This window comes from Streptomyces sp. NPDC051133 (assembly GCF_040682635.1).
Classification (GTDB): Bacteria; Actinomycetota; Actinomycetes; order Streptomycetales; family Streptomycetaceae; genus Streptomyces.
Window position 1 is genome coordinate 1 of the sequence record NZ_JBFBBK010000049.1, and the last position, 57,671, is coordinate 57,671.

General features: G+C 71.2%; 50 protein-coding genes and 1 pseudogene (1 of these 51 running past the window's edge). 33 read left to right on the plus strand and 18 right to left on the minus strand.

The window, feature by feature from the left end; genetic code table 11:
* Positions 1–177: 177 nt before the first annotated feature.
* Positions 178–432 carry a LuxR C-terminal-related transcriptional regulator gene (locus AB0N17_RS35310; protein WP_366015725.1) on the minus strand — a complete coding sequence of 85 codons (255 nt, stop codon included), beginning with the start codon at positions 430–432 and terminating at the stop codon, positions 178–180.
* A 734-nt stretch (positions 433–1,166) separates the two neighbouring features.
* On the opposite strand from AB0N17_RS35310, the gene AB0N17_RS35315 reads away from it, so the two are divergent.
* Both AB0N17_RS35315 and AB0N17_RS35320 read left to right on the plus strand, forming a co-directional pair.
* Complete coding sequence (locus tag AB0N17_RS35315) at positions 1,167–1,775, plus strand: hypothetical protein (protein WP_366015726.1); 609 nt, start codon at positions 1,167–1,169, stop codon at positions 1,773–1,775.
* Between the two features lie 203 nt (positions 1,776–1,978).
* Positions 1,979–2,125 carry a hypothetical protein gene (locus tag AB0N17_RS35320; protein WP_366015727.1) on the plus strand — a complete coding sequence of 49 codons (147 nt, stop codon included), beginning with the start codon at positions 1,979–1,981 and terminating at the stop codon, positions 2,123–2,125.
* Between the two features lie 154 nt (positions 2,126–2,279).
* Here AB0N17_RS35320 and AB0N17_RS35325 read toward each other — a convergent pair whose 3' ends face one another.
* Together AB0N17_RS35325 and AB0N17_RS35330 are read right to left on the minus strand one after the other, a co-directional pair.
* A complete protein-coding gene (locus AB0N17_RS35325; protein ID WP_366015728.1) occupies positions 2,280–2,693 on the minus strand; it encodes a hypothetical protein in 414 nt (137 codons plus the stop codon).
* 48 nt (positions 2,694–2,741) lie between these two features.
* Positions 2,742–2,894, minus strand: a complete 153-nt coding sequence (locus AB0N17_RS35330; RefSeq protein ID WP_366015781.1) for a hypothetical protein — start codon at positions 2,892–2,894, stop codon at positions 2,742–2,744.
* On the opposite strand from AB0N17_RS35330, the gene AB0N17_RS35335 reads away from it, so the two are divergent.
* Complete coding sequence (locus AB0N17_RS35335; protein WP_366015729.1) at positions 2,823–3,236, plus strand: hypothetical protein; 414 nt, start codon at positions 2,823–2,825, stop codon at positions 3,234–3,236. The two genes, AB0N17_RS35330 and AB0N17_RS35335, sit on opposite strands and share 72 nt — an antisense overlap.
* A 300-nt stretch (positions 3,237–3,536) precedes the next feature.
* Entirely contained in the window at positions 3,537–4,298 is a 762-nt protein-coding gene (locus AB0N17_RS35340) for a methyltransferase domain-containing protein (protein ID WP_366015777.1), read from the plus strand.
* A gap of 21 nt (positions 4,299–4,319) precedes the next feature.
* Here the strand turns inward: AB0N17_RS35340 and AB0N17_RS35345 are convergent.
* Positions 4,320–4,388: pseudogene (locus tag AB0N17_RS35345) on the minus strand (transposase); the annotation flags it as partial.
* A 100-nt stretch (positions 4,389–4,488) separates the two neighbouring features.
* Positions 4,489–5,169 (minus strand): TetR/AcrR family transcriptional regulator C-terminal domain-containing protein, encoded by a 681-nt coding sequence (locus tag AB0N17_RS35350; protein WP_366015730.1) that lies wholly within the window; start codon positions 5,167–5,169, stop codon positions 4,489–4,491.
* Positions 5,170–5,234: 65 nt separating this feature from the next.
* Here AB0N17_RS35350 and AB0N17_RS35355 point away from each other — a divergent pair, with 65 nt between their 5' ends.
* A complete protein-coding gene (locus AB0N17_RS35355) occupies positions 5,235–6,350 on the plus strand; it encodes an FAD-dependent monooxygenase (RefSeq protein WP_366015731.1) in 1,116 nt (371 codons plus the stop codon).
* 472 nt (positions 6,351–6,822) lie between these two features.
* Positions 6,823–7,509: an alpha/beta hydrolase gene (locus tag AB0N17_RS35360; RefSeq protein WP_366015732.1), complete on the plus strand. Its 687-nt coding sequence runs from the start codon at positions 6,823–6,825 to the stop codon at positions 7,507–7,509.
* A gap of 257 nt (positions 7,510–7,766) precedes the next feature.
* Here the strand turns inward: AB0N17_RS35360 and AB0N17_RS35365 are convergent, their stop codons facing one another.
* Positions 7,767–8,009: a hypothetical protein gene (locus AB0N17_RS35365; RefSeq protein ID WP_366015733.1), complete on the minus strand. Its 243-nt coding sequence runs from the start codon at positions 8,007–8,009 to the stop codon at positions 7,767–7,769.
* A 507-nt stretch (positions 8,010–8,516) separates the two neighbouring features.
* Between AB0N17_RS35365 and AB0N17_RS35370 the strand changes: the two genes are divergently transcribed.
* From AB0N17_RS35370 to AB0N17_RS35440, 15 genes are all read left to right on the plus strand, one after another.
* A complete protein-coding gene (locus AB0N17_RS35370) occupies positions 8,517–9,578 on the plus strand; it encodes a LacI family DNA-binding transcriptional regulator (RefSeq protein ID WP_366015735.1) in 1,062 nt (353 codons plus the stop codon).
* A complete protein-coding gene (locus tag AB0N17_RS35375; protein WP_366015736.1) occupies positions 9,575–11,104 on the plus strand; it encodes a sugar ABC transporter ATP-binding protein in 1,530 nt (509 codons plus the stop codon). Before AB0N17_RS35370 ends, AB0N17_RS35375 begins: the two co-directional genes overlap by 4 nt.
* Entirely contained in the window at positions 11,094–13,040 is a 1,947-nt protein-coding gene (locus AB0N17_RS35380; RefSeq protein WP_366015737.1) for a substrate-binding domain-containing protein, read from the plus strand. The genes AB0N17_RS35375 and AB0N17_RS35380 overlap by 11 nt, the downstream gene beginning before the upstream one ends.
* Before the next feature lie 109 nt (positions 13,041–13,149).
* Positions 13,150–14,052 (plus strand): ribokinase, encoded by a 903-nt coding sequence (locus AB0N17_RS35385; protein ID WP_366015739.1) that lies wholly within the window; start codon positions 13,150–13,152, stop codon positions 14,050–14,052.
* The gene (rbsD, locus tag AB0N17_RS35390; protein WP_366015740.1) at positions 14,049–14,429 is read left to right on the plus strand and encodes a D-ribose pyranase; all 381 of its coding nucleotides are present in this window, start codon (positions 14,049–14,051) and stop codon (positions 14,427–14,429) included. Before AB0N17_RS35385 ends, rbsD begins: the two co-directional genes overlap by 4 nt.
* Before the next feature lie 173 nt (positions 14,430–14,602).
* The gene (locus tag AB0N17_RS35395; protein ID WP_366015741.1) at positions 14,603–14,920 is read left to right on the plus strand and encodes a gas vesicle protein; all 318 of its coding nucleotides are present in this window, start codon (positions 14,603–14,605) and stop codon (positions 14,918–14,920) included.
* 34 nt (positions 14,921–14,954) lie between these two features.
* On the plus strand, positions 14,955–15,488 hold the full coding sequence (gvpJ, locus tag AB0N17_RS35400; protein WP_366015742.1) for a gas vesicle protein GvpJ: 534 nt from the start codon (positions 14,955–14,957) through the stop codon (positions 15,486–15,488).
* Positions 15,485–16,231 carry a GvpL/GvpF family gas vesicle protein gene (locus AB0N17_RS35405; protein WP_366015743.1) on the plus strand — a complete coding sequence of 249 codons (747 nt, stop codon included), beginning with the start codon at positions 15,485–15,487 and terminating at the stop codon, positions 16,229–16,231. Before gvpJ ends, AB0N17_RS35405 begins: the two co-directional genes overlap by 4 nt.
* Before the next feature lie 4 nt (positions 16,232–16,235).
* Complete coding sequence (locus tag AB0N17_RS35410; RefSeq protein WP_366015744.1) at positions 16,236–16,529, plus strand: gas vesicle protein GvpG; 294 nt, start codon at positions 16,236–16,238, stop codon at positions 16,527–16,529.
* Positions 16,526–17,140 (plus strand): hypothetical protein, encoded by a 615-nt coding sequence (locus tag AB0N17_RS35415; protein WP_366015745.1) that lies wholly within the window; start codon positions 16,526–16,528, stop codon positions 17,138–17,140. The genes AB0N17_RS35410 and AB0N17_RS35415 overlap by 4 nt, the downstream gene beginning before the upstream one ends.
* An 18-nt stretch (positions 17,141–17,158) precedes the next feature.
* Complete coding sequence (locus tag AB0N17_RS35420) at positions 17,159–17,509, plus strand: gas vesicle protein (protein WP_366015746.1); 351 nt, start codon at positions 17,159–17,161, stop codon at positions 17,507–17,509.
* Positions 17,506–18,366 (plus strand): GvpL/GvpF family gas vesicle protein, encoded by an 861-nt coding sequence (locus AB0N17_RS35425; RefSeq protein ID WP_366015747.1) that lies wholly within the window; start codon positions 17,506–17,508, stop codon positions 18,364–18,366. The genes AB0N17_RS35420 and AB0N17_RS35425 overlap by 4 nt, the downstream gene beginning before the upstream one ends.
* A complete protein-coding gene (locus tag AB0N17_RS35430; RefSeq protein WP_366015748.1) occupies positions 18,363–18,611 on the plus strand; it encodes a gas vesicle protein in 249 nt (82 codons plus the stop codon). The genes AB0N17_RS35425 and AB0N17_RS35430 overlap by 4 nt, the downstream gene beginning before the upstream one ends.
* The gene (locus AB0N17_RS35435; RefSeq protein WP_366015749.1) at positions 18,608–18,901 is read left to right on the plus strand and encodes a gas vesicle protein K; all 294 of its coding nucleotides are present in this window, start codon (positions 18,608–18,610) and stop codon (positions 18,899–18,901) included. The genes AB0N17_RS35430 and AB0N17_RS35435 overlap by 4 nt, the downstream gene beginning before the upstream one ends.
* Before the next feature lie 82 nt (positions 18,902–18,983).
* On the plus strand, positions 18,984–27,041 hold the full coding sequence (locus AB0N17_RS35440) for a type I polyketide synthase (RefSeq protein WP_366015750.1): 8,058 nt from the start codon (positions 18,984–18,986) through the stop codon (positions 27,039–27,041).
* Between the two features lie 21 nt (positions 27,042–27,062).
* On the opposite strand, the gene AB0N17_RS35445 is transcribed toward AB0N17_RS35440, so the two are convergent.
* A complete protein-coding gene (locus AB0N17_RS35445; RefSeq protein ID WP_366015751.1) occupies positions 27,063–27,260 on the minus strand; it encodes a hypothetical protein in 198 nt (65 codons plus the stop codon).
* Between the two features lie 326 nt (positions 27,261–27,586).
* Here AB0N17_RS35445 and AB0N17_RS35450 point away from each other — a divergent pair, with 326 nt between their 5' ends.
* Together AB0N17_RS35450 and manD are read left to right on the plus strand one after the other, a co-directional pair.
* Positions 27,587–29,032 carry a gluconokinase, GntK/IdnK-type gene (locus AB0N17_RS35450; protein ID WP_366015752.1) on the plus strand — a complete coding sequence of 482 codons (1,446 nt, stop codon included), beginning with the start codon at positions 27,587–27,589 and terminating at the stop codon, positions 29,030–29,032.
* 70 nt (positions 29,033–29,102) lie between these two features.
* Positions 29,103–30,344, plus strand: a complete 1,242-nt coding sequence (gene manD / locus AB0N17_RS35455; RefSeq protein WP_366015754.1) for a D-mannonate dehydratase ManD — start codon at positions 29,103–29,105, stop codon at positions 30,342–30,344.
* A gap of 123 nt (positions 30,345–30,467) precedes the next feature.
* Here the strand turns inward: manD and AB0N17_RS35460 are convergent, their stop codons facing one another.
* The 3 genes from AB0N17_RS35460 to AB0N17_RS35470 all read right to left on the minus strand — a co-directional run bounded on the left by AB0N17_RS35460 (position 30,468) and on the right by AB0N17_RS35470 (position 34,679).
* Positions 30,468–33,275: a lectin gene (locus AB0N17_RS35460; protein ID WP_366015755.1), complete on the minus strand. Its 2,808-nt coding sequence runs from the start codon at positions 33,273–33,275 to the stop codon at positions 30,468–30,470.
* A gap of 383 nt (positions 33,276–33,658) precedes the next feature.
* On the minus strand, positions 33,659–34,036 hold the full coding sequence (locus tag AB0N17_RS35465) for an HPP family protein (protein WP_366015756.1): 378 nt from the start codon (positions 34,034–34,036) through the stop codon (positions 33,659–33,661).
* Positions 34,037–34,118: 82 nt separating this feature from the next.
* Positions 34,119–34,679 carry a nitroreductase family protein gene (locus AB0N17_RS35470; protein ID WP_366015757.1) on the minus strand — a complete coding sequence of 187 codons (561 nt, stop codon included), beginning with the start codon at positions 34,677–34,679 and terminating at the stop codon, positions 34,119–34,121.
* Positions 34,680–34,989: 310 nt separating this feature from the next.
* Here AB0N17_RS35470 and AB0N17_RS35475 point away from each other — a divergent pair, with 310 nt between their 5' ends.
* The gene (locus AB0N17_RS35475; protein WP_366015758.1) at positions 34,990–35,967 is read left to right on the plus strand and encodes an NADP-dependent oxidoreductase; all 978 of its coding nucleotides are present in this window, start codon (positions 34,990–34,992) and stop codon (positions 35,965–35,967) included.
* A 332-nt stretch (positions 35,968–36,299) separates the two neighbouring features.
* On the opposite strand, the gene AB0N17_RS35480 is transcribed toward AB0N17_RS35475, so the two are convergent.
* From AB0N17_RS35480 to AB0N17_RS35510, 7 genes are all read right to left on the minus strand, one after another.
* Positions 36,300–36,647 carry an STAS domain-containing protein gene (locus AB0N17_RS35480; protein ID WP_366015760.1) on the minus strand — a complete coding sequence of 116 codons (348 nt, stop codon included), beginning with the start codon at positions 36,645–36,647 and terminating at the stop codon, positions 36,300–36,302.
* Between the two features lie 204 nt (positions 36,648–36,851).
* Positions 36,852–37,229, minus strand: coding sequence for an STAS domain-containing protein (locus AB0N17_RS35485; protein ID WP_366015761.1), 378 nt, complete (start codon positions 37,227–37,229; stop codon positions 36,852–36,854).
* A gap of 203 nt (positions 37,230–37,432) precedes the next feature.
* A complete protein-coding gene (locus AB0N17_RS35490; protein ID WP_366015762.1) occupies positions 37,433–38,380 on the minus strand; it encodes a sensor histidine kinase in 948 nt (315 codons plus the stop codon).
* Complete coding sequence (locus AB0N17_RS35495; protein WP_366015778.1) at positions 38,377–39,159, minus strand: MEDS domain-containing protein; 783 nt, start codon at positions 39,157–39,159, stop codon at positions 38,377–38,379. Before AB0N17_RS35495 ends, AB0N17_RS35490 begins: the two co-directional genes overlap by 4 nt.
* Before the next feature lie 143 nt (positions 39,160–39,302).
* Positions 39,303–39,638, minus strand: coding sequence for an STAS domain-containing protein (locus AB0N17_RS35500; RefSeq protein WP_366015763.1), 336 nt, complete (start codon positions 39,636–39,638; stop codon positions 39,303–39,305).
* Positions 39,635–40,936: a SpoIIE family protein phosphatase gene (locus AB0N17_RS35505; protein WP_366015779.1), complete on the minus strand. Its 1,302-nt coding sequence runs from the start codon at positions 40,934–40,936 to the stop codon at positions 39,635–39,637. Before AB0N17_RS35505 ends, AB0N17_RS35500 begins: the two co-directional genes overlap by 4 nt.
* Positions 40,936–41,739: an alpha/beta hydrolase gene (locus AB0N17_RS35510; protein ID WP_366015764.1), complete on the minus strand. Its 804-nt coding sequence runs from the start codon at positions 41,737–41,739 to the stop codon at positions 40,936–40,938. The genes AB0N17_RS35505 and AB0N17_RS35510 overlap by 1 nt, the downstream gene beginning before the upstream one ends.
* 387 nt (positions 41,740–42,126) lie before the next feature.
* Here AB0N17_RS35510 and AB0N17_RS35515 point away from each other — a divergent pair, with 387 nt between their 5' ends.
* The 9 genes from AB0N17_RS35515 (at position 42,127) to AB0N17_RS35555 (ending at position 55,796) form a co-directional block, all read left to right on the plus strand.
* Positions 42,127–43,896: a TauD/TfdA family dioxygenase gene (locus AB0N17_RS35515; RefSeq protein WP_366015765.1), complete on the plus strand. Its 1,770-nt coding sequence runs from the start codon at positions 42,127–42,129 to the stop codon at positions 43,894–43,896.
* 40 nt (positions 43,897–43,936) lie between these two features.
* Positions 43,937–47,116 carry an amino acid adenylation domain-containing protein gene (locus tag AB0N17_RS35520; RefSeq protein ID WP_366015766.1) on the plus strand — a complete coding sequence of 1,060 codons (3,180 nt, stop codon included), beginning with the start codon at positions 43,937–43,939 and terminating at the stop codon, positions 47,114–47,116.
* A 2-nt stretch (positions 47,117–47,118) separates the two neighbouring features.
* Positions 47,119–50,121, plus strand: coding sequence for an amino acid adenylation domain-containing protein (locus AB0N17_RS35525; protein ID WP_366015767.1), 3,003 nt, complete (start codon positions 47,119–47,121; stop codon positions 50,119–50,121).
* A gap of 96 nt (positions 50,122–50,217) precedes the next feature.
* Positions 50,218–51,459: a hypothetical protein gene (locus AB0N17_RS35530; protein WP_366015768.1), complete on the plus strand. Its 1,242-nt coding sequence runs from the start codon at positions 50,218–50,220 to the stop codon at positions 51,457–51,459.
* Complete coding sequence (locus tag AB0N17_RS35535; RefSeq protein ID WP_366015769.1) at positions 51,449–52,669, plus strand: MFS transporter; 1,221 nt, start codon at positions 51,449–51,451, stop codon at positions 52,667–52,669. Before AB0N17_RS35530 ends, AB0N17_RS35535 begins: the two co-directional genes overlap by 11 nt.
* Positions 52,670–52,744: 75 nt before the next feature.
* Positions 52,745–53,692, plus strand: a complete 948-nt coding sequence (locus tag AB0N17_RS35540; protein ID WP_366015770.1) for a metal-dependent hydrolase — start codon at positions 52,745–52,747, stop codon at positions 53,690–53,692.
* Positions 53,662–54,612 carry a hypothetical protein gene (locus AB0N17_RS35545; RefSeq protein ID WP_366015771.1) on the plus strand — a complete coding sequence of 317 codons (951 nt, stop codon included), beginning with the start codon at positions 53,662–53,664 and terminating at the stop codon, positions 54,610–54,612. Before AB0N17_RS35540 ends, AB0N17_RS35545 begins: the two co-directional genes overlap by 31 nt.
* Positions 54,613–54,699: 87 nt before the next feature.
* Positions 54,700–55,536 carry a phosphotransferase gene (locus AB0N17_RS35550; RefSeq protein WP_366015772.1) on the plus strand — a complete coding sequence of 279 codons (837 nt, stop codon included), beginning with the start codon at positions 54,700–54,702 and terminating at the stop codon, positions 55,534–55,536.
* Positions 55,537–55,643: 107 nt separating this feature from the next.
* Positions 55,644–55,796: a hypothetical protein gene (locus AB0N17_RS35555; protein ID WP_366015773.1), complete on the plus strand. Its 153-nt coding sequence runs from the start codon at positions 55,644–55,646 to the stop codon at positions 55,794–55,796.
* Here AB0N17_RS35555 and AB0N17_RS35560 read toward each other — a convergent pair.
* On the minus strand, positions 55,786–57,671 hold the 3' portion of the coding sequence (locus AB0N17_RS35560) for a BTAD domain-containing putative transcriptional regulator (RefSeq protein ID WP_366015774.1). 1,003 nt of this gene lie beyond the right edge of the window; 1,886 of the gene's 2,889 nt are visible here — the last part of the coding sequence; the start codon falls outside the window, past its right edge — the gene reads right to left on this strand; the stop codon is at positions 55,786–55,788. The genes AB0N17_RS35555 and AB0N17_RS35560 overlap by 11 nt on opposite strands.

The following is a 57,671-nucleotide window of genomic DNA, read 5'->3' on the forward strand; positions in this document are numbered from 1 at the left end:
ACAGCGTCACCGACCCGGTGGCCAACATCACCGCCGCCGCCAACTACGCCGCACACCGCTACGGCTCCATCGACAACGTCAACTCCGCCTACTGACCAGGCCTTCCGGGCCGGCGCCGACGACAACGCCGGCAGGGCGAGCGAGTCTCGTACCTCGTGAACGGGCGATGCCCGCCGTTCATCCCTCCGCCAGTCCCTCGCGGAGGGCGAGAACCGCCAGGCGTACCCGGTTCGGGCTGTCCGTCTGGGTCATCAGGTTGGAGATGTGCGTCTTCACGGTGGTCACCCCGATGTGCATCAGGTCGGCGATGTCCGTGTTGGACAGGCCGGCGGCCACGAGCCGCAGGACTTCCCGCTCACGTTCGGTGAAGCGGGCCCCGGGTGCAGGCCGTCCTCCGTTGCTGTGCCAGCCCGAGGAAGCCCGGTCGACCACGCGGGGCGGTACGTCCGCGCTGTAGGGGCTCCGGCCAGCATCGCTGCCTGCGCGAGCACCGTCGCGAGCAGGCGAGTACCGCCGACCGCGGCCAGCGCAAGGACGCCGAGGCCGACGTACCAGTCGACGGCGCCGAACTCGGCCGGCCGGCAGAGCAGGAGCAGGTAGCCGAGGCCGGAGGCCACCAACGCCAGCCGTATCGGCCCGAACCGGCGGCCGACGACAGGTCGAGTCAATTCCCGCATCGCGAATGCGACTTTACGACGATCACGGCATGGCCTGATCCTTCCGCAGATGGACCAGCCGCCTCCTTCTTCAGGCCGCCGCCTTCATCCGTCGGGCCGGAGGATCGGGCCGATGGCCCGAGGCGTGGGATGCGCCGCGCCCGGCAGCGCGGCACGGTGCCGGGCAACCCTGAGGCTCGGACCACGACATCGGCTTCCCTGACGGGCCGCTGAGCCGGGGCGAGGGCGATGGCGTCATGCGCAGTGAAGCCGGCGGCCGGGTCTGGCGAGCTGCCGGCTGCCGCCGGCGCTTCGGCGGTCGTCCCCACACCACCTGTCGACGATCGCCGCTGCCGCTGCCGACCGGCAGTTGGGCGGCGGGAGCACGGTGCCTTGGATGCCTGGGACAGCGTCCCTCTCACCGGAACAAGCTGCGCTCAGAGCTACTCAGCAGTCCGCTGAGTACGGCGACTCATGATCCCCTGCCGCCCGCTTCCTATCGTGCTCGGCATGGACTCAGAGACCCCTTCCTCCCACACCGCGACCGCGGGCGATCCCCGCTGGTTCAGCGGTTGCGCGATCGCAGCGCTCGTCCTCGCCGGCCTGATGGTGTTCGGAGCCGTCGAGCTGATGAACGTCGAGAAGGGACTGGACGGGTACGGGCAGCTCGAACAGGCCGGTTCTTCGGGAAGCGCGGCCGAACCCCTCGGCGCCGGCGAGACGGCCCAGTACGAGGACGGCCTGAAGGTCACCGTCAGCGCGCCCCGAGCCGAGGCCGACGGCACCTACGAGTTCTCCGTGATCTATGACAACGGCACCGACCACCAGCTGCGACCAGGCGGGCAATCCTTCGACGACAGCGTCTCGGACCTTGGCCCTGCCCCGCTCGTCGTCCGCCCCGGCAGGTCCCTCGACGACTACGTCAGCGACTTCGACCTGACCCTGCTGGACGGGCAGACGTCCGCCTCCGCGCTCCTGCCCCCGCTCGGTGCGGGCGGCAAACGCACCGTACCCGTCCGCATCAAGCCGACCCGGGCCGGCATCCCGTTCACCGTGGAGGTGGCCCCGCCCGACGCCGGATACCGGGACACGGCCTACTTCCAGCTCACCGCCGGCTGATCCGTGTAACCGATCGTCCCAGAACGAGTCCCGCGGAGCGCTGGAGGCGTCCGCCCCGGCGGCGGCCGAACACCTGCCCAGACGACGCCGGTCAGTAGTGTGACGAGCATGTCTCACGGGATCGCCTGGATAGGCGCACACAGCACCACAGACGGATCCGCTGCTCTGCCGGGGATGCTCGGCGAGATGAGCAGACGCCGGAAGTGAACCGTGCCATGTACGGCACGTGCGGGGAGTGGGTCTACGTGCTGGAGGACTGGGGCATGGCGACGTGGCCCACCGGCTTCCGCAAGGTGGAGTCGATGCGGCCCGGCCCGGACGAGGAGATCTTCCTGATCCCCATGGTGTGAGATGCGGTGATCTCGTGAAGGCCGACGTGGGCAACCGGGCGGAGACGGGTGGCGTCACGTGACAACTCCACGACTCCATAGTCGTGTTGCGGAGAACGTGGAACGTCCGGAGCCTGAAGTCGAAGACTTCGCAGCAGCGGACGGACCGGACGCTCTACTCGTCGAGGTACTGATACGCCCCGCTCGCGGCCCGGATCACCACGATGCCGTCGCGGACCTGCCACTCGCTCATGCCGTCGACCTCGTGGCTCACGAGGAGCAGACCGGTGATCAGGTCATTGTCCGCATCGGATGCCGGAATGCGTGCCACGCGCCGGAGGACCTCCAGAAACCAGTCGACGGACTGAGCGCGCATCTGGGCCCCGAAGAAGACCCAGTTGACGAAGTTGTACTGCCTCGGGGGAAAGGCCCAGCCCCCGCTGTAGGTCCGATCGGGATCGTCCGCCTCAACGATCTCCTTGACCTGGGCGAGCTGCTGATCATCGCACTCCAGCCAACCCCTGATACTGACGAAGACACCCATGACGCGATCGCTCCCCCTGCGCTCCAGGCGCCGCTCGATGGACACCGGCTCCGGTCTTTGGCACGAGAAAGCCTCCGACACCGCGTCACTTAATCAGAGCGTCGGCCGGATCGGTTCGCCGAGGTCGGTCTGCTCGGCGAGCATCAGCCGCACGATGCCCGTATCCTCGGCTCCGTGCCCCGGCATCCGAAGAGACCCCGTCGGCTCGTCGCGGACGGGCGCACGTATCTGTGGACGCTCCGCCACAGCCACAGCATGGCGGACAACGGCCGGTCCTGTCATGAAACCCTCACTCTGTACCCGCAGCCTTCCGGCACCGGCGGCCCACTGCGCATCGTCTTCACCGAGGGACCGGGCCGGTATGTCCCGGGCGGGGCTCCACTGGGCTCTGGAGATGTGGGTTTCGTCCGGGGCGCCTGCTTGAACCTGCATGAACCCGGTGCCGTCCGGGCCCTGCTCGACGCGGTGTCGGCCCGCGGGTGGAAGCCGACGGAGCGACGGATGCTTGAGATCGACGGCTGGACCCTGTTGGAGACGGCAGCGGCCACCCGTGCCAGGGCCACCGACCCGCCGGGTCCGAACGATTGAAGCGGACGACGTCGTCTCTTGCCGGCGAAGGAGGACGTCGTCCAGTCAGTGGCGGCGAGGCAAGGGGACATCGGGGTCCACGCTGCGGACGGGGGTGGCCTGCGAGAACGCGGCCTTGCCATGACGATCTCGCTGCGTTACGTCCTCACCCACATGATCGAGGAGTACGCGCGCCACGTGGTAGGCGGGCGAGGGTGACCAGGGCCTGGTAGGGGTGGGCGCGCAAGTGCTGTGACCGGAAACGCTCACCGGCATGAGCACTCGGTGCTCAATGCCCGGCCTTTGAACCATGATGAGGAGATGACTGCCGGCTCACGTGCCCATTCATTCAACTCGGCGGCCGTCCAGTACGAGGCGAGCCGCCCGTCGTATCCGCCCGCGCTTTTCGACGCCGTTGAGGAGTTCATGAGCCGTTCGCTGGTGGGTGTACGCGTCGCGGACATCGGTGCGGGCACTGGAATTGCGACCAGGCTCCTGCATGAGCGAGGTGCTGACGTAATTGCCGTCGAGCCCGGTGACGCGATGGCCGCCGAGTTTCGTCGGGCGCTCCCGGATGTGCCAGTCGTCCGGGGTGACGGCAACGCCCTCCCGCTTGCCGATTCCTCGCGCGACCTCATCACGTACGCGCAGTCATGGCAGTGGACCGATACCAGCCGCTCGGTCCCTGAGGCGCTGCGTGTGCTGTACGCGGGTGGCGCGCTGGCAGTCTGGTGGAACACCACCGCCTTCGACGTGCCGTGGATCCGTGCCCAGCACGAGCGCATCGCGGACCACTGTGGAGTTCCCGCGCGTTCGGCGGTGCGTCCCGATGATGACGAGGCCATTCGGCTCGCGGGGCTGAGCGGATTGCGGGTCACGCGCCGACAGATCCGCTGGCAGCGCGAGGTCTCCCTCGACACACACCTCGCCAATATCAGCAGTCGCTCGGCGTTCCTTGTCCTGGGCCAGGCCGCGAACCGTGGCTTTCTTGCCGAGGAGCGCAGGCGCCTGAGGAAGGCTTTCCCTACTGAGGTCGTGGAAGAGGTCTACGTCGTCGATCTGCTGGTAGCCGCTCGTCCGTGATGTCTCCCTGCCCGTCAGGGTGGTCCGCTGGAAGGTGACGCCGCGGCGGGCGAGCAGCCACCGTGACGCCTCACGGCCGATCCGGATGACACCGGAGCACTGGAGAGTGGAGGTGGAGGGGCTCGATCAGGGTCGTGCTGCACTCGAACGCTGCGGACCGGGCTGAGCGAGAGACAGAGGGGGCCGCGCGTCAGTTTGAAATGCGGGCTGCGATGCCGTCGAGGAGGAAGTCGAGCCCGGACCGGAAGGTCTGGTCGGCGTCCACGTGGGGGCCATCGCGTACGACGGAGGCCAGCGCGGGGAAGCGGCCGGTGGCGAAGGTCCGCTCCAGGTAGGGGCCGAAGGCGGCCTGCCACTGCTCCTTGTCCATCCCGGTGGCCCGCTCGGCGCGCCGCTCGGTGATCTCCCGGCGCACTGCGCCGATCACGTACGCATCGACCGCGGCGACCGCCGGCACGACGGTGTCCAAGTCGATGCCTCCCATCGCGGCCAACACGGCCTCGCCCCTGGCCAGCGCGTGCGGCCCGAGCCGGGGTCGCCCACCGATCAGGTCGGCGAGCCACTCGTGCTGGTGAACGGCCTGCCGGGTGGTTTCGGCAAGGGAGCGCAGCACCTCTCGCCAGCTATCCCCGGTCGGCCGGATCTCGGCGTGCACCGCATCGACCATCAGGTCCAGCAACTCCTCCTTGGTGGCGATGTAGCCGTACAGCCGCATCGGCCCTGCACCCAGCGCGGCGGCGACCTTGCGCAGCGATACCGCCTCCAGGCCGTCCTCGTCGGCCAGTCGGATCGCTGCTCGTACGATCCGCTCCCGGCTCAAGGGGGCCGGCACCGGTCGATCTGGCGGCTCCGGCCTCTCCCACACCAACATGCCGCCGACGATACATCGCTTGGGCGATACAGTGTATTAACTGATACAGCGAATCGGGGGCAGTCATGACCATCGCCATCGTCGGAGGCGGACTGGGCGGGCTGATGCTCGCCCGAGTGCTGCACGTCAACGGCATCGATGCCGTTGTGTACGAACGTGAATCCTCGCGCGGCGCGCGCAGTCAGGGCGGCATGCTCGATCTGCACTCCGGGACCGGGCAGCAGGCGATGCGCGAAGCAGGCCTGATCGATCAGTTCCACGAGATTGCCCGTAGCGCAGGCCAGGATCTGCGTCTCCTCGAACCTGACGGCACCCTGCTGCTGCAGGAGGACACGCCCGACGATGCTCCGCTCGATCGACCCGAGGTCGACCGAGCCGATCTGCGCGATCTGCTGCTGGACTCTCTCCCCGAACACGCGGTGCGCTGGGGGCGGGCGTTCGTAACCGCCGACAACGGCCTGCTGTACTTCGCCGACGGCAGCAGTGCGACGTACGACCTGCTGGTCGGCGCTGACGGCGCGGACTCCCGGGTCCGCCCACTGCTTACCGACGCCCGACCGGCGCACACCGGACAATGCGTCGTCGAACTCGGCATTCCCGGCATCGACCGCACCCACCCCGACCTCGCGGCGATGGTCGGGCGCGGCAACTACTGGGTGCTCGGTAACGGTCAATCCCTGTCGGCGCAGCGCAACGGCGACGGCCGCGTCCGTATCTACCTCAGCTTCTACAACACCGCCGAGGATTGGTTCGAGACCAGTGGGATCCCGTTCGGCGACCCGGCCGCCGCGCGAGTGCGGCTGATCGACCTGTTCACCGGCTGGGACTCACGGTTCACCGCACTGATCGCCGCCTGCGACGACACGGTCGTACCACGGTCGATCACCACCCTCCCGGTCGGACTGACCTGGCCTTCGAGGCCCGGCGTCACGCTGCTCGGTGATGCGGCGCACCTGATGCCGCCGGTGGGGCAGGGCGCCAACATGGCACTGCTCGACGGCGCCCTGCTCGGCCTCGCGCTGGCCGCGCACCCGGACGACGTCCCTGCCGCAGTCGAAGACTACGAACGCGAGATGTTCGAACGCACCAGCGCCGCCGGCCGGCAATCCGCACGCATCCAGGAAATCCTGTCGAGGCCGGACGCCAGCCGGAAAATGCTTGCGTTCTTCCAGCCTGGCTGAGGGTGACTCCTCGGTGCAGTGCACTACTGAGGTTGAACGCGTGGAGTCGTAGGTGCCGACGGCTTGTCGTCCGTGCGGTCTCACGGGGGGGGCGGTATCCACAGGGAGGCGGGCTTACCGCCGAACGGCAGCGGTTTCGCGAGGAGTTGCGGCTTCAGGCGGCCGAGCGGTTCGCCCGGGGTGAGGCGAGTGCGGTGATCGCCAAGGACCTACGCGTCGGCGTCAGGTCTCTGCGGGTCGCAGGGGCCGGCTCTCCAACGTCGCTTTCAGCACGCCAGAACACCTCATCCAGCGCATTCGACGCGGCCTGCGCCACATCCAGTATCGGGGCGACCACCACGACAACACGTTCAACCTCGTAGGCCCAACGATCGGGATGGGGTGACACGCTTGGCCATCATGCAGAAAGAGGCACTAAACGTGCAATATGGTGCGATATTGCATATTTAATCTCCCTGTAGGAGGAAATGCCATGGCGGGCAAGCCCAGCATCGTCTTCGCCCACGGACTCTGGGCGGATGGGTCGTGCTTCAACAAGCTCATCCCCACGCTCCAGGCCGAAGGGCACGAGGTCTTCGCCTCACAGCACGGCCTCGACTCGCTCGAAAGCGACGTCGCGTGCGTCAACTTCACGCTCAACCACGTCCCCGGCCCGATCGTGCTGGTCGGTCACTCCTACGGTGGGACCCTGATCACCAAAGCGGGCACCCACGACCGCGTCGGCGCTCTGGTGTACATCGCCGCGCTCGCCCCGGACGAGGACGAGACGTCGCAGGAACAGCTGGACCAATTCCCCCGCACGCCCATCTTCGACCACGTGGACGTTGCTGACGGACGCGTCTGGCTCAAGCCCTCGGGCGTCCCGCACTTCTGCGGCGACCTCCCGGAAGCGGAGCAGAAACTCGTCCTGGCGACGGGCGCTGTGCCCGTGGCGGACCTGTTCGACCAGCAGGTTCCCGGCACCGCCTGGCGGACGAAGCCAAGCTGGTTCATCGTCGCCAACGACGACCGTACCGTGCACCCCGACCTGGAGCGGTCCGCCGCCGAGCGCATGGGCGCCAATGTCCGTCCCGTGGACAGCAGCCACGTTCCCATGCTCTCGCACCCTGACTTCGTCCTCGACGTGATCCGTGAGGCCGCGGAGTCCCTCGACGCCTAGGCCAAGCCGACAACGACCGGCCGCAGCGCAACACGCAGGGAGGCGGCCCCGGACCGACCGGTCCGCCTCCCTGCAACGGCATCACGCTTTCAAGCTCAGTTACAGCGGGGCGAGACGGAGGCGCACCCACTTCTCGTCTCCGACGGCACACCGGTCCAGCACCCAAGCGGCGCCGCCGGGCCGACGGGTACGGCAGCGTGCCGGGCGCCCGTGCCACCGTTACGACGAGCACGCCCGGCATGCCGGCAGCCTGTCGGCTACTCGACCGCCGGGTCCTCCTGGGAATGCCGTACGGCCCTCTTCACGGCCTGCTCCACCTCGTACCGGTCGGCCTTTGTGGCTTCCGCGTGCGCGATGATGGCTGCCTGGGCGGCCTCGGACGCCGCGCGCCAGCGGCGCAACTGGGCGTCGAACTCGTCACCGGTGAGGCCGGCGAGCTTCGCACGTTCTTCCTCGGCGGATCGTTCGAGCTTGATCAACTCATCGGGGACCTCTGCCACGGGCACGGATCCTAAGCGGCGAATGCGGCACATCGATCTTCCGACCTACCCCCCGATCGGGTAGAGCCGAACCTTGTCTGGGCAAGGCGTCCGCAGGGGCAGCTGTCGGCGAGGGATCGCCGTCTTGCTGCCCAGCTCAACCGACGCCCAGGGCCACACGCGGCTCGAAGAACCGAGGCCGCCAAGCCGCCCGCCACCCCACAGGCACCCACTGCCGGCTCACCTCGCCCCCCGGGCCCCGCCCCCTCCTCCCGCCCGGGCCCCTCCTCCCGCCCGGGCCCCTCTTCCGGGCCGGGCCGCCTCCTCCGGGCCGGGCCCCTCTTCCGGGCCGGGCCCCCTCCTCCGGTCTAGGCCCCCTCCGCCAGATCGGCCCCCCACCCCCGCCCCGGTCACGATTCGGTTTCGGCCATCCGCACCCCCTTGCCCCACCTCATGTAATCGCTTCCAATCCTTCCTACGCCATGGATGTAATCGATTCCATGACTCTCACAAGGAGGTGAGCCGGCGATGGCGAGCATCAAGGACGTCGCCGCTGCGGCGGGCGTGTCCGTCGCCACGGTGTCGCGAGTGCTGAACGCGCATCCCTCGGTCAGTGCCGACGCCCGCGCCCGCGTGCTGGCCGCCGTCGAGGCGCTCGACTACCGGCCCAACGCCGTCGCCCGCTCGTTGCGCACCGACCAGACCCACACCCTCGGCCTGGTCATCAGCGACGTGCTGAACCCGTACTTCACCGAGTTGGCCCGGGCAGTGGAGGAAGAGGCCCGCGCGCTCGGGTACAGCGTGGTCATCGGCAACGCCGACGAGCGGCCCGACCTCCAGGACCACCATGTCCGGAACCTGCTGGACCGCCGCATCGACGGACTCCTCGTCTCCCCGACCGACGGCGGCTCCCCGCTGATGCTCGACGCCGTGCGGGCGGGCACCCCGATGGTGTTCGTGGACCGGTGGATCCCCGGCGTCGACGTGCCCGTTGTGCGGTCCGACGGCAGCGCCGCGGTGCGGGACCTGGTGGCGCATCTGTGCGGACTGGGGCACCGCCGGCTGGCGATCATCGCCGGGCCCGCGGCCACCACCACCGGCAGCGAGCGCGTCGAGGCCTTCCGGGCCGCCCTCGCCGAGCACGGCATTCCGCTCCCGGACGCCTACATCGGCCAGGGCGACTTCCAGGCCGCGAGCGGGCGCCGGGTCACCGAGGGGTTCCTGGACCTGCCCGAACCGCCGGAGGTCGTGTTCGCGGCCGACAACCTGATGGCGCTCGGCGCGCTGGACGCCGTACGGGCGCGGGGGCTGCGCGTCCCGGACGACCTGGCGCTTGCCGCGTTCGACGACATCCCCTGGTTCGTGCACACCGATCCGCCCGTCACCGCGATCGCCCAGCCCACGGGCGAGCTGGGCCGGGCCGCCGTACGGGCCCTGGTCGACCGGATCGAGGGGCGGACCCCCACCTCCGTCACGCTCGGCGCCCGCCTCGTCGTGCGCCGCTCGTGCGGCGAGCGGGCCCCGGAGCCCGTACAGGCTCCCGCATCCCCCACGCAGTCCCCCTCCCCAGTGCAAAGGAGCACGTCGTGAGCAACCCGGACGAGTTGCTGCGCATCGAGGGCATCCGCAAGACCTTTCCCGGCGTGGTCGCGCTCGACGCTGTCGACTTCGACCTGCGCCGGGGCGAGGTGCACGTGCTGCTCGGTGAGAACGGCGCCGGCAAGAGCACGCTGATCAAGATGCTCTCCGGCGCCTACACCCCCGACGCCGGGCGGATCCTGGCCGACGGCGCGGAAGTGCGCATCCACGGTGCGCAGGACGCAGAACGGCTCGGGATCGCCACCATCTACCAGGAGTTCAACCTGGTCCCCGATCTGACGGTGGCCGAGAACATCTTCCTGGGCCGGCAGCCGCGCCGGTTCGGGATGATCGACCGCAAGCGGATGGAGGCCGACGCCGAGGTCCTGCTGAAGCGGGTCGGCGTCCATGTCTCGCCCCGCGCACGAGTGCGTGAACTCGGCATCGCGCGGCTGCAGATGGTGGAGATCGCCAAGGCGCTCAGCCTGGACGCGCGGGTGCTCATCATGGACGAGCCGACCGCCGTGCTCACCTCGGAGGAGGTCGAGAAGCTGTTCGCGATCGTGCGCCGGCTGCGCGAGGACGGCGTCGGGATCGTGTTCATCACGCACCACCTGGACGAGATCGCCGCCCTGGGCGACCGGGTCACCGTGATCCGGGACGGCCGGAGCGTCGGGCAGGTCCCGGCCGCGACCCCCGAGGACGAGCTGGTCCGGCTGATGGTGGGCCGTTCCATCGAGCAGCAGTACCCGAGGCAGCGGGCCGAGCAGGGCCCCGCACTGCTCAGCGTCGAGGGCCTCACCCGCGACGGCGTCTTCCACGACGTGAGCTTCCAGGTGCACGCCGGTGAGGTCGTCGGCATCGCGGGGCTGGTCGGCGCGGGCCGTACCGAGGTGGTGCGGGCCGTGTTCGGCGCGGACCCGTACGACGGCGGGACCGTGAGGGTCTCCGGCAGCGGCCTGCGCCGGCACGACGTGAACGCGGCGATGGCCGCCGGCATCGGGCTGGTACCGGAGGACCGCAAGGGCCAGGGGCTGGTGCTGGACGCCTCCGTCGAGGAGAACCTGGGGCTGGTGACCATGCGGTCGGCGACCCGGGCCGGGCTGGTCGACCGCAAGGCGCAGCACACCGCGGCCGAGCGGATCGCGGGGCAGCTGGGCGTGCGGATGGCCGGGCTCGGGCAGCAGGTGCGGACCCTGTCCGGCGGCAACCAGCAGAAGGTCGTCATCGGCAAGTGGCTGCTGGCCGACACCAAGGTGCTGATCCTCGACGAGCCGACGCGCGGGATCGACGTCGGCGCCAAGGTCGAGATCTACCAGCTGATCAACGAACTGACGGCCGCCGGGGCCGCCGTGCTGATGATCTCCAGCGATCTGCCGGAGGTGCTCGGCATGAGCGACCGGGTCCTGGTGATGGCCCAGGGCCGGATCGCCGGGGAACTCACCGCCGACGAGGCCACCCAGGACGCCGTCATGGCGCTCGCCGTCTCCACCCCGACCACCGACAACACCGCGAAGGAGGCCCCCCGTGGCCACTGACACGCTCAAGAGCACGACGGGCGCGAGTGGCGCCCGGGGCGGCCTGCGCCGGCTGCTGCTCGACAACGGCGCGCTGACCGCGCTGATCGTCCTGCTCATCGCCCTTTCGGCGCTGTCCGGCGACTTCCTGACGACGGACAACCTGCTCAACATCGGTGTCCAGGCCGCCGTGACGGCGATCCTCGTCTTCGGCGTCACGTTCGTGATCGTCTCTGCGGGCATCGACCTGTCGGTGGGTTCGGTGGCCGCGCTGTCGGCGACCGTGCTGGCCTGGAGCGCCACCAGTCATGGCGTACCGGTGTTCCTGGCGCTCGTGCTGGCCGTCGCCACCGGCATCGCGGCCGGCCTGGTGAACGGTTTCCTCATCGCCTACGGCAAACTGCCGCCGTTCATCGCGACCCTCGCCATGCTGTCCGTGGCGCGCGGTCTGTCCCTGGTGATCTCCGGCGGTGTGCCGATCCCGTTCCCGGACTCGGTCTCGCACCTCGGTGACACCCTCGGCGACTGGCTGCCCGTGCCGGTGCTCGTCATGGTGGTCATGGGTCTGATCGCGGCGCTGGTGCTCGGCCGGACCTACATCGGCCGCTCGATGTACGCGATCGGCGGCAACGAGGAGGCGGCCCGGCTGTCGGGTCTGCGGGTGAAGAAGCAGAAGCTCGCGATCTACGCCCTGTCCGGTGTGTTCGCCGCGGTGGCGGGCGTCGTGCTGGCCTCCCGGCTGTCCTCGGCGCAGCCGCAGGCGGCCGACGGCTACGAACTGGACGCCATCGCCGCGGTCGTCATCGGCGGTGCCTCGCTCGCGGGCGGCACCGGCAAGGCCTCGGGCACGCTGATCGGCGCGCTGATCCTCGCGGTGCTGCGCAACGGCCTCAACCTGCTGAACGTCTCCGCGTTCTGGCAGCAGGTCGTCATCGGTGTCGTCATCGCGCTGGCGGTGCTGCTGGACACCGTGCGCCGCAAGGCCGGGGCGACCCCGGTGACCAGCGGCGGCGGGGGCAACAAGGGCCGGCAGGCGGCGACGTACGCGCTCGCGGCCGTGGTCACGGTGGCGATCGTCGGCGCGACCTCCTTCCTGCACGGCTCCTCGTCGTCGACGACGCCGAAGATGGGCCTGTCCCTGTCCACGCTGAACAACCCGTTCTTCGTGCAGATCCGCTCCGGCGCGCAGGCCGAGGCGAAGAAGCTGGGTGTGGACCTGACCGTCACCGACGCCCAGAACGACGCCTCCCAGCAGGCGAACCAGCTGCAGAACTTCACCAGTTCCGGGCTGGGCGCGATCATCGTCAACCCGGTGGACTCGGACGCCGCCGGCAACTCGGTGAAGGCCGCGGACAAGGCGAGCATCCCGGTCATCGCGGTCGACCGGGGCGTCAACAAGGCGTCCGTGGACGCGCTGGTGGCCTCCGACAACGTGGCCGGCGGTGAGCAGGCGGCGAAGACCATCGCCGAGAAGCTGGGCGGCCGGGGCAAGATCGTCATCCTGCAGGGCCAGGCGGGCACCTCGGCGGCGCGGGAGCGGGCGGCCGGCTTCGCACAGGGTCTGAAGGCCTACCCGGGTATCCAGGTGGTGGCCCAGCAGCCCGCCGACTTCGACCGCACCAAGGGCCTCGACGTGATGTCCAACCTGCTCCAGGCCCACCCGGACGTGCAGGGCGTGATCGCCGCGAACGACGAGATGGCGCTCGGCGCGGTCAAGGCGCTCGGCTCCAAGGCCGGCAGGTCGGTGCAGGTCGTCGGCTTCGACGGCACCCCGGACGGACTGAAGGCGGTCAAGGACGGCACGCTGTACGCGTCGGTCGCCCAGCAGCCGACCCAGCTCGGCCGGATCGCCGTGGACAACGCGCTCAGGGCGGTCCAGGGCAAGAAGGTGGAGCAGGCGGTGAAGGTGCCGGTGAAGGTGGTCACGAAGGACAACGTGGCCGGCTTCAGCGGCTGACCGGGACGGTACAGGTGGACGGCCCGGCCCGGCCCGGCTCCCGGCGCGGGGCCGGACCGGGCCGTTCACCGTGGATCATGACGGGGACGAACGTGCGGGGAGTCAACTGATGTACGACTACGACCTGTTGGTCGTGGGGTCGGCCAACGCCGACCTGGTGATCGATGTCGAGCGGCGGCCGGCCGCCGGTGAGACGGTGCTCGGCGGCGACCTGGCCGTGCACCCGGGCGGCAAGGGCGCCAACCAGGCCGTCGCCGCCGCCCGGCTCGGGGCCCGTACGGCCCTGCTGGCGCGGGTCGGCGAGGACGGCCACGGCGGGCTGCTGCTGGAGTCCCTGCGTGCGGCGGGCGTCGAGACGGCCGGCGTCCTGGAAGGCGGGGCACCGACCGGCGTCGCGCTGATCACCGTGGACCCCTCCGGGGACAACAGCATCGTGGTGTCGCCGGGCGCGAACGGCCGGCTCGCTCCAGGAGACGTACGGGACTCGGCCGCCCTCCTGCACGCCTCCCGGGTGGTGTCGACGCAGCTGGAGATCCCGCTGGAGACGGTGGCGGAAGTGGTGCGGAACCTGGCGCCGGGCTCCCGGTTCGTGCTGAACCCGTCCCCGCCGCGCCCGTTGCCGCCCGAGATCCTGACGGCCTGCGATCCGCTGATCGTCAACGAGCACGAGGCCCGGGTGATCCTCGGCGCGGACCGAACGGGCGGCGACCCCGAGGACTGGGCCCGGCTGCTGCTGGCCGAGGGCCCGCGCTCCGTCGTCGTGACCCTGGGCGCCGAAGGGGCGCTGGTCTGCGACGGCTCGGGCACGGCCCGGGTGCCCTCGGTGGCGGTGGACGCGGTGGACACCACCGGTGCCGGGGACGCGTTCACGGCCGCCCTGGCCTGGAAACTGGGTACGGGCGCGGAACTGCCGGACGCGGCGGCGTACGCGGCGCGGGTCGGTGCCGTGGCGGTGACGAGGCGGGGCGCGCAGGAGTCGTACCCCACGGCCGGGGAGGTCGAGGCGCTGTGAAGAAGGCGGGCATCCTCAACCGCCACCTGGCGGGAGCGCTGGCCGAACTGGGCCACGGCCACGAGGTGCTGGTGTGCGACGCGGGCATGCCGATCCCGGACGGCCCCCGGGTGGTGGACCTCGCTTTCCGCGCCGGTGTGCCGTCGTTCGCGGAGGTGCTGGACGGTCTGCTGGCGGAGCTGGTGGTGGAGGGCGCGACGGCGGCACGGGAGCTGGTGGGCGCGCACCGCACCCTCCTGGAGGACCGTTTCCCGGGCCTGACCCTGGTCCCGCACGAGCGGCTGAAGGAGATGTCGGCGCGAGCCCGGCTGATCGTGCGCACCGGCGAGGCCAGCCCGTACGCGAACGTGCTGCTGCGGTGCGGGGTGTTCTTCTGACCACGCCCCCGCACGTTCCCGAGGCGGGCGTACCCGTCCTCTCCCCCCTCTCCCCTCTCTCCCTTCTCTGCCTTTCTCTGCCTTCTTCAGCCACCGCTGTCGTGCCCGGGGCCCAGCCCCGGATGGCCCAGCTGGGCACGCGCCCACGGGATCTTGCGGTCAGAGTGGGCAGCATGACGGAAGCCCGCGAGCGAAGCCACGGTGCGGCCCGTGCACCCGCGCGTCCCCGCGCGGTGCGCGGCGCCAAGGATGCGGCCGAGCGTGCCGCCGACGGGCTGGCCCAGCTCGTGACCCACCGGCTGGAGGGGGTCTCCGCGGTGTGCCGCAGCGAGGACGACGGCTGGATCGTCGACATCGACGTCCTGGAGCTGGCCCGCATCCCGGACACCACCAGCCTGCTCGCCACCTACCAGGTCGAACTCGACGCGAACGGAGAACTGCTGCAGTACCGCCGGACCGCCCGCTACCGGCGTGGTGCCCAGGACCAGTGACCGGCTCGTCGGGCCGGCCCCGGAAGGAGCGCACATGACCACCTACGAAGACGGGGTGGTATGCGTCCCCCGTGCCGGAACCCTGTATGACGTCCTCGAACTCATCCTCGACCGGGGCATGGTGATCGACGTCTTCGTGCGCGTCTCCCTGGTGGGCATCGAGATCCTGAAGGTGGATGCCCGGATCGTGGTCGCCAGCGTCGACACCTACCTGCGCTTCGCCGAAGCGTGCAACCGTCTCGACCTGGAGCACGACACACGCACCAAGACCGTCCCCGAACTGTTCGGGGGGCCGATGGCGAGAACCGTGGCCAAGGCGGGCGCCAAGCGCACCGCCCGCTCCCTGGGCTCGAAGGTCCGCGACATCCTCAGCCCGGAGAGCTCCGCCGAGGAAGCCGAAGAGCCGGAGGAGGAGGCCGCAGGGCGCCCGCGCGGTCGTAGCCGACGCGAGCCGGAACCGCGCCGCCGCCCGGCCGCGGAGCGCAGCGGCCCCGCCGGCCGCCGCGGCGGCGAGGAGGACCGCCCCCGTCCCCGCACACGCCGCCCCGCCGGAGAGGAAAGAACGTGACGGACACCGCCACCGCCCTCGGCCCCCTGTACGTCTACGGCATCACCCCCGCCGGCATCCGCCCCCCGCGCGCCTGCGGAGTGGGCGGTGCCCCCGTGCGGCTGCTGGCCGGATCGGGGCTGTGTGCGGCGGTCTCCCCGGCGCCCGGACAGATCCGTGCGCGCCGCCGGGACCTGCTGGCCCATCAGAACGTGCTCGGCGAACTCCTCGCCGAGGGCGCCGTGCTGCCCATGAGATTCGCCGTCCTCAGTCCCGACCAGGACACGCTGCTCTCGCAGTTGCGCACCGACGGACCCCGGCTGGCGGCACAGCTGGAGGTGGTTCGGGGCTGCGTGGAGATGAACGTCAAGGGCACGCCGGTGCCCGACTGCTTCACCGATCTCGTGCGCCGGGACGAGAAGCTGCGCGTCCTGGCCCAGCGCACGCGGCGCAGACCGGACTACGAGGCCAACGTCCGCCTGGGCGAGGCACTGGCCAAGGCCGTCCGGCGCGAGGCGCGGCGCGCGGCGGACGAGGTGCTGGCCGGCCTGACACCGCTGGCGGTGCGCGTGGTCGAAGGACCGGTCGACGACGAACGGGCGCTGAGCGCGTCGTTCCTGCTGCGCGCCGACGACGAGGACCTCTTCCGGCGGACACTGGCCGGACAGGCCCGCGACCTCGGGGGCCGGCTGGCGCTCAGCGTGACCGGGCCCCTGCCGTGCTACAGCTTCGTCGAGACGCGTCCCGCCACGGCCGGGCGGTGACGCGATGGGACTGGTGACCGGACTTCTGCTGCTGCCTTTCGCCCCCGTGCGCGGCACCCTGTGGGTCGCCGACCACCTGCTGCAGGAGGCCCGGCGTCAGGCGTGCGACCCGCGTGTGGTGCAGGCGCGGCTGTCCGCACTGAACCGGGCTCTGGACGAGGGCGCCATCGACGAGGCGACGTTCGAGAAGGAGGAGGAGCGGCTGCTCGATCTCCTCGACAGCCCCGTCCGGCGCCTGGACGGCACCCGGGTGGCGGTGGCGGGGAACGCGCCGCGGCCGCGCGGGAGGCGGACATGAACGAGTACCGGGCGGCCATGGCGGCGGCCGTGGTGAGCGGTTACGTCCTGGGCCGCAGGAAGAAGGCCGGGCTGGCGGTCGCGCTCGGCACCTACTTCGTGGGGCGGCACCTGGGTGCCGCCCCCGGCCGGCTGCTGCCCCGGGCGCTCGGCGCGTTGCAGTCGCCGCAGGTGCAGGATCTCGCGGACCACCTGCGCGGCGAGCTGTTGACCGCCTCGCACGCGGTCGTCTCGGCCGCGGACCGCCGGCTGGCGGACATCGCCGACACGCTGCGAGACCGTGCCGACGCGCTCGCCGACGCGGGTGCGCCGGACCGCCGTGCACACGGCCGGGAGGACGAGCGGTACGAGGGCGGCTACGAGTCCGAGGGCGGCTACGAGTCCGAGGGCTGCTACGAGTCCGAGGACGACGACGGCTACGCCGACGCCCACGAGGAACAGGACGCCTACGACGAGGACACCTATGAGGAGGACGGCTACCGGGAGGACGGGCCGGGAGATGACGAAGACGCATACGACGAGCGGGGCGACGCATACGACGATGCCGACGACGCGTACGACGACGAGCCGGCCGGTGCAGACGGCCGCCGGCCTGCCCTCCGGCGCCGCTGATCTTCCCGGGAGTGTCTCGTGACCGACGTCGCCGCCTGGGACGCGTACCCGGATCCCCAGGCCTGCCCCCCGCTCGCAGGCAGCCTCGCGGACCTGCTCGAACGCGTCCTGGACAAAGGCATCGTGATCGCGGGCGACATCAAGATCGACTTGCTCGACATCGAACTGCTCACCATCCGGCTGCGTCTGTTCATCGCCTCGGTCGACACCGCCAGGAAGGCGGGCATCGACTGGTGGGAGACCGACCCGGCGCTCTCCTCGCGCGCCGCCCGTGAGGAGCTGGCGGAGGAGAACACACGCCTGCGCGCGGAGCTGGCCGCCGTGCGGGACACCCTCGCCGAGGCGGACGACACGGAGGGGCTCCGATGAACGCAACGCCACCGCACCGCGTCCCCGACGGCCCGGACCCGCTCGGGCAGACCCTCACCTACGTGTTCGCCGTGACCGGTGCCCCCTTGCCCGCCGATCTGCCGGCCGCGACGGCGGGCCATGAGGAGGGCGGCCCCCTGCGCGGGCTGCGGGCCGGAAGCCTGTGGCTGGTCGCCCAGGACGTGCCCGCGTCGGCCTTCACCGAGGCGGCACTCGCCGAGCGGCTGAACAGCCCCGAGGAACTGGAGCGCTGCGCCCGCGCGCATCACCGCGGCGTACAGGCGGCCGCCCGGCAGGGCCCCGTCGTGCCGCTGCCCATGGCCACCCTGTACCGCAGCGATGCCAACGCGGTGGAGGCCGTCACCGCCCGCGCTCCGGCGCTCGGTGTCCTGCTCGACCGGCTCCGTGATCGCACGGAATGGGCCGTGAAGGTGCACGCCGCCCAACCCGCCGCGACACTGGACGGCCCGCCCTCCGCGGGCGAGGGCGGCCCGGTCGGAGGGCGGGCGTATCTGACCAGGGCCAGCGCCCGGCGCCGCACCCGGCACCAGAGCCATGAGCAGGCTCTGGCCGAGGCGAGGGAAGTGGACTCCGGGTTGCGGCGGCACGCGGTCGCCGCCACCAGACACCGGCCACAGAGCGAGCAGCTGTCCGGCAGCACGACGCCCCAACTGTTGAACGCGGCCTATCTGGTCGACGACTCGGATCGAGACGACTTCGCTCGCGCCCTGGACCACGCTGCCGCCGTCGGCCGCCACCCGCACGTGGAGATCACCGTGTCCGGGCCCTGGATCCCGTACTCCTTCGCACGGTCGGACCAGGACCGGGCCGACACGGCGCGGGAGGTGATCGCATGAGCGTGCCGATCAACCCGTCGTCCGACCGCACGCCCGTGCCCTGGGACCGACCGGAGCCGTGCGCGCCGATCGGGGTGCCCCTCGTCGACCTGCTGGACCGGGTACTGGCCACTGGTGTGGTGATCAGCGGCGACCTGGTCCTGGCCGTCGCCGACGTGCCGCTCGTGCGGATCTCGCTGCACGCCCTGTTGGCGTCGGTCGGCGACCGGGTTCCCGCGCCGTGGCCGGACAGCGGGCCGCTGTGACCGCCCCGCGCTCCCACGCCCTGGACCTCGATCCGGAACGGGTCGCGAGCGACCTGGCCGCACTCGTCCTGACGGTCGTGGAGCTCCTGCGCCAGCTGATGGAGCGCCAGGCGGTACGCCGGTTCGACGAAGGCACTCTGACCGCCGAACAGGAGGACCGCCTCGGCACCGCGCTCATGCTGCTCGACCAGCGGATGGACGAGGTGTGCGCGCAGCACGGGTTGCGTCGCAGCGACCTCAACCTCGACCTGGGTCCGCTGGGCCACCTCCTCGCCGACCCGGGGCCCTGACGTCGTCGGTCCCCTGGTCCGTCTTGCATGGGGTCGACTGACGTACTGTCTTCGCGACCAGTGTGTGATCAAAGGGGTGGGGATGCCTGAGTTCCAGGCCGAGTTGATACGTGCGTTGCCCGGCACCTTGCGGGAGCACTCGGCCCGGTCGGGAGGCAAGACCGCCTACCGTGACGCCCGTCGAGCCGTCACCTATCGGGCGTTGGAGCAGCGCACGGGGCGGCTGGCCGGCCATCTCGCACGGCTCGGGGTGCGGCGAGGGGACCGCGTCGCCGTCCATCTCGGCAACCGCGTGGAGGTGGTGGAGGCCTGTCTCGGTGTCCTTCGGGCCGCGGCGATCGGCGTGATGCTCAACCCCGGTGCCTCCGAGGAGGAGTTGGCCCACTTCCTCGACGACAGCGGCGCGACCGTCGTCGTCACCGAGGTGGAACTGCTGCCGCTGGTCATGCCGCTGGCGTCGGCCCGGCCCGGGACTCAGGTGGTCGCCGTCGGCCACGGCGGCATGCCGCACGGCGTGTTCGACTTCGAGGACCTGGCCGGCACGGATCCGGGCCGCCCGCCCCGCGACGACCTCGGCCTCGACGACCCCGCCTGGATCCTGTACACCTCGGGCACCACCGGGGCGAGCAAGGGCGTCGTCTCCACCCAGCGCTCCGCCCTCTGGTCGGTGGCGGCGGCCTATGTGCCGGCGTACGGGCTGGGGGAGCGGGACCGGCTGCTGTGGCCCCTGCCGATGTTCCACTGCTACGCCCACTCGCTGTGCCTGCTCGGGGTGGTCTCGGTCGGTGCCAGTGCCTATCTGCTGGAACGGGGCGGGAACGTCGTCGAGGCGCTCACCGCCGAGCCGTTCACCATGGTGGCAGGGGTCCCCGCCACGTACCGTCTGCTGCTGGACTCGCTGCGGCGGACGCCGGACGCCGTGCCCGCCTCCCTGCGGGTGTGCGTCACGGCGGGCGCACCCTGTCCTCCCGAGCTGAAGGCCGAGATCGGCAGCGCGCTCGCCGCCCCGCTCCTCGACGGCTACGGCTCCACCGAGACGTGCGGCAAGATCGCCGTCGACCGGCTCGACGGGCCCCGTGACGACGACTCCAGCGGTCCTCCGCTGGAGGGGCTCGCGATCCGGCTGGCCGACCCGCACACCGGTGCCGAGGTCGCCGACGGGGACGAGGGGGAGATCTGGGTCCGCGGCCCCGGCCTGATGACCGGCTACCACAACCGCCCCGACGCCACGGCCGAGGTGTTCACCGACGGCTGGTACCGCACCGGAGACCTCGGCCGACGCCTGCCACACGGCTCGCTCCGTGTCACCGGGCGGGTCAAGGAGCTGATCATCCGGGGCGGCCAGAACGTCAACCCGTCCGAGGTGGAGCAGGCGTTGCTCAGCTGCCCCGGCGTCACGGACGCCGCCGTGGTCGGCAGACCGCACGACGTCCTGGGCGAGGTGCCGGTCGCCCTGGTCGTCCCCGGCGCCGACGGCGTCGACACGGCGCGGGTGTTCGACGTCTGCCGGGCGCGGCTGTCCGGGTTCAAGGTGCCGGACGAGATCTACGAGACCGCCTCCGTCCCCCGCACCCCGTCCGGCAAGATCGTCCGGGCGGCGGTCGCCGAACAGCTGGCGCGGCGGCTCGCGGCGGACCGGCAGACCGCCTCGGCCGGGCTCCGCGCGCGGCTGTCGGCGGTGCCCGACGCCGTGCTCGACCTGGTGCTCGAGCAGACGGCGCGGACGGCCGACCTGCCCGCGCGGGACCTCGATCCCGATCAGCCGTTCACGGCGCTCGGGCTCAACTCGCTCGGCGGTGTGCTGCTGCGCGACCGGCTGCGCACCGCGACCGGTCTGGACCTGCCCGCGACGCTCGTGTTCGACCACCCCACGCCCGCCGCCGTCGCACGCCTCGTGCACGACGCGCTGCGCGGCGAACACGGCACCGGGGCGACCGGCACGTCCAGCGGCGCAGCGGGCGCGGAGCCCGGGGAGCCGATCGCCGTCGTCTCCATGGCCTGCAGATATCCGGGCGGCGTGGAGTCCCCGGAGGACCTGTGGCGGCTGCTCGCGGACGGCATCGACGCGACCTCCGACTTTCCCGCGGACCGCGGCTGGGACGAGGCCGTGCTGTACGACCCCGATCCCGACCGTCCCGGCACCTCCGTCACCCGCAGGGGCGGCTTCCTGCACCGGGCCGCCGAGTTCGACGCCGCGTTCTTCGGCATGGCGCCCCGTGAGGCACTGGCCACCGATCCGCAGCAGCGGCTGCTGCTGGAGACCGGCTGGGAGCTCCTGGAACGCGCGGGCCTCGACCCGTCGGGACTGCGGGACAGCGACACCGGTGTGTTCGTGGGCGTCATGCACAGCGACTACGCGGGGCGTCTGCTGCACCGGGCGGGGCACGAACTGGAAGCCCATCTCGCGCTCGGATCGGCGGGCAGCGTGGCCTCCGGGCGGATCGCGTACACCCTGGGCCTGCGCGGACCCGCCGTGACCGTGGACACGGCGTGCTCGTCCTCGCTGGTGGCGATCCACTCGGCCGCGCGGGCCCTGCGCGACGGTGAGTGTTCGCTGGCCGTCGCCGGTGGGGTGACCGTGATGGCGACGCCCGCGCCGTTCCTGGCGTTCAGCCGGCTGCGCGGGCTGGCCCCGGACGGGCGGTGCAAGCCGTTCTCCGCGGCGGCGGACGGCACCGCCTGGGGCGAGGGCGTCGGCATAGTCCTGCTGGAGCGGCTGTCCGACGCACGGCGCAACGGGCATCCCGTGCTGGCCGTCCTGCGCGGCTCGGCCGTCAATTCCGACGGCGCCTCCAACGGTCTGACCGCGCCCAACGGGCCCGCGCAGCAACGGGTGATCCGAGCGGCACTCGCCGACGCGGGCCTTTCGCCGGCGGATGTCGACGCCGTGGAGGCGCACGGCACCGGCACCGCGCTCGGCGACCCGATCGAGGCACAGGCGCTACTGGCCGCGTACGGTCCGGGCCGGTCCGCCGAACGGCCCCTGCGGCTGGGCTCGTTGAAGTCCAACCTCGGCCACACCCAGGCCGCGGCCGGAGTGGGCGGCGTCATCAAGACGGTCCTGGCGATGCGGCACGGCATCCTCCCGCGCACCCTGCACGCGGACGAGCCGTCGCCCCGGGTGGACTGGTCGTCGGGCATCGTACGGCTGCTGACCGAACAGGAGGAGTGGCGGCCGGAGGCCGGGCGTCCCCGCCGGGCCGCCGTGTCGGCGTTCGGGATCGGCGGAACCAACGCGCACGTGATCCTGGAGGAGCCCGAGACGACGGGCGCCGCCGTCCGGACCTCCCGAGGCCGGACGGCCACACCCCCGCTGCTGCTGTCCGGCGCGGGCCCGGCCGCCCTGCGGGCCCAGGCCGAACGGACCGCCACCGCCCTGCGCGAGCGCCCCGGCCTCGACCCACTGGACGTGGGGTTCACCCATGCCACCGCCCGGGCCGCGCTCACCCACCGAGCCGCGCTCACCGCCGACGACCGCACGAGCCTGCTCAGCGCCCTGGACACCCTGGCCACGTCGGCCGAGCCGCACACGAAGGGCCCCGCCGGCCGGCTGGCCCTGCTGTTCACCGGACAGGGCGCCCAACATACGGGCATGGGGCGCGAATTGTACGAGGCGTTCCCGGTCTTCGCCGCCGCCCTCGACGCCCTGTGCGAGCGCTTCGACGCCCATCTCGAACGCCCGCTGCGCCCGGTCCTGTGGCAAGCCGACGAGGGACGACTGCTGGATCGTACCGACTTCGCCCAGGCCGCTCTGTTCGCCTTCGAAGTGGCCACGTTCCGGCTCCTGGAGTCCTGGGGCGTGCGACCGGACTTCCTGGCCGGGCACTCCGTCGGCGAACTGGCCGCGGCGCACGCCGCAGGGGTCCTGTCCGAACAGGACGCGGTGCGACTGGTCGCCGCCCGGGGGAGGCTGATGCGGGAACTGCCCGAGGGCGGCGCCATGGTGGCGCTGGACGCCACCGAGGCGGAGGTGGCACGCCGGCTCACCGACGGGGTCGAGATCGCGGCCGTGAACGGCCCGCGCGCGGTAGTCGTCTCCGGCGCCGAGGAGCCGGTCCTCATGATCGCGGCAGGGTTCGCCGCGCGCGGGCGCCGAACCACCCGGCTACGGGTCAGCCACGCCTTCCACTCCGCGCTGATGGAGCCGATGCTCGCCGAATTCGATCGCGTCGCCGGCGAGTTGACGTATCGCACGCCTCGGATCCCCGTGCTCTCCGGTCTGACCGGCCGCCCGGCGACCACCGACGAGCTGTGCTCCGCCCGCTACTGGGTGCGGCACGCCCGCGAAGCCGTGCGCTTCGGGGACACCGTGCGGTGGCTGGCGGACGAGGGCCGGGTGACGGCCTTCGCCGAGATCGGCCCGGACGCACAGCTCACGGCCCAGACCACGACGAACCTCGCCGACGCGGGCGACGACCTCCTGTGCACGGCCGTAGCCCGCCGCGCCGCGACCGACCCCGAGCCGCGGACGCTGTTCGCCGCGCTGGGCCGGCTGCATGTCCACGGTCTGACGGTGGACTGGCGACGGGTGTACGCGGACAGCGGCGCCCGCCACGTCGCCCTGCCCACGTATCCCTTCCAGCGACAGCGCTACTGGCTGCCCGGCATCACCACCGACGCCGGCGCCGCCCACGGCCACCCCGTGCTCACCCGGACGGCCACCGTTCCCGGCACGGAACGCCTGCTGTGCGGTGGGCCGCTGTCCGCCGCGGCCCAGCCATGGCTGCGCGACCATGTCATCGCCGGACAGACTCTCGTGCCCGGGGCCGCGTTCGCGGACATGGTGCTGCAGGCGGGTGACGCGTGCGGCCTCGACGTACTGGAGGAACTCGTCCACCTGGCCCCGCTGCCCCTGCCCGCCGCCGACCGGGACCGGATCCAGGTCCAGGTGGCCGTGGGAGAACCGAACGGCACCGGCCGCCGTACCGCTGACGTGTACAGCCGGCCTGAGGACTCCGGCGCGCTGGGCGCCTGGACCCACCATGCCACCGGGCGACTCGGCCCCGCCGCTGGGACCCGGGACCGAGCGGCGGCCGCGCCGGCCGCATGGCCGCCGCCGGACGCCACGGCCGTGGATCTCACCGGCGCCTACGAGCGGCTGGCCGCCGCCGGCCATGCCTACGGGCCGGCGTTCCGGGGCGTCACGGCCCTGTGGCGGCGTGGCGAGGAACTGTTCGCCGAGGTCGGCCCGGTACCGGGGGAGGAGGCCCGGCGCCATGCCGTCCATCCGGCGCTGCTGGACGCCGCCCTGCACGCCACGCTGCTGGCGGAGCCGCCCGCAGGCCGGGCCCGGATGCCGTTCGCCTGGCGGGAGATGACGTTGTACGCGAGCGGGGCCACACAGGTGCGCGCGCGGATCACGACGACCGGTCCCGACACGGTCCGCGTGGACCTCGCCACCCCCTCCGGTGCGCCGGTCGCCCTTCTGCGGGCGCTGGTCACGCGCCCGGCCCCGCAGAAGAGCGCCGTGCCGGTCGGAGACCTGTACCGGCTGCGCTGGCCGAACCTGGCGGTCCCGGCGGAAGCCCCCCGCCTGTCGGTGACCGACCCCGACGACCTGGGCCTTGCCGGGATGTTCCCACCGGAGGCCGTGGCGGACACGGGGGCCGCGTCCCGGGCCGAGGACGTACCGGAGTTCGTCGTAGCCTCCCTGTCTGCCACCACCGCGGCGACCGGCCCCGCCGCCGCGCACGCGCTCGCGCTACGGGCCCTGGAACTGACGCGGACGCGACTCGCCGGCTCCGGACGGCTGGTGGTGGTGACGAGGGGTGCTGCCGACGAGGCACCGGACCTGCCCGCGGCCACGGTCTGGGGACTGCTGCGGGCCGCACAGGCGGAGTATCCCGGACGCCTCACTCTCGTGGACGTGGACGGCAGGCCCGAATCGCTGCGGCTGGTGCCCGCAGCCGTGGCCACGGGCGAGCCTCAACTGTCCATTCGTGACGGCCGGTTCGGTGTCCCGCGGCTGACGACCGCGGACCCGGCCGGGTCCGCGGTTGCGTTCGGACGCGGCACCGTCCTGGTCACCGGCGGCACGGGGTCCCTGGGCGCACTGCTGGCCCGGCACCTGGTCGGCCGGCACGGGGTGCGGCGTCTGCTGCTCGTCAGCAGGCGCGGACCGCAAGCGCCCGGTGCCCGGGCCCTTCGGGCCGAACTGGAACGGGCGGGCGCACAGGTGGACCTGGTGGCCTGCGACGTCGCCGAGCGCACCGAAGTGGAGGGACTCGTCGCCAAGTTCGGACCGGACCTGGCTGCCGTGGTGCACACGGCCGGAGTCCTGGACGACGGCGTGCTGGAGACGCTGACGCCCGAGCGACTGGCCGCCGTCCTGAGGCCGAAGGCGGACGCCGCCTGGCATCTCCACGACCTCACGAAGGAGCTGCCCCTGACGCACTTCGTCCTGTTCTCCTCGGCAGCCGGCCTGCTGGGCAACCCCGGCCAGGCCAACTACGCCGCGGCGAACTCCTTCCTGGACGCGCTCGCCGGGCACCGCGCCGCACTCGGTCTGCCCGCCCTGTCGCTGCTCTGGGGGCCGTGGGCCGACGCGGACGGCATGGCGGCCCGCACCGGCCGGGTCCATGGCGGCGCGGTACGCCCGGTCCCGCCCGAACAGGCCCTGGCGCTCTTCGACGCCGCGCTGACCGGCGCCGACCCGGTCCTGGCTCCGCTGCCGCTGGACCGCACGCCCGGAGCACTGGCCGCCGGAACGGCCGTACCACCGCCGCTGCGCGGCCTGCTGCGTGCGGCCCGGCCGATGGCGTCGTCCGATCCGGCCGGGGACGACGCACCGGACGGAACCGAAGGCGCCTGGCGCGACCGGCTGGCCCGCCTTCCCGTCTCCCAGCGGGCGACGGCGCTTCAGGAGCTGATCCGCGCCGAGACCGCCGCGGTGCTCGGTCACACGGACGCGAGCGCCGTCGACCGCGGCCTTCCCGAACTCGGACTCGACTCGCTCATGAGTGTGCTGCTGCGCAACCGGCTGAGCCTGCTGACCGGGGTGCCGCTGGCGGCGACCGTCGTGTACGACCGACCGAGCGTCGAGGAGCTCGCCGCCCATGTGCACGAGGAGTTGAGCGACTCCCTGCCCGAAGGGACGCCGGGCGTACCGGAGACGGAGGTACGGGAGACGGGCGTACCGGACACGGACGTGCCGGCCGCAGCGCGGGCCCTCGGCGGCGACGCGCCCCGCCCCGCCTCCTCACCGCTCCTCCCGGCTGCGGTGCCGACCACGGCAGGGGCCGCCACCTCCCAGGCTCCGCACCCCCTCCTCCCGCCCGGCCGGCGCGCGGTGCGCGGCCCTCGCGCCGCTCACTCCCTGCCGGCCCTGTACCGCAAGGTCTGCGAGACGGGCGACGTGGTCTCGGCCATGCACCTGCTGGTGACCGCGTCCCTCGGTGCACCCTCCTTCGGCGGTGACGACGCCGACCGGCACGAACTGCCACCGCTGCGGCCGGCCACCGGTGCGGGCGGACCGGCGCTCGTCTGCGTCCCGGGCTTCGCCCCCACCCTGGGGCGACCCTGGCACGCGGGGCTCGCCTCCTGCTTCGACGGCGAGCGGGACGTCTTCGAACTGCGGCACCCCGGCGTCGACGACGGGGACGCCGTGGCCAGGGACCTGCGGACGCTGACCGGGCTGCACGCGGCCACGGTGCGGCGTCACCTCGGCGGCCGCCCGTACGTCGTCGTGGGCCACTCCATGGGCGGAACGGCGGCGCACGCCGTCACCGAACGGCTGGCCGCCGACGGCCATCCGCCGGCCGGACTCGTTCTGGTGGACACGTACCACATCACGGCGGACCGGGAGGCCGAACCCTGGCTGCTGGCCCTGCCCGCACGGCTGCCTGTGGCCATGGGCGAGCGGTTCGACGGCGCGGTGGACGACCTGACGCTGCTGTCGCTGGGCGCGTACACCCGGATGTTCCGCGCCTGGCAGCCACGGCCCACGGGCGTGCCCACCCTGTTCGTACGGGCCACACGGCCGTTGCCGGACATGCCGGAGCGATGGCGCTCGGCCTGGCCCGGGGCCCATGAGACGGCGGACGTCCCCGGCAGCCATCTGAGCATGCTCGAGGAAGACGCGCGCACCACGGCCGCGGCGGTACGCGACTGGATCGGAGCACTCGGAGCCACGACCGGCTGACATCCGCGGCCATGGGGCGGGTCACAGCAGCAGCGGAAGGCTCACCAAGGCCATGCCACTGGCTCCGAGGGCGGCCAGGAGCGATGCCGGCCAGTTGCGGGACTGGGCGTACGTGAGCAGTCCCGTCAGCAGTCCCGCCACCACCGCGGCTAAGAGGATGAGTGCCCAGCGCAGCGACAGCCGCTCCGGCGGAGGCGTGGGCGAGGTCGGTTCGGGCATACGGCTCTCCTGCGGCTGCGTCAGAACGGGACGAGGCAGCCCTGCGTCGGCTGCCGTGCGCGCCGAGTCCCGGCCTGCTGACGGCGCTTTCCCGTACCCGGGCCGGCTCCTCGGTATCACCGAAACCTTTCGAATGACTGACCACGGTAGTCATGTGATCTAGCTCAGAGAAGAGTTCTGATGCCGCATCACCGAGCATGGGGTTCACACGGGGGCGGACACGGTCGCCGGAGCGCTCCGGTGTGCGCCCCACAGGCGTTTCGTGCTCCTCTTGGTGCCGCTCGGACAGCTGACCAGTGCGCCGCTGTGATTTAGCATCTTCAGCCATGACTGGTCCGGAAGCCGACTTGCCCGAAGGATCCGAGGACGCGCTACGACGCTCCACCGCGAAGGTGGTGGAGCAACTGGGCTGCCAGATCGTGGACGGCGGCAAGCCCCGCGACCACCACCTCACCGTGGACGCCGTCGTGCAGGAGTTCGGGATCACCCGGCCCATGGCCCGCGAAGCCCTGCAGTCACTGCACCAGAAAGGTCTGGTCGATCTGCAGCCGCGGGTCGGCGCCACCGTTCAGCCGCTGGAAGGGTGGGACCTGCTCGACGCCGACGTGATCGCCTGGCGGCTGCAGGTGGCCCCCGCCAGCCAGATGCGTTCCCTCACCGAGCTGCGGGAGGTGATCGAGCCCCGCGCGGCCCGACTGGCCGCCCTGAGCCGGTCAGCGGAGATCTGCCACGAGCTGACGAGCGGCGCCCGCACCCTGCTCGCCCTAAGCGAGGACCCGGACTTCGCGCGTCCGCAGCGGGGCGCGCCGATCCGGCAGCGCTTCAGGGACGTGGACGCGGCCTTCCACCGGGCGCTCCTCGCCGGCTCGCGCAACGAACTGTTCGTGCGCCTTTCCCACCACGTCGTCATGGCTCTGAACCACCGCATCGACAGGGACTGGGCCGGCGCTCACCGCGAAGCGGTGGTCACGCCGGTGCGAGCCGTCGTCGGCGCCGACACCGTCCAGCGGTATCCCACCCGGCCGGAGCCGATCGCCATGTGGTTGCACATGGGCCTGGCCTACGCCGTCGACCAGGGTCTGGCCACGGCGGCGGAGGCCTTCGCGGAGGCCCTCCTCGCCGAGATTCGCGGCGGCCGGCTGCACGACCCCGACGTACGTGACCGACTGCGGGCGGGCCTGGCCCAGTTCGACGCCGGCGGCCTGCCCTCCGCTCATCGAGCCGGTTTCCAGGACGCCATGGCCGCCCTGTTCCACGCGCGGCGCGCCCCGATCGTCGTCATGGGGGTCAGCGGATGCGGCAAGACCACCGTCGGCCGGTACCTGGCGGATTCGCTCAGGGTGCCGTTCGAGGAGGGGGACCGTTTCCATCCTCGGCGCAACGTGGAGTCGATGGAGAACCGGACCCCCCTCGACGACCGCAGCCGGAGTCCCTGGCTCGCCGCCGTCGCGGGCCGCATGAGAGCGGCGGGCGCGGAGGACGGGCTGGTGATCACCTGCTCCGCCCTCAGACGCATCTACCGCGAATTGCTGCGGGTGGCCCGGCCCGACACGTTCTTCCTGCACCTGACGCTCGACCAGGAGACGGCCACCTCCCGCGTGGCGAGCAGGACGTCGCACTTCATGCCCGCCTCCCTGGTCTCCTCACAGTTCGAGGACCTGGAACCGCTCGAGGACGACGAAGCCGGAATGACCGTCGACGCCACCCTGCCGGTCGAACGCATCGTCGCCGAGGTCCAGACCGAGCTGGCCCGGCGCACCTGGGGCCGCTGACACCGGCCGACCGAACGAACGAACCCACGGAGAGAGCACGCCCGGACCGACACGAAGAGGGGGATCCACCATGAAGATCGTGTCCGCAGAAGTGATCGTCACCAGCCCCGGCCGGAACTTCGTCACCCTGCGCATCACCACCGAGGACGGCGTCGTCGGCCTCGGCGACGCCACGCTCAACGGCCGCGAGCTGGCGGTCCAGGCCTACCTGGACAACCATCTGGTGCCCCTGCTCATCGGCGGTGACGCCACCCGAATCGAGGACACCTGGCAGTACCTCTACCGGGGCGCGTACTGGCGGCGCGGCCCCGTGACCATGGCGGCCATCGCGGCCGTGGACACCGCCCTGTGGGACATCAAGGCCAAGTGCGCGGGGATGCCCCTCTATCAGCTCCTCGGCGGCGCCTCCCGCACCGGCGCCCTCGCCTACGGGCACGCATCCGGCCGCGACGTGCCCGAACTGCTCGACTCCATCCGTGCGCACCTGGGGCAGGGCTACCGGGCCATCCGCGTCCAGACCGGCATTCCCGGCTTCGACTCGGTGTACGGCGTGGCCGCCTCGAGCGCGGGCGGGGGAGAGCGCTACGACTACGAGCCCGCGCGCCGTACCGCCGCCGACCGGCTCCGGCCCACCGTCGAAACCTGGGACACGCGTGCCTACCTACGGCACCTGCCCACGGTCTTCGAGGCCGTACGGGCGGAGTTCGGCCCCGAGCTGCCGTTGCTGCACGACGGGCACCACCGGATGACGCCGATCCAGGCCGCCCGACTGGGCAAGGCACTCGAGCCGTACGACCTGTTCTGGCTCGAGGACGCCACACCCGCGGAGGATCAGGCCGCCCTCCGCCTGATCAGGCAGCACACGACCACACCGCTGGCCATCGGCGAGGTCTTCAACTCCCTCTACGACTACACCACGTTGCTGAGCGAGCGGCTCATCGACTACGTGCGCTCCGCGGTGACCCACACCGGTGGCGTCACCGCGATGAAGAAGCTGCTCGATCTCGCGGCCGTCTACGGTGTCAGGTCCGGGATGCACGGCCCCACCGACATCTCCCCGGTCGGCATGGCCGCCGCGCTCCATCTGGACCTGGCCGTGCACAACTTCGGCATCCAGGAGTACATGCGGCACTCCGAGCGGACGCTGGAGGTGTTCCGCACCTCCTACCGCTTCGAGGAGGGACTGCTGCATCCGTCCGACACACCGGGGCTGGGCGTCGACCTCGACCTCGAAGCCGCACGGCACTTCCCGTACCAGCAGGCGTACCTGCCCGTCAGCAGGCTGCACGACGGGACCGTGCACGACTGGTGACGCCGGCCGCCCCGTTCCCGTGCGGCGGCCGTCCCGTCGTCCGGGACAGGTGCCGATCCGGCAGCCGTACGGCGCCCGTGAGGCCGGTCGTCCGGGTTGCTCACGGGCGTCGCGGGGCGTACGTCAGGAGGGCAGCCCCCACTTCTGGGCGCCGGTGCCGTTGCAGGTGTACAGCTGTACCTGCGTGCCCTGGGTCGTGGTGGAGTCGGGATCGTCCAGGCACAGCCCGGAGTGAGGATTCACCAGCGAGCCGTTGGTGCCGGGCTTCCACTGCTGGGCGCCGGTGCCGTTGCACGTCCACAGCTGCACCACGGTGCCGTTGGCGGTCCCGCTGTTGGCGGCGTCCAGGCATTTGCCGAGGGCGCGGACCGTGCCGTCGGCGGCCATCGTCCAGTCCTGGGCGTAGCTGCCGTTGCAGGCCCAGATCTGTGCGTGGGTGCCGTCGGCGGTGCCTGAGTCGGCCGTGTCCAGGCACAGGCCGGAGGAGACACCGGAGACGACGGCGCCGATCCGGGGCTTGGCCGGCGTGCCGACGCTGCCGCCGTAGGAGGGCGGAGCCTGGCTCGCCGCCGACGCCCAGGAGGTGTTGGCCGTGGTGCCGAGGGCGTACGTCAGCGAGCCGCCGGTGGTGATGGCCGAGGTGGGGGCGTAGGCGTTGTTCCAGGCCGAGCCGTTGAACGTCGCCGACTGCACGTAGGGAGCGTTGTCGGCGGCGCCGTCACCGGTCACGGTCAGGGTCTTGCCGGACGGCAGGGTGAGGACTGTCTGCGGGAACAGGGGCGAGCCCAGGGCCAGGTCGGAGGTGCCCGGTGTCATGGGGTACATGCCCAGCGCCGACCACACGTACCAGGCGCTCATCGCACCGAGGTCGTCGTTGCCGTCGGCCAGCCCGCCGGGGGAGTTCGCCCAGATCTGGTCCTGGATCTTCCGGACGGTGCCCTGCGTCTTGTACGGCCGGCCGGTGTAGTCGTACTCCCAGGGCAGTTCGATGCTGGGCTCGTTGCCGACCCAGGCGTAGCCGCGGTCGCCGGTGTAGCTGCGCAGAACGGTGTCCAGGTAGTCGTTCATGGCGTCGTTCCCGCCCTTGGCCGTGGCGAGGCCGGCCACATCGAACGGCACCATGCCGGTGTAGATCCAGGAGTCGGCCTCGACCATGTCGGTGCCGCTGGTGGGGTCGAAGCCGCCGGTCCAGGTGCCGTCGGCGTTGCGCGGCTGGACGAATCCGGACGCCGGATCGAGGACGTTGCGCCAGTCCTGGGCGCGGTCGGTGTACTTGTGCTGGGTGGCGCTGTCGCCGAGAGCTCCCGCGAACGAGGCCAGGGCGAAGTCGGCGGTGTCGTACTCCAGGGTCGTCGCCACGGGGCCGTAGAAGTTGCAGCAGCCGTAGCTGCCGTCGTGCGGCAGGTAGCCCGGGGAATCCAGGTAGTTCAGGCCGGGGCGGTTGTTGTTCGTCCTGCTCGCTTCGGCGATCATGCCCTTGAGGGCGGCGGCCGTGTCGAAGTCCCTCGCGCCGAAGGCGTAGTAGTCGGCGATGATGGCATCGGCGGGGTCGCCGACCATCACGTAGGACTCGCCGTTGTTCTCCGACCACTTGGGAAACCGGCCGGTCTGCGTGTAGTCGTCGACCATCGACTGGGCGGTGTCGGAGGCCACCTGCGGGGCGATGAGGGCTTCGAGCTGCGCCTGGCTCCGGTAGATGTCCCAGCCCGAGTAGTTGCCGTACACCGCCGTGTGGCCGGAGTCGACCGTGTGGGTGGCGCCGTCGAACCCGGGATACCGGCCGTCGGCGTCGCTGATCACGTTCGGGTGCAGCAGGGAGTGGTAGAGCGCCGTGTAGAACTGCGTCTGCTGGTCTGTGGTGCCGCCGGAGATCCGGGCCCTGCCCAGGAGCTTGTTCCACGCGCTCTTCGCGGCGTCGCGAGTGGCGTCGAAGTTCCAGTCCGGGTTCTCGGCGGTGCGGTTGGCCACGGCGCCCGCGGCCGACACATACGAGATGCCGACCTTGGCCTGCACGACCGGGTTGGACGTCGTGTCGAACGTGACGTATCCGTTGGAGGCCGCCGCCCGCGGGGCCGGACTCGCTTTACCCCTGCTCGCCTTGGGCAGGGTGCCGTGGAGTCTCGGCCTGTTGGGCGGCTCCGCGGCGTTCTTCGACGCCGGGGGAACGGTGGGCGGGGCCTTGGCCGCTGGAGCGGCGGCGGTGCCCTGGCCGGTGAAGGGCCGGTCGAAGACCATGTTGAAGTAGACGGTGTACGTGTTTCCCGCACCGCAGAAGTGGCCGCTGGTGACCTGCCCGCTCACCTCGGTGTCCGACACCTTGGTGAACCGGGTGTTCGACGCGCCGCTCTGGCTGCCGGCGACCTTGAAGATCAGGTTGGCGCGCGTGCTCGCGGGGAAGGTGAAGCGGGCCATGCCGCTGTGGGTCGTCGCGGTCAGCTCGGTGTTCACGCCGTTGCCGAGGCCGGCCTTGTAGGAGCCGGCCGTGGCGGACTCGTCCTGGTGTTTGAAGCCGATGGCGGCCCCGGTGTCCACGGCGCCGACCGTGGGCAGCACGGGTATGTCGCCGGACGCGCCGCAGCCGGGGCCCGCGATGTGCGTCAGGCTGAAGCCGGTGATGGAGGAGTCGTTGTACTGGTAGCCGCCGCCGGGCGGCCGCGAGGGGGTGTCCGGACTCCACTGGACCATGCCGAACGGCACGTCCGCGCCGGGGAAGTCGTTCGCGTCGTTCGAGGTGCCGAGGAACGGGTTGACGAGTGAGGCAGGGTCGGAGACGGGCGCGGCCTGTGCCTTCCTCGTGCCCGTGGGATGCGAGGTCGTCGCCTGGGCGGGGAACGCGGCGATACAGGCCAGGGCGGTGCCGACGCCGAGGGCCGCGGTGAGCGCACGGCGTCTCGGGCGCCGTCCGGATCTGGACCGGCTGGATGTGGGCATGACAAACAAGCTCATCCTTTGCGTCCTTCCTGAAGGGGTGGACCTGGTGCGGCTTGCGGCAGTTGCGGATGGGCGGCCTCTACGACGCGCCCCGCGACCGGAGATCGGCCTCTGACATCGTTGTCAGAGCGGAGGCGGGAGCATCGGCACGAAAGGCAGAGGAACGCATGCGAAGCTCCTGAAGGGCGACGCCGCACACAGGGGCCGGCGGCTGGAGGGGGGTGCGCTCCCAAGCAAGCTAGTCAGCGGTCGGAGGCGCGTCAATGGCCGTACGCAGACTTGGGGACGCGACCGTGGAAGTGCCGTACTTGCGAGCGGAGTTGGCAAGTGCTCGGCTACGCCGGGACGCTGACCGCCCCCGCCGTACCTTCGGCTGGACGTGGTCACCACCAGTAGGCGGGGTAGCGAGGTGCATGCCTGGGCAGCCCGGCGACGATCCCGGCGCTCACCAGGAGCAGAGTCGCGGTGAGCAGAAGGGCGAGGAAGCGGAGCGGGGCGGGTGACTGGAGGACGACGATGACGGCGGTGGCCGCTGCCGGGGAGTGAGGCGTCCTGGTGATCATCATGGTGCCCAAAGCGAGGCCGCCTGCGAGTGCGGCGGCCCAGGACGAGCTCCCGCAGGTGGCCAGTACCAGGTAGCCGCCGATCGCGGACAGCAGGTGGCCGCCGATCAGGCTGCGTGGTTGCGCGAGAGGCAGTCTCGGGGTGCTGTGCACGAGGGCGGCGCTGGCTGCGAGGGGCGGCGCAGTCCTGGCCTCCATCCAACCAGTAGGTGCTGCTGATACGACGGGCGCCCCCCTGGAGATCGAACATCCGGTCCCGCACACCGTGACCTGGGGCCAGCTACTCCGACGGCGTCCAGGGGGCAGACAGCAGATCGGCGACGCTGCGCCGCTCGCGGTGCTCGGGCGGCTCCTCGGCCGCCTTTCCCAGCGCGACCATGGAGACGATCGCCCATCCCGGGTTCGGGCCGAGTTCTTTGGTGAGGCCCTCCAGGTCGAAGGCGCGGAACTGGTGCGCGGACAGTCCCATCGCCTGGGCCTGGATGGTCATGTGGGCGATGGCCTGGCCGAGGTCGTAGTCCGCGAACTCGGAGTAGGGCAACTGCGTCTCGTCCACGTGGCGGCGTGTCAGCATGACCACGAGCAGGCCTGCGTCCGTCGCCCACCGGGCCGAGCTGCGTGCGAGATGACGCACCACTCGTCCGTGATCCGGTTCACCGGGACGAGCGGTGAAGAAGCCCCAGGGCTGGGAGTTGCCGGCGGACGGCGCCCACCGCGCGGCTTCCAGCAGCAGGTGCAGCGTGTGGTCGTCGATGGCGGACGACGGGTCGAACCGGTACGGGCTGAACCTCTGCGCGAGCAGAGGATGGAGGGAGCCGCGCGGTTGCGGATCATGTCGCATGCCCGCGTACAACCGTTCGGCTCACGGGCGTATTCCGGACGTCGGCCGCGGTCGGGCGGCAGGCTTGTGGCTCCGACGGAGGCGCGGTGGTGGTGACCGACCGTGCGTCCGTCCGGGTGAGTTGACCGGAGCCGTCCTCCAGGGGGCTTGACTGGATTCGAGTGGTTTCACGGCCGGACCGGGGCGGCGCCATCGCTACGTTTCCGCCGCACGTCCATGGTGGAGCGCATCGTCAATTCCCCCTGGCCGCGGTGACCCGGCGACAGCCGGGATCAAGTCCGTCTCACCCCACACCGAGAAGGGAACGCTCGTGCGAGCCATCACTGTCCGGGATCGCGAGGCCGGGATCACGGGACTGGCCCTTGAGGACCTTCCCCATCCGCACGCAGCCGAGAACGACGTCATCATGCGGGTGCATGCCGCGGGTTTCACCCGAGGAGAGCTCGACTGGCCCGCGACCTGGGCCGACCGCGCCGGCCGTGACCGCACGCCGAGCGTGCCCGGCCACGAGGTCTCAGGGGTGGTGACGGACCTCGGTTACGGAACGACCGGCCTCACGGTGGGTCAGCAGGTGTTCGGACTGACCGACTGGGCCCGCGACGGCTCGCTCGCCGAGTACGTCGCCGTGGAAGCCCGCAACCTCGCTCCGCTCCCCGCCGACATCGACCACACAGTGGCAGCCGCACTGCCCATCTCCGGACTGACCGCCTGGCAGGGCTTGTTCGAGCACGCCCGTCTCACCACCGGTCAGACCGTTCTGATCCATGGCGCCGCCGGCGGCGTCGGTTCGATCGCCGTCCAACTTGCTCAGGAGACAGGAGCCCGAGTGGTCGGCACGGGCCGCACCGCCGACCGGAACACCGTCCTCGGCCTGGGCGCGCACGCGTTCGTCGACCTGGAGGCCGACCGGCTGGCGGACGCAGGCCAGGTCGACGTCGTGTTCGACGTGATCGGCGGCGACATCCTCGACCGCTCGGCCGCCCTCGTGCGTACCGGCGGCACGCTCGTCACCATCGCCCATCCGCCCACCGTGCGCCCCGACGACGGGCGCGCCCTCTTCTTCGTGCACCTCCTGGGGGTGACCGCGACGTCCCGGGGCCTAACCTGGACCCCATGTCAGTTCGTGGAACCCGACCGCGCACGCCTCGCCGACCTCGCCCAGCGTCTGCGGGACGGCCGGCTGAGGGTGCGGGTCGGCGCGGTTCGTCCGCTGACCGAGGCAGCAGCCGCCTTCGCCCCGGGGCAGCGCGTTTCCGGCCGCACGATCATTCGCGTCGCTGAGGGGTGACGGCTGAGGACTGAGGGGTTAGGGCTGAGGGCTGAGGGGTGAGGGCGGGGGCGCCGTCCGATCGAGCAGTCTCGCCGCCGGCCGGGGCTGCTCCACGGGATGGTGTGCCTCAACCACGCGCCGCGTCACCGGTCTTTGGACGCGGGCGGCGCCTCAAGGCATGGTGGCCGCCGCAGTAGGGGCCGCCCCCCACCGACACCGCATGCCCGGCCCGACAAGTCCGGGCAGTGCTTCGCCATGTCGGGTGGTCCTGTCCCGCCTCGTGGCGGGCGGCTTGCCGGCAGGAGGCCGGGGAGGCGGAAGGGCGCCGGGGCGAGTCGTGCCTCGGCCGGTCAAGCGGTCCGAACGTCGTCGCGGCCTGCCGCATCGGGTGCCGTCACCGTGAACAGTTCGCCGGCCTGTGTCAGTTGCAGCAGGCGTTCGGGCTGGGTCTGCAGGCCGGTGACGGCAAGGCGGCCGCCTTCGGCGTGCAGGCGGTGGCGCAGCTGGATCAGCAGGTTCAGGCCGCTGGAGTCCATGAAGGACACCGCCGACAGGTCCAGGTACAGCGTCTTGCCGGTCAGGGGGATGATGGAGGTGGCCTCGGCCAGTGCCGGGCAGGTCTCCAGGTCCATCTCCCCGCTCACCGTGACCACAGTGCGGTCGATGTGCTGCTGTGTCACCACGGTCAGATCTTCCACGGTTCGCCCCTCGATTCCGGGGTCGAGCCCATCACGCCCTCCACCGATGGAGGGCATCAAGCACGCGGCGTAGGGCCGCGTACAGCCGAGCGAGACAACCCGTACCGTGTCCCGGTCGCCGGGAAGACGACCTTCAGGACCGGCGCGGGGCCTCCCACCAGACCAGGCTGGTTGCCCCTCGAGCGTCGCACAGGCGGTTCGCCTTTACCAGCACGCCCCGTCCTCAGGGCTGCCACCTACTCCGGTACCGGAAAGGTCCACTGTGGTGGACCCGTTGAGCGCGGCGTTCACGGTGGGGAAGACGGGGAGCAGCGTGTCCAGGCCGAGAATGCGCCAGACCTGCTGGTAGTGGTCGCTGAGGGCGGCGAGGCGCAGGGTACCGGCACGATCGTCGAGCACGCGCGACAGCGTGATGATCATGCTGATGCCCGAGGAATCGAGGTACTTCACTTCGGAGGCGTCCAGCACGAGGGTGCTGCAGTCCTGGTTGGCCAGGTCCGTGCACTGGGCGGCGACGTCGGAGGCGTTGTCGTAGTCGACCTCCGCCGGCAGCCGGGCAACCATCGTGTCTGTCTGCCGCATCCGCACCCTGAGCATCGGCAACGGGCTCCCATCGCAATCATTTCCGGCCATGCCGTCCCGCAGGTACCGGCACTCTTCCCATCGCCGCCCCACCCCGGCGACACCTCCGCGCTTACCCTGAACGACCATGGCCACGCCCGCTTCGCGGACAGTACCGGTGAGCAGGCCGTTCCCGGGGGGCGGGCCGCTCTGACCGGTTCGACCTATTCGGGCAGCCCGGTGTGGAGGCGTACCGTGGTGCCTTCGTCCGGGGTGGACCGGATCTCGACCAGATCGCAGAGCTGGTGGACGAGCCACAGGCCGCGTCCGCCGACCTGTCTGGCGCTCGGCATCGTGCGCCCGGCCAGCGGATCCTCGAGGTAGCCGGCGTCGCGGAACTCGCAGACGAGCCTGCGCTCCTCGCCCCAGGTGCGCAGCACGCCTTGTCCACCACCGTGGCGGATGCTGTTGGTGGCCACCTCCGTCGCGGCCAGGTGCAGCTCGCGCAGGCGTCGACCGGTCAGGCCGTGCTGCTCGGCGCAGGCAGCGATCTTCTCTCGCAGGGCGGGCAGGTCTCCGCTGGTGTAGACGAATTCGTCGTACGGGTCACAGGGGTCGGTGAGCGGAACGAACGCATACGGTGCCCGCGCCTCGTAGCCCTCGCTCAGCACCGTCCGGCCGTCTCTGCGGATCTCTGGATGGCAGCGGGCCATCTCGGTCAGTGCGGCCTCGTCGCGGGCGTCGAAGGGGCACAACAGCCACCAGGCCGGACCCTGGGCGAACGCTCTGTTGAGCAGCCACTCGTGGTAGCGCAGTTCCGAGGCCTCAGCGGAGCTGCGGACCTCGTCCCAGGGGGATTCGCCGATCCCGCGGACGGGCCGCCCTTCCGAAGCGTGTTCCTTGACCCATTCCTGCCAGGCGGCGATGAGCCGGCCCGGATGATGCGCCACCCGGCTGGTGTCGACGTAGCGCACGGTGCTGTTCTCACGGATCTCGGCACGCAGCAAAGACGCCTTTTCCTGCGGCACGGCCACGACGACGGCCTCGTCACCCTCCAGCGCCTCCTGGATGAAACTCACAGCGCCCGCGAGGAACTCATCGCCGCCGGAGTACGGATACAGCTCGTGCCGGTACCCGGCTCCCGTGGCGGGGGTGGGCGAAGAGGAGGTCACGGTGTCATCACCACCGGAATGTCGGGGCTCGCGAAGCCGGACAGCGTCCAGGCGAGCCGCACGGTCTCGTTGGCGCCTTCCAGGATGACCTTGCGATCCGGAAGGTACCTGGCGGCATCGGCCAGGGCGCTCATGCCGGCGGCGTCGAAGAACTCCAGGGTGTGGCAGAACATGCGCACCGTCGGCGTGTGGGCGAGGAGGGTGCACAGGATGGTGCCGAAGGTCACCGCGCCGTCGCTGTCGACGGTCCCGGTCACCGTCCAGCCTTCCTGCTCGGTCCGGTACACCCGGAAGGCGGGTGACACCGGACGGCTGCCCAGGTGGTGGGGATGCACGCAGCTGATCTGCTGCAGAGCCGAGAGGTCCCAGTCGGCACCGCTGTAGGCGCAGACCACCATCGCTCCGGTGTCGGCGGCGAACTCTTCGAGATCGAGCTCGCTGCGCAGCCATTCGCCGTCGTGTTCCGTGCGGAACCCGGGCATGACGTGGTTCAGCACGCGAAGTGAGCGGAACCCCTCGCGGTCGGCGGTGGCCGCCTCCCGGCGTACCGCGGAGAGAAGCGAACCCTTCAGCCGGGCGGGGTCGAGTACGAGCTGTGCGAACTCGCTTCCGGCCTGCCGGGCGGGCCCGATGATCACCACCTTGTCGCCGTGCAACGCACCGTCCGCGACGAAAGCCCGGCTACGGTCGATGACGTCGTCGGCACGATCCAGCACGTGGCAGACATGATCGCCCGTGTCTACCTCGTCCAGGGTTGGCAGTACGCGCGGCGTTCTCACCTGTCCTCCCTCGGCTCCCCACCACTTTACTGCCGTTTTCACCGCCTCCCAGCTGATGTCTGGGTCCCCACCGATCTCGTGAGCAACGCCGGACAACACCCGAAGCAAGCTCCGCTCCGGCGTTCACCGGCCACGGCCGGCCGTCAGCCGATGGCGGTCTCGCTGTCGGGGAGGAGGGGGAAGACCTGGTCGAGGCCGACGATGCGCAGCACGCGCAGTGTGTGCGCGGGGACTGCGGCGAGCGCGATGTCGGCCTGTGCGGCGTGGGCGTGGTTGCGGGCGGCGATCAGGGCGGTGATGCCGCTGGAGTCGCAGAATTCCATGCCGCCCAAGTCCAGGACGAGGCGCCGGCCCGGCTGGAGGGTGAGCGCCGTGACCTGTTCGCGAAGCCGGGGGGCGGTGCCGTAGTCGAGTTCGCCGATGATCTCCAGAACGGGACCGGTCGAGGCGTCTCGGATGGTGATCTTCAACGGGCTCATGATTCGTTTCTGGTCCGAGGGGCGGGGGCGGGGGCGGGGGCGGGGACGCCCAGGGCGAGCAGGGCGGTGTCGTCGTCCACGCCGTCGCCGAAGCCGTCGAGCAGGCCGCTCAGGGCCTGGATGACGGCGTGCGGCGGTTCGCCGGCGTGATCGGTGGCGAAGGCGAGCAGGCCGTCGTCCCCGTACAGGCTGGTGCGGTCCTCACCCGTGCGTGCTTCGGTGAGGCCGTCGGTGTAGAGCAGGAGGGTGTCGCCGGGGGCGAGGACGGTGGTGGCGGTGGCGAAACGGGCCTCGGGCAGGATGCCGACCAGCAGGCCGCCGGGTGTGGGCAGGTAGTCGGCCGCACCGTCGCCGCGCAGGACGAGGACCGGCGGGTGGCCGCCCGAGGCGAGGTGGACGGCGACCTGGCCGGTAGCGGGGTCGGGTTCGAGCGTGCCGAAGACGGCCGTGCAGTAGCGGGGGTCCGCGCTGACGCCGTAGCGCTCGTGCAGCACCTTGTTCAGTGTGGTCAGGGCGGAGACGGGGTCGGGGTCGTGCAGGGCGGCGGCGCGCAGGGTGTAGCGGGTCAGTGAGGTGAGCGCTGCGGCCTGCGGTCCCTTGCCGCACACGTCACCGAGGAAGAACGCGAAGCGTTTGCCGTCGAGGGGGAAGACGTCGTAGAAGTCGCCGCCCAGCCGGTCGGGAGAGGCGGTGTGGTAGTAGGCGGACGTCTCCATGCCCGGGACCGGTGGCAGGGTGTCGGGCAGCAGCGACTGCTGGAGTACGGCCAGGGCGTCCTGGAGCCGGGCACGGTCGGCTTCCGCCTGCTTGCGTGCCTCTTCGGCCGCTCGGCGGCCGCGCAGGAGTTCGTCCTCGTAGGCGCGGCGGTCCCGGGCGTCGAAGACCGTGGTGCGGATCAGCAGGGGCTCATCCATGCTGCCGTGCTTGACCACCGAGGAGACCAGCACCGGTATCCGGCCGCCGTCGGCTCGCTTGACGTCCAGGGCGATTCCGCTGAGCTCGCCCTGCAAACGCAGGAGCGGCGCGAAGTGCGTCTCGTGGTACAGCTTGCCGCCCACGGTCAGCAGGTCGGTGAACCGCATCCGGCCGACGACCGCGGCCCGCTCCAGGCCGAGCCAGTCCAGCAGCGTGGTGTTGATCTTCGCGATGGTGCCGTCCATCAGCGTGGAGAGATAGCCGCACGGCGCGGACTCGTACAGTTCCTCCGCGCTGTCCTCCAGCAGCGCGGCGAACGCCGCGTCCGACGTCTTCCCGTCGTCGGCGTCGTGCGGGTCGGGCTGCTGCCCGGTGCGGCACATCATCGCAGGTCTGCCAGGAATGCGGTGATCGCCTGGTTGGTGGCTTCGGGCGCGGACAGGTGGGGGCAGTGCCCGGTGGCGTCCAGGGTGACGAGCGTCGAGCCGGGTACGGCCCGGTGGACGAAGGCGCCGACCTCCCTGGGGGCGATGACGTCCTGGGTGCATTCCAGCACGAGCGTCGGCACCGCGACCTTCTTCAGATCTTCCCTGGAATCCGACAGGAAGGTCGTACGGGCGAAGACGCGCGCCATGTCCGGGTCGGTGGCGCAGAAGCTGTTCTTCAGCTCCTCACCGAGCTGCGGACGCTCGGCGTTGCCCATGATCACCGGAGCCATCGCCGCCGACCAGCCGAGATAGTTGGACTCCAGCGAGTCGAGCAGCTCCTCGATGTCCTCGGCGCTGAAGCCGCCCCGGTAGCCGTCGTCGTCGATGTAGCGCGGAGACGGCGCGACCATCACCAGCGCACCGATCCGCTCGGGAGCCAGGCCGGCGGCCAGCACCCCGATCATGGCGCTGACCGAATGCCCGACGAACACCGCATCGCGCAGGTCGAGCGCCTCGCACACCTCCAGCACGTCCCGGGCGTAGCCGTCGAGCGAGGCGTAACGTTCCGCCGAGAACGCGGACGGCTCCGAGCGGCCCGACCCCACATAGTCGAACAGCACCACCTGGTGGTCCTCGGCCAGCGCAGGCACCGTCAGCCGCCACATGTTCTGGTCGCACCCGAACCCATGGGCCAGTACCACCACCCGCCCCTGCGGGTTGCCGGTGACGGTGACGTTGTTCCTGCGGACGATATCCATCCGATCAGTCTCTCAAGCTCTGGCCACCGCTCTCGCTCAACCTCTGGCCACTGATGTGGACCAGCACGGAATCACCCCACACCCCGGCCGCCACCCTCACGAAAACCCGGCCGCCGCCCTGGTGCATGTCGTCCGCGAGCCCGGTCAACGGTCACCGTCGTGCCTGGTCACCGTCGTCAACGGTCGATGCCCGCAGGACGGGAACGCCGCGGGAATGGGACGGGAAGTCGTCCCCCGACGATGGTCGAGGCACAGACCACCACCTCCATCGACGAGACGGGGCACGACCGTTGATCTCCTGACGGTTCCGCAGTGAGCAGTTCCGCACGGGGGCACGACCGCCCGCCTTGTCGAGCGGAGTTCGAAAGTTCAACGAGGGAGCCGACCATGCCAGACATCGTTCTGGATCGATTCCACTCCGATGCGTGGCACATAGCGCCGATTCGCGGGGAGACCTCCGCCGCCCCGGAGGAGAAGTACCTGGGACACCTCGCGGACCTTTCCGAGGTGCTCGCCGAGCATCTCGGTGACGTGGCGATCCGCTCGATCGACGCCGCCTGGGAGGAGAACACGCTGGACGGCGCGGACCTCCTGATACTCACGCTGCCCAGGACGGACGAGCCGCCGCTGACCGCCCAGGACCTGGCGTTGCTGCGCGGCCATCTCGCAGCCGGCCGGAGCCTGCTGCTCCTCGGCAACTCCACGAACGACACCGCGCCCTTCCCGCTGTCCGACCTGGTACCGGGGCTGGTCCTCGATCCCGGCCTCGTCTCCGTCCGCCAGGCACCCCCGGCCAGCCACCTCCTGACCTATTCGGTCTCCGCCGACGTGCTGCCGGGACACCCGGTGACCGAAGGCGTCGAGCAGCTGTACTTCCACCGGGCCAGGGGCCTGACCGTCACCGACTGCGCCGCCACCGGGATCGCCGCCCGGGACGGGCGCGTCCTCGCCGCGGCGGCCGACGTGGGCGCCGGACGGCTCGTCGTCGTGGGCGGCGGTGAGCTGTTCGCCCTGCCCTTCCTGGGGCGTGCGGACAACGCCAGGTTCCTGCTCAACACGCTCAGCTGGCTGCTCACCGGCCAGTACGCTCCGGCCGGCTCCGAACTGGCGAAGGCGGTCACACACGAGCGCTGCTTCACGGTCCGCTCGTTCTCTCCCGAGGAGGACCTGGCGAAGGCCGAAGGCTCGCACGTCGTCGACGCGACGCCGTACCGGTCCTTGCTGGAACGGATCGGCGGGGGCCTGCTGCCCGATCCCTACCAGGACCAGGCGGCCTTCCTGGTCGAGGCGGAGCTGCGCTTCGACGAAATGCCGCGGGTGATCCGGGAGGCGGTGACCACCTTCCGGCACCGGTCCAACGACTACGAGGGGCTGCTGGTCCGCGGGCTGCCGGTGGACGCGGACCTGCCCGTGACCCCCGTCGACCCCGGGCGGCGGGTGGACAAGTCGACGTGGCTGAGCGAACTCTGGCTGGCCGGATTCGCGTCCGCGCTGGGATTCCCGCTCGCCTACCTCCAGGAGAAGCACGGTCTGCTCTTCCAGAACGTGGCACCCACGCCGCACAACGCGGCCAACCTCTCCTCGGAGAGTTCCGCGATCCTGCTGGACTTCCACACCGAGACCGCGTTCCACCCGCACATGCCGGACTTCCTCATGCTGCACTGCCTGCGCAGCGACCACGACGGCATCGCCAGGACCATCATGGCGAGCGTCCGGATGGCACTGCCCCACCTGAGCCTGGCGGACCGCTGCGAGCTGTTCGTCCCGCAGTTCCGGACAGGGGTGGACTTCTCCTTCGGCAGTGCCAACGGAGTGCAGGGCAACGGTCCGACGCTGCCCGTCCTGTACGGCAATCCCTACGACCCGTACATGACCTTCGACCTCGACCTGATGGTCGGGGAGACCTCGCACGCGCAGCAGGCGCTCGAATCGCTCCGGAGCGCCGTCAACAAGGTGCAGCGCTGGGTCCGCCTGTCGCCGGGCGACCTGCTGATCGTCAACAACCGGCGTGCCGTCCACGCGCGTTCGGAGTTCCCCGCGCGGTTCGACGGCCGCGACCGCTGGCTGCAACGGGTGTGTCTGGTGAGCGACCCGGTGCCGTCGGCTGCCGACCGACGCGGCAGTGGACGCGTGGTCGAGACGGCCTTCGCCGTCTGACCGAGGCAGCGCCATCCGAAACCGAACGAGGAGCCGAACAGTGATCGAGTCGTTCATCGACTTCTTCGAAACGCACGTGGCGGCGACACCGCACGCGACGGCCGTCGTGTCCGCGACCGGCACGCTCAGCTACCACGATCTCGACGCCATGGCCCGCCGCCAGGCGCGCGAGCTGACCGACAGGGGAGTGCACCCCGGGGAACTGGTCGGCGTGTACGCCGAGCCCGGACCGGCGATGATCGCCGCGATCCTGGGCGTTCTCAAGGCGGGCGCCGCCTATGTGCCGCTCGACCCCGAATACCCCGAGCAGCGGCTCGACTATCTGATCGAGGACTCGGGGATGTCGGCGGTGCTCGCCGAAGAGCGCCTGGCGTCGCGCCTGTCCGGCCGGGACCTGCCGGTCATCGGCGTCTCCGGCCCGGCCGACGCGGCCTCGGCTCCGGCCGCCGAGACGGTCCGCCGAGGTCCGGACGACCTCGTCTACGTCATCTACACGTCCGGATCGACCGGCCGCCCCAAGGGGGTGCGGGTCACCGAAGCCAACGTCGTGAATCTGCTCAACGCCGTGGGCGAGAGCTACAAGCTCTCCTCGCACGACGTCACGATCTTCACGCACTCCTTCACCTTCGACGCGTCGGTGCTGGAGATCTTCGCCCCGCTCGCCTTCGGGGCCAGGCTGGTCGTCGCGGCCGCCGAGGAACGGCGGGACGCTGCGAAGCTCGTGGCCACGGTCAAGCGGCACGGCGTGACGATCTGGGACATGGTGCCGGCCATGCTCGCCCAGGTCGTCGATCTGCCGGACTTCGCCGCCGACTGCGCGTCCCTGCGCCTGGCGATCTCCGGGGCGGACGTCCTGCCGCCCGCTGTGGCCCACCGGTTCCTGACCCTCGTCCCGTGGTGCGAACTGCAGAACCAGTACGGCCCCACCGAGGCGACCGTCATCACCACCATCTGGCCCTTCACCGCGGACGACGAGGCCGGGTCCGTGCCGATCGGATTCCCGATCGCCGGGACGTCCGTGCACGTCCTGGACGACCGGCTCGCACCGGTCGGGCCGGGGGAGACCGGCGAGATCTACATCGGTGGCGCCGGGGTCACGGCCGGCTACCACGGTCGAGAGGAGCTGACCGCGGAACGCTTCGTCACGGACCCGCACGGCCTGCGCCTCTACCGCACCGGCGACCTCGGGCGGCTGCGCGCCGACGGGGCGCTGGAGTTCCACGGCCGCGCCGACCGGCAGTTGGCCATCCGCGGATTCCGGGTGGAGCCCGGGGAGATCGAGGACGCCCTGTGCGCCGACCCGGGTGTGCAGGCCGCGGCGGTGACCACCCGCGGCAGCGGCAACGACGTACTGCTGGTCGCCTACGTCACCCCGGCCGCCGACGGGGCGATCGTGGTTCCCGCCCTCCGGCAGCGCCTCCGTGAGACCCTGCCGGAACATCTGCGGCCCAACGTCTACGTCGTCATGGACAAGCTGCCGCTCGGGATCAGCGGCAAGGTGGACTACCGCGCGCTTCCCGCCCCGCCTTCGACCCGCCCCGAGCTCTCGGTGCCCTACGTCGCACCGGGCGACCGGGAAGAGCAGAAGGTGGCCGCGACGGTGGCCCAGATCCTGGGCCTGGACGAAGTCGGCGTCGACGACAACTTCTTCGAGCTCGGCGCGCACTCCCTGATCGCGACGAAGATCATCACGCGGGTGCGGGCGGAGTTCCAGACCGACATCCCGGTCTCGGTCGTCTTCGAGCATCCGACCGTGGCGGGCCTGGTGGGCTGGCTGCGCGTCAACGCCGACGCCGCCACGAAGGTGCAGGGGCCGACCCGTGCCGACCGGACCGGGCCGATCCCGCTCTCGCTTCCCCAGGAGCAGGTGTGGTTCCTGGGCAAACTGGTGCCGGACAGCATCGCCTACGCCACGCAGGCCTATCTCGACCTGCGCGGGCCGGTGTCGGTCGCGGTGCTCGAGGAGTCGCTCAGCGAGATCGTCCGCCGGCACGAGCTGCTGCGGACCGCCTTCGTCGAGGGCGCCGACGGGATGCCGGAGCAGGTCATCCACGCGCCCTTCCCGGTGAGCGTCCAGGTGGAGGACCTCAGCGCGGAGCCGGAGGAGATCCGGGAGATCCTGGCGCTCGACCGGATGCAGGCCATCGTGGCGCGTCCCTTCGACGTCGGCCGGCTGCCGCTGTTCCGCTGGGTGCTGTTCCGGCTCTCCGCGGACCACCACATGCTGCTGCTGGTCGAGCACCACTTCATTCACGACGGCTGGTCGTTCGGCGTCCTCATGCAGGAACTGCGCGAGTGCTACCGGGCCTTCAGCGAGGGCGGCCGGCCCTGGTTGCCCGAGCTGCCGGTCCAGTTCGCCGACTACGCCGTCTGGCAGCGGCAGTGGCTGGCCGGCGACGAGGCCGAGCGGCAGTGGGAGTTCTGGCGGGAGAAGCTGCGCGGGGCCGAGGAACTTCTGCCCCTGCCCACGGACCGCCCGCGCCCCCAGGTGCAGAGCCACCACGGCGACGTCGTCATCATGCCGGTCCCGGCCGACCTGTACCGGCGCATCCGGCAGCTCGGTGCGTCCACGGGCGCCACCGGTTACATGGTCATGACGGCGATCTTCACCATGCTGATGAACCAGTACTCCGGGAAGACCGACATGACCATCGCCATCTCGATGGCGAACCGGCGGTTCGAGTCGACCGAGCGGCTGATCGGGATGATGATCAACGGCGGTCTGCTGCGCGCGGACCTGTCGGGCGACCCCACGTTCGGCGAGCTGCGCGGCCGCATCACCGAAGCGGCCCTCGACATCTACCGCCACCAGGACTTCCCGTTCTCCAAGCTCGTCGAGTACCTCAACCCGGAGCGCAACCTGGCGTACAACCCGCTGTACCAGGTCGCCTTCTCCTACCACGACGCCCGGGTGCCGCAGATGTCCCTGGGCGAGACCCCGGCGGAGATCCACTACCTGCAGAACTACAGCGCGAAGCACGACCTCGACGTCATCGTCATCCCGCGTGGTGAGCAGCTGGCGACGGTCCCCGGCTCCGACCCGGCCGACGAGGTGCTGATGGAGTGGATCTACTCGACCGATCTCTTCGACCGCTCGACCATCGCGTCGATGGCGGAGGAATTCGTCGCGCTCTGCCGCCGCGTCGTCGACGCACCCGACAAGACCCTGTCCGAACTGGTCGGGCGCGCTGCCGCCGACCCCTCCCGCGTGAAGGCGTGACCATGAACACTGGCGTTGAAGTCGGAACCGAGACCACGGCCGTCGCCCTCTTCGAACAGCACGCCGCGCACCGCCCCGACGCGGTCGCCCTGGAGTTCGCAGCGGAGCGCGTCAGCTACGGCCAGCTGAACGCGTGGGCATCGCGCATCGCCCGGGGGCTGTCCGACGCGGGCACGGGCGGGCAGACCATGGTCGGCATCATGGCCCACCCCGGTCCGGAAATGGTCGCCGCGACCATCGCCGTGCTGAAGTCGGGGGCGGCCTACGTGCCGCTCGATCCCTGCTATCCGCGCGACCGCCTGGCATTCCTCGTGGCCGATTCGGGCATCACCTCGCTCCTGGTCCAGGAAGACCTGTCGGAAAGTGCCGCCGGGCTGCCGGTGCCCACCGTGACGGTGCCGGGCCGGCCCGAGGCCGGCGAGCCGGTGGAACCGCCGATGTCCACCACGGCCGAGCCCGACGACCTGGCGTACGTGATCTACACCTCGGGGACCACCGGCAACCCCAAGGGAGTGGAGGTGACGCACGGAAATCTCGCCAACACCCTGCAGGTGATCCGTGAGCACAGTGGCTACGGCGCGCAGGACGTCGGCCTGCTGAAGTACTCGTTCAGCTTCGACTCGTCCGTCATCGAGATGTTCGCACCCTTGACCAGCGGAGCCCGTCTCGTCATCGCGGCCGCGGACGAACGCAAGGACCCCTTCCGCCTGGCGGAGCTCATCGGCGCCCATGGGGTCACCCAGCTCGACTCCGTCCCGCTGCTGCTGGCGCAGATCCTGGAAGCCCCGGGCGTGACGGAGTCCTGCGCCTCCCTGCGGGTCGTCGTCTCCGGCGGGGACGTGCTGCGGCCGGAGATGGTGAAGCGGTTCTTCGAACTGCTGCCGAACGCCACCCTGCAGAACCACTACGGGCCGACCGAGACCACCAACGACTCGACGATCTGGTACGTCGACCCCGCCGCGGCGGACGAGTCGGTGCCGATCGGCCGCCCGGTCCGCAACACCTTCGTCTACCTGCTCGACGAGCAGCGCGATCCGGTGCCTCCGGGGGCCGTCGGCGAGATCTACATCGGCGGCGCCGGCATCGCCCGCGGCTACCGGAACCAGCCCGGCCTCACCGCGGAGCGCTTCCTGCCGGACCCCTTCACCCCCGGCTCGCCGCGCATGTACCGGACCGGTGACCTGGGACGGTTCCGGGACGACGGCGCGCTCGAATTCCAGGGCCGGGCCGACCGGCAGGTGAGCATGCGGGGCTTCCGGGTCGAGCCGGAGGAGATCGAGGCCGCGCTGATGAAGGATCCGACGGTCGCCCTGGCAGTGGTGACCGCGGGCGCGTCGGCAGCCGACCAGCGGCTCGTCGCCTACGTGACCGCAGCGGACGCCGAACGCGCGCCCGACCCCACCGCACTGCGCGCCCACATGGCGGACCTGCTGCCGGCCCACCTGGTGCCGACGCACTACGTGGTCCTCGCCGACCTGCCGCTCAACGCGAACGGCAAGGTCGACTACCGGGCCCTGCCCGAACCGAGCGGCGAACGGCCGGAGTTGCGCACCGCCCACGTGGCGGCGTCGACCGAGGTGCAGCGCCAGGTGGTCGCCGTCTGGCAGGACGTGCTCGACATCGAGCGGATCGGGGTGCGGGACAACTTCTTCGAGCTGGGCGGCCACTCGATCCTCGCGATCAAGGTGGTGGGCCGGCTGCGCGCCGCCTTCGACGGACGGCTGCCGATGTCGGCGATCTTCGAGAATCCGACCCCCGAACAACTGGCCGCCGCGATCGAGGAGTCCCGGACCGCCGTGCCGCGGGCGACCGACGACACCTTGCGCCGGGTGCTGGAGGCCGACGCGGAGCTCGGTCTCGACCCGGTGTCCGTCAGCGACGCCGACCGGGAGCGGATGCGCGCACCGGAGCACGTCCTGCTGACAGGAGCCGGCGACTTCGTCGGCGCCCACCTCCTCGCCGAACTCCTCCGGCGCACCTCGGCGACCGTGACCTGCCTGACCGGCGAAGCCGATGAGCGGCGCGCGAAGGCACGCCTGGCCGCCACCCTGCACAAGTGCGGGATCGAGCTGCCCCGGCCGCAGGACGTGTCCGTGATCGCCGGCGATCTGCGACTGCCCCGGTTCGGCCTCGGTGAGCAGCAGTGGGAGGAACTCGCGAACCGCATCGACGTGGTCTTCCACCACGGGGCCACGGAGAACCTGGCGCAGCCCTACACCGCGCTGCGTGCCGCCAACGTGTCCGGAACGCGCGAGGCGATCCGTTTCGCGGCACTCGGCAAGGCCAAGGCCCTCCACTTCACCTCCACCGTCTCGGTCATGCCGTGGAAGACGGGCTCGGCCGAGCGGATCTGGCCGGAGCTCCCGGTGGCCACCCCGGACGGCCTGGACTACGGATTCGCCCAGTCCAAGTGGGTCGCGGAACAGCTGGTGGCCGGTGCGCAGAAGGCCGGTGTCCCGGCTACGGTGCTGCGCATCGGCCGCGTGGTCGGCGCCGCGGCCAGTGGACGCTGGCCCGAGGACGACCTGGCGCGGATGCTGATCGTCGGCGGCGCCCAGCTCGGGGCGCTGCCCCGGCGCGCGGTCGCGGAGCCCTGGCTCACGGTCGAGTACGCCGTGTCGGCCATGTGCTCCGTCGCGCTGGGCGACGACGCCTTCGGCCGGGTGTTCCACGTCGTCGACGGACCGATGGTGGACTCCGACCTGATCGCCGGCTGGATCAGGGACCGCGGCTTCGACGTGGAGATCCTCTCGCCCGCCGAATGGCTCTCGAAGCTCGCCGAACACCCCGACAACGCGGCCTTCCCGCTGCTCGGAGTACTCGATGAGGACAGCGAGTCGGTGGGGGCGCGCGGCCGCGGCCCTAACCCCTTCGCCCACGACAACACCCTGGCGGTGCTCGGCCGGCCGGAGCCCGGCTGGACGGTGACCGGTGAGCTGGTCGGTGAGCTGCTCGACTCGGCCGTGCGAGCCGGCGAACTGCCGCAGCTCGAACCGACGCGCTGACATTCCCGATGCCCATCCTGTCGACCGGTCGGCTCCGCCCCCGCCGGGGCGGCCCGACCGGTCGACAGCGGAGACTTCACTGAGGAAGACGAGAAATTGAGTGACGACGTCATGAACCCGGCCGCCGGAAGCGATTGGATCGGCGAGAGGATCCGGGACTTCTGCCGACAGTACGGCGGCGAGAAGCTCCTGCCGCTCGGCGCCGCCCTCCCCCTGACCGGCTTCCGCCTCGCCGAAGTGCGCTCAGCCGTGCCGGAGATCCTCCGGGCGAAGTCGGTGATCCTGCGGCACCTGCTGGCCACCATGGACAGGGCGGCCGTGCTGCAGATGTTCGGGGTCCCCTCGCAGCTCGTGTCGTGGATGCCGGTGCTCGACGACCCCGAGGGGTACGAGTGCCCCGTCCTGCGGGTCGACCTCATCCCCGTCGCCGACGGCTCGGTCCGGATCTGCGAGCTGAACCTGGATTCGAGTGTCGGCGGCCCGGAGACGGCCGAGTTCCGCAGGTACGAGGAGCTGGCGGCTGGACTCCCGCTCGCCCCCACCCCGTACGAGGAGCTGGCACGTCAACTCGCCCCGATCATCTGGCAGAAGGGCCTCACCAAGGTCTGCCTGCTGGACTGGAGCACCTGGGAAGGCTACGGCCAGTTCGACCTCGAGTGGATGCGCGAAACCCTGGCACACCAGCTTCCCGCCGGACTCGACGTGTTCGTGGCGACCGAGAAGTCGGGCGCGGAACGGATCGACGGGCAGACCCTGGTCTACCGGGTCTTCATGGCCGACGACGCCCTCGCGGACCCCGAGTTCGTCGCCCGGGTGTTCGGCACGGCCGGACACGTGATCGGCGACTTCTCCGGCGAGGTGATGGGGAGCAAGGTGTGGATGGGACTTCTGCACGACCCGGAGCTCCGCGCCCTGCTGCCCGAGCGGACATGCGCGGCGATCGACGCCCTCGTACCGAGGACGCATGTCGTCACGGCTGCGAACATCGACACCCTGATCGCCGACATGTCGGGCTACTTCTTCAAGTCCGCGACGGACTTCGGCGGTTCCGGAGTCATCGACGGGCGCACGGTGAGCGAGGCCGTGCTGCGCGGCAGGCTCGCCGGGGACAACCGGGGAAACTGGATCGCCCAGGAGATCATCACGCCCGCCGAGTTCGACGTGCGGTTGCTCGGATCGAGCGACACCGTGTCCCGGGAATGCGTCCTCGGCCTCTACCGCTACGGCGAGAGCTGGTCCGGATACTTCCTGCGGAGCCGTTCCGGAGCCTCCGTCATCAACATGGCCTCGGGCGCAGCCGTCGGCTGGGCATACGAGGTGTCCTCCGTTGAGGCGTGAACTGCGGCAGCTGCTGGCTGCCGACGTCTTCGTCCGGCTCACCGGACTGGCGTACTACACGGTCTTCACCGCCGGCATCTATCAGCTGACCGGACGGACGGCCGACGTCGGGCTGATCGGTGCCGCCACGCTGCTGCCGGCCCTGCTGATGGTTCTGACAGCCGGCCGCCTCACGGCACGGCTCACCTCGCGGCGGACCCTGATCGCGTTCAGCGGCGCCCGCGTCGTCCTCTTCGCCGGAGCGGCGTTGCTGCCGGTCACCACCGCGAGTCTGCTGGTGGTCGCCGCCCTGAACAGTCTGATCCAGCAGGCCGTCCTCAGCGCCAAGCGCACCTTCGACGCGGAGGTGCTGCGGGAACAGGAGCGCACGGCCTACAACGCACGGAGAACGATGGCCGGGAACGTCCTCGTGATCGTCGCACCGCCGCTGGGCGGAGTCGCGGTGACCATGCTCGGACCGACCTGGAGCCTGGTGATCGGAGCGGTGTCGGGCGCCTGCCTCATTCCGGTGCTGGTCGCGTTGAAAGCCGCTCCCGCGGAGCCACACCAGGAGCGGGGAGGGGAGATCTCGGTCGCCGTCTCCGCCTCGCTGCGCCATCTGTGCCGGATGCCGCAGGTGCTGTCGATGGTGACCACGTACTGTCTCGTGGTCATCATCCTCGAGGTGGAGTCGCCGCTGATGTTCCCCTTCGCGGAGCAGGCCTACGGGCTCGACGGCAGCTTCACCGGACTGCTGCTCGGCCTCGGCGGCCTGGGCGGCATCGTGGGAGCCATCCTGACCCAGCGCTTCCCACGGGTGTTCGGCGAGTCGTCCCTGGCCTGGATGATCATCTTCGACGGACTGGTGTTCTTCGCCTTCACCCAGGCGGATTCGGTGCCTGTCGCCTGTGCGCTGTTCACCCTTCTCGGCGCCATGGGTTCGGTGAGCATCGTGCTGGTCGAGGGAACGGTCCAGCAACACGTGGCGCCAACGCACCGGCCGTTCGTCTTCTCCGCCATGCAGTTCGCCGGCGGGGCGGGCGGAGCCGCGCTGGGGGTCGTCGCCGCGTACATCGCCAATGCGACGGGTGCGAAGTCCGTGCTGGCATGGTGCGCGCTGACCGAGGTCGCCGCCGGGCTCGTCTGCGTGCTCGTGTGGCAGACCGTACGCAAGCGGGGGGCGGGCGAGACCCAGGACGAGGCGGTGGTCGCCGAGGCGTCGGAGTCCTGACACCACGAGGCCGTCGCACCCTGGAACGCGCCGGTGGGCCGCATGCCCTCCGGTCCGACGATGAGGACGGGCAACATGGCAGATCCGATCACGACCTCGGTCACCTTCCCCGACGGGGCCACGACCGGCACGGCGACCGTGCTGGCGGCGCGCGCACTGCCCGCGGGCACGGGCGTCATCGTCGACACCACGCCCTTCCACCCGCTCGACCACAGCTGGCTGGACCAGCCCTGCGACCTCGGGACCCTGGTGGCGGGCGGAGCCGAGTACGAGGTGGTGGACTGCGTCACCGGTGGGATCGGACCCGGGGGCGAATTCGCGGTGGGCGTCGACATCCCGGTGCGGCGCGGTGACGAGACCTGGCGCCGGCTCGTGGTGCACCTCGTGGACGGCGCGGCGCCGGCCCCCGGCCGGCAGGTCGAACTGTACGTGGACGAGGGCCGCCGCGCCGCCCTGTCGGCCGCCCACACCGGCTGCCACCTGATGGCACTCGCGCTGAACGAGGCCCTGGCCGACCGCTGGCGCACGGAGGTGCGCGTCGACGGCCTGGGCAACCCGGACTTCGACGGCATCGCCGTGGTGGCCTCGCGGATCGACGTGGACTCCGGCACCGACCGCTACCGGCTCGGCAAGTCGCTGCGCAAGCGCTTCGACACCGACGGACTGCGTGAGGCCCTGCCCGGGCTGGCCTCGAAGGTGAACGAGCGGCTGGCGGGCCGGCTCGCCCAGGACGCGCCGGTGCGCATCGACACGCCGGGGCCGGAGCTGACCGCACGTCGGCAGTGGGTGTGCGAGCTGCCGGAACGGACCGTCGCGATCCCCTGCGGCGGGACGCACCTGCGGCGGCTGGGCGAACTGGCCTCGCTCACCGTGGAACTGACGCTCGCGGCGGACGGAAGCGAGCGGGTGGCCGTGACACGACACCTCACAGCCGAGGCGGCCGCTCCCGGAAATCGCAAGGGCGGAAGAAAGGGCGGAAGAAGGGAGGGCGGATGGGCCGGAACGATTGGCGGATCCTGTTGATCGATCCGGAGCCTTCACTGATCGAGACAGCGATCCAACTGGGTTTCCACGCATGGTCGCTGTCGAACGTGGACACGGACGAGCGGATGGCGGGGGGCTCTGACGGACGGCGTGCGGCGGCGGGCCGCGCCGACCGAAACGCGCTCCGGGTGGCCATCGTCGAAGCGGCACGAGGGAACGACATCGAGCACGTGCTGTACCTCGGCGACCGTCCCGCCCTCCACCACGCCGTCGAAGAAGCCCTGGTGCTGCTGTTCCCGAGGAGGGCTGCCTCCCTGCACGCGCTTCAGGACCCGCTCGTCATGCGCCGGACGCTGAACCAGGCCGGTGTCTCCGTGGTGAACGCCGTACGGGTGAGTTCCGTGAGTGTCGCGCGTACCTGGCTCGAGAGCCTGCGCCATCCGACGGTCATCAAGACCGGCCCCGGACGCGGTATCGACGTCATCCGGGACGACACCGCCCTGGAGGCGTGGGCGGCCGGCCGGCCCTCGCTGCCCTGCGTCATCGAGGAGTTCCTCGAGGGGCCGCAACTCATCGTGGACACCTTCACGCATGCCGGCATGCACCATGTGCTCGGCATGACCGGCACCACCCTCACCGGAGGGCAGTTCGTCCATCCCGCCGAACTGGCGGAGGCGGCCGCGACAGCGGCCCGGGCCACCGTACGTGCCCTGCTCGACCTCACCGGCCTGGAGAGCGGGCACGTACGCACCCATGTGGTCCTCACGCCGCGAGGGCCGCGCATCGCGAGCGCACAGGCATCCCCCGTTCCCGGACCGGTCGCCCGCCTCAGAGCGGCCGCCACCGGCCAGGACCTGGGCGCGCAGATACTGGCCGTTCTCGCCGGCCGGGCGGACCCCCACTGCCCCTGCCCGCCCGACCCCCGACCGGAGACCTTTGACATCGGAGGAACACCATGACAGTCAGCCTGCTCGCACCGGACCACGGCACAGCCCGCAGCCATGAGCGGGCCGAGACGGCCGTCGCGGGCATGGGACGTGGCTGACATGTACGCCCCGCCTGCCGATCCCGTGGACGAGCGGCGGATGGTGGCGGCACACCACCGTGCCGCCACCAGACTCGGAGTCACCGTCACCGGCCCCGCGTCCTGGGGCTGGAACGGCCGGACCCTCGGCAGACGAGGGCACCACCGCCGGCACGGCGACTGCTGGCTGCGGCTCGACTCGGCCCCCGCCGGACGGCGCCCCGACGTCCTCTGGGAGGGCGCCTCCGCGGCGTGGGCCGGCCTCCCCGGTGTACCGCAGCCGCGCCTGTACGCCGTCGACGAGAGCCGTGCGGACCAGATGCTGTATCACGCGGAACTGGCCGCCTACCTCAGCAGTCAGGTCTGCTTCACCGTCCCGGTCCTGAGCGCACCCCTGGACCTTCCGGACCGCTGGTGGGCCTCACTGCGGACCTCCCTCACCGCCATCTCCGCCGCACGGACCGACCGCCCGACCGTGCGCCGCCAGTGGCTCGACCGCGCTTTCCCCCGCTTCCTGGGACTTCCCCCGCCGCGCTGCCCGGAGTTCACCACCGCCCACGGTGACCTGCACTGGAGCAACCTGACCCGCCAGGGACCGGTGCTCCTCGACTGGGAGGCGTACGGCACAGCACCACGCGGCTACGACGCCGCGCTGCTCCTCGCCTACTCGCTGCTGGTCCCGCAGACGGCGGCCCGGGTCCGCGCCGAGCTCGGACACCTTCTGGACACTCCCGCGGGACGCGTCGCCCGGCTGACCGCCGCCGCCGAGCTGCTGGAGAACGCCTCGCGCGGCGATCACCCCGAACTCGTCCCCAAACTGCAGGAGTTCGCTGCCGACGCAGGCGCCCCGGCCGTGTGACGACCTGCGGGTTGACGCCGGGAAGGCGGGGGGAGTGATTCGGGAACGGGTACCGCGATCCTTGGTGGTGGTTCGGAAACCACCACCAAGCCCCAACGGGAGATCACATGCGTGCCGCTCTTACGAAGACCGTCGGCCTCGTCGCGGGGGCGATCCTGGCCCTGGGCTCCATCGGCGTGGTGACGGACACCGTCGGCACGGGGTATGCCGGCCACCGGACGGCCGCGGACCACCAGGGGCCGGCGTCCGTCAACCCGTGAGGCACCAGGCCGCGTGTCCCGACGAGCCCATGGAGCGGAACAGCTCCTCCGCCCTCGCGGTATGGCCGGCGGCCGACTCCGCGTCGCCGAAGGCCGCCGCGGCCTCCGCCATCCCGCAGAGAGCATGTGCTTCCTCGGGGCGGTATCGCATGGCGACGGACAGTTCGTGCGCATGGGTGTGCAGCGCCATTGCCCGCTCGAAGTCCTTGCGCCGCCGGTACACCCGGCCGACCAGGTTCTCGACCTTCGCCTGACGTGTCGGGCTGCCGCTCAGCGCGGCGAACTCCAAGGCCTCCTCGGCGAGGATCGGCCCCTCGGCGGACCGCCCGAGGCATTCGAGGACCTCCGCGGACAAAGCCAGGGTCAACGCCACGTCGCCCGGTGGGCTCGACGCGTCGCAGCGCGCACGGGCCTGCCGGAGCTGCTCGTCGGCATCCTCGTATCTGCCCTGACCCGCGTACGCGAAGGCGAGATCGGTCAGGGCCATCACATGGTTGTCGCGATAGTCCAGCGAACGGTGGATCTCGAGCGCCTGCCGAGCGGCCAGAGCGGCCTCCTCGTACCTGCCCCACTGCGTGAGCAGGGTGCTGAGGTTGCTGAGACTCTCGGCCTCCGCTCGGGGGATGCCCAGATCGCGTTCCAGGGCGATGGCGCGTTCCAGATGCGACAGGGCCTCGGGGTGCTCGCCCTGCACGGTCAGCAACAGGCCGATCATGGATTCGCTGTGGGACTCGGTGCGCTTGTCGCCCAGTCGGGCGGCGACATCGCGCCCCTCCTCGGCCGATTGGATCCCCTCGTCGAGGTGCCCCAGCCGCCAGCAGGCGACACCCAGACTGGACAGGCTGCTCCCCAGCGCCGCGAGGTCGTCGTCGCGTCGCGCCGCCGCGACCGCCAGCTGACTGAGCTGCTTGAACTCGTCGAAGCGGCCCACGGAACTGAGCCAGAACACGATGTTCCTCACGAGCCACACCGTGTATCGGTCCAGCCCCTTCCGGTCGGCGAGCTCCACCGCGGCGATGAGGCCGACACGCTCCCGGTGGAACCAGCCAGTCGCCTCGTCCGTGGTCGTGAACAGCGGGAACTCGCCTGCGTAGGGCGCGATCACCGCAGGGCTGTGCGCGCGTCCGGGAAAGAGCACCTCGCAGGCCGCCTCCGTCGTCGTCCAGTAGTAGGCGAGCAGGCGCTCGACGGCCATCGAGTTGTCGTGCGCGGTGGCGGGAGAACTCAGGCCCTGGGCGAAGTTGCGCACCAGGTCGTGGAACCGGTACACCGCCATGTCCGACTGCTGCAGCAGATGCACGTCCAGCAGCCGCTCCAGGATCTGCTCCGCGCCATGGGTGTCCGTCGCCAGCAGCGCAGCACCCGCGTACACGTCGATGTCGGCGTCGCAGTACAGCCCCAGCAGCCGGAGTGCGGTGCGGTGTTGCTCGTCCATCGCCTGGTACGACAGCTGCAGCGTGGCGGCGACACTGCGCTCGCCCGCGCTCAGCTCCTCCAGGCGACGCGTCTCGTCGTGCAGGCGCTCCACGAGATAACGCACGGTCCAGCGCGGTCTGTTGCGCAGCCGGGCGGCCGCGATGCGCAGCGCGAGCGGCAGCCCACCGCACAACCGGACGAGATCCTGTACCGCCTCCGGCTCGGCGGCGGTGCGGGTGGCGCCGAGGACCTCCTCGATCAGCTGCGTCCCTTCCTCGGGGGCCATGGGGCCGATCGAGATCCATTCGGCGCCGTCGAGGTCCACCAGCCGTTTCCGGCTGGTCACCACCACCAGACATCCGGGGGAGGCGGGAAGCAACGGATGCACCTGGCCCGTGTCCACCGCGTTGTCCAGGACGAGCAGCATGCGGCGAGTGGCCAGCTGGGAGCGCCACAGCG

Excerpts from the sequence above, each read along its gene's own strand:
- AB0N17_RS35315 (WP_366015726.1), top strand. The coding sequence starts at position 1,167 with ATGGACTCAGAGACCCCTTCCTCCCACACCGCGACCGCGGGCGATCCC.
- AB0N17_RS35340 (WP_366015777.1), top strand. The coding sequence starts at position 3,537 with ATGACTGCCGGCTCACGTGCCCATTCATTCAACTCGGCGGCCGTCCAG.
- AB0N17_RS35350 (WP_366015730.1), bottom strand. The coding sequence starts at position 5,169 with ATGTTGGTGTGGGAGAGGCCGGAGCCGCCAGATCGACCGGTGCCGGCC.
- AB0N17_RS35355 (WP_366015731.1), top strand. The coding sequence starts at position 5,235 with ATGACCATCGCCATCGTCGGAGGCGGACTGGGCGGGCTGATGCTCGCC.
- AB0N17_RS35360 (WP_366015732.1), top strand. The coding sequence starts at position 6,823 with ATGGCGGGCAAGCCCAGCATCGTCTTCGCCCACGGACTCTGGGCGGAT.
- AB0N17_RS35370 (WP_366015735.1), top strand. The coding sequence starts at position 8,517 with ATGGCGAGCATCAAGGACGTCGCCGCTGCGGCGGGCGTGTCCGTCGCC.
- AB0N17_RS35385 (WP_366015739.1), top strand. The coding sequence starts at position 13,150 with ATGTACGACTACGACCTGTTGGTCGTGGGGTCGGCCAACGCCGACCTG.
- AB0N17_RS35395 (WP_366015741.1), top strand. The coding sequence starts at position 14,603 with ATGACGGAAGCCCGCGAGCGAAGCCACGGTGCGGCCCGTGCACCCGCG.
- gvpJ (WP_366015742.1), top strand. The coding sequence starts at position 14,955 with ATGACCACCTACGAAGACGGGGTGGTATGCGTCCCCCGTGCCGGAACC.
- AB0N17_RS35410 (WP_366015744.1), top strand. The coding sequence starts at position 16,236 with ATGGGACTGGTGACCGGACTTCTGCTGCTGCCTTTCGCCCCCGTGCGC.
- AB0N17_RS35415 (WP_366015745.1), top strand. The coding sequence starts at position 16,526 with ATGAACGAGTACCGGGCGGCCATGGCGGCGGCCGTGGTGAGCGGTTAC.
- AB0N17_RS35425 (WP_366015747.1), top strand. The coding sequence starts at position 17,506 with ATGAACGCAACGCCACCGCACCGCGTCCCCGACGGCCCGGACCCGCTC.
- AB0N17_RS35430 (WP_366015748.1), top strand. The coding sequence starts at position 18,363 with ATGAGCGTGCCGATCAACCCGTCGTCCGACCGCACGCCCGTGCCCTGG.
- AB0N17_RS35440 (WP_366015750.1), top strand. The coding sequence starts at position 18,984 with ATGCCTGAGTTCCAGGCCGAGTTGATACGTGCGTTGCCCGGCACCTTG.
- AB0N17_RS35445 (WP_366015751.1), bottom strand. The coding sequence starts at position 27,260 with ATGCCCGAACCGACCTCGCCCACGCCTCCGCCGGAGCGGCTGTCGCTG.
- AB0N17_RS35450 (WP_366015752.1), top strand. The coding sequence starts at position 27,587 with ATGACTGGTCCGGAAGCCGACTTGCCCGAAGGATCCGAGGACGCGCTA.
- manD (WP_366015754.1), top strand. The coding sequence starts at position 29,103 with ATGAAGATCGTGTCCGCAGAAGTGATCGTCACCAGCCCCGGCCGGAAC.
- AB0N17_RS35460 (WP_366015755.1), bottom strand. The coding sequence starts at position 33,275 with ATGCCCACATCCAGCCGGTCCAGATCCGGACGGCGCCCGAGACGCCGT.
- AB0N17_RS35465 (WP_366015756.1), bottom strand. The coding sequence starts at position 34,036 with ATGGAGGCCAGGACTGCGCCGCCCCTCGCAGCCAGCGCCGCCCTCGTG.
- AB0N17_RS35470 (WP_366015757.1), bottom strand. The coding sequence starts at position 34,679 with ATGCGACATGATCCGCAACCGCGCGGCTCCCTCCATCCTCTGCTCGCG.
- AB0N17_RS35485 (WP_366015761.1), bottom strand. The coding sequence starts at position 37,229 with ATGCGGCAGACAGACACGATGGTTGCCCGGCTGCCGGCGGAGGTCGAC.
- AB0N17_RS35500 (WP_366015763.1), bottom strand. The coding sequence starts at position 39,638 with ATGAGCCCGTTGAAGATCACCATCCGAGACGCCTCGACCGGTCCCGTT.
- AB0N17_RS35505 (WP_366015779.1), bottom strand. The coding sequence starts at position 40,936 with ATGTGCCGCACCGGGCAGCAGCCCGACCCGCACGACGCCGACGACGGG.
- AB0N17_RS35510 (WP_366015764.1), bottom strand. The coding sequence starts at position 41,739 with ATGGATATCGTCCGCAGGAACAACGTCACCGTCACCGGCAACCCGCAG.
- AB0N17_RS35515 (WP_366015765.1), top strand. The coding sequence starts at position 42,127 with ATGCCAGACATCGTTCTGGATCGATTCCACTCCGATGCGTGGCACATA.
- AB0N17_RS35525 (WP_366015767.1), top strand. The coding sequence starts at position 47,119 with ATGAACACTGGCGTTGAAGTCGGAACCGAGACCACGGCCGTCGCCCTC.
- AB0N17_RS35540 (WP_366015770.1), top strand. The coding sequence starts at position 52,745 with ATGGCAGATCCGATCACGACCTCGGTCACCTTCCCCGACGGGGCCACG.
- AB0N17_RS35545 (WP_366015771.1), top strand. The coding sequence starts at position 53,662 with ATGGGCCGGAACGATTGGCGGATCCTGTTGATCGATCCGGAGCCTTCA.
- AB0N17_RS35550 (WP_366015772.1), top strand. The coding sequence starts at position 54,700 with ATGTACGCCCCGCCTGCCGATCCCGTGGACGAGCGGCGGATGGTGGCG.
- AB0N17_RS35555 (WP_366015773.1), top strand. The coding sequence starts at position 55,644 with ATGCGTGCCGCTCTTACGAAGACCGTCGGCCTCGTCGCGGGGGCGATC.